This window comes from Leclercia adecarboxylata (assembly GCF_006874705.1).
In the GTDB taxonomy this organism is placed as follows: Bacteria; Pseudomonadota; Gammaproteobacteria; order Enterobacterales; family Enterobacteriaceae; genus Enterobacter; species Enterobacter adecarboxylatus_C.
This window is the reverse complement of the sequence record NZ_CP035382.1, coordinates 57,672-114,616: the sequence shown is the minus strand read 5'-3', so window position 1 is coordinate 114,616 and position 56,945 is coordinate 57,672. Positions and strand designations below refer to the sequence as shown.

Below are 56,945 nucleotides of genomic sequence, written 5' to 3'. Positions count from 1 at the left end.
TGCAAGGTTTGCCAGGCCTGTAAACGCTGCTTCTTCTCTCGCCAGAAGTTCAGGGCCCGGTCAACCTTCTCGGTCCACTGAAACACCTGCTGGCGATGCTGATCTATGGCTTTCTCCAGCGTCTGGATGAACTGTTGATAGTTAATCCAGCGCTGGCTGCCGATACCCTGGGCCATGTCCGTGTTGAGGTTGGTGCGATACTCATGCTGGTAGTCGATCAACATCTTCAGCTGTTCTTCCGCCTGTTGATGCCCGCGGCGCATCGCGCCAAGCTGCTGTGCGGCATTATCAACGTCTTTCTCGGCCAGATCTTTCAGCGTGGCTAATGCGCCGTGTTGTGCCATGACATTCGCCCTCTATTCTGTTACACCTGCGGGAAAATCATCTCCAGAGCCTGGATCGAGCTTTCCCAGTCGGCTTTTTCAAAAATACCCTGTTGCAGATACGCCTCAAGGTGCGGCCACAGGGCTATTGCCTTGTCGAGCATCGGGTCGCTGCCTTTGGCATAGGCGCCGACGCTGACCAGATCGCGGTTGCGCTGGAAGCTGGAGAGCAGCTGCTTAAAGTTACGCACGCGGGCATAGTGCTTCTCGCTAATCAGCGCCGTCATTGCGCGGCTGATCGAGGCTTCGATATCAATCGCCGGGTAGTGGCCCGCTTCGGCCAGACGGCGCGACAGGACGATGTGACCATCGAGGATCGCACGCGCCGAGTCGGCAATCGGATCCTGCTGATCGTCGCCTTCGGTCAGAACCGTATAAAACGCGGTAATCGAGCCGCCGCCGCTGATGCCGTTACCGGCGCGTTCAACCAGCGCCGGTAATTTGGCAAATACCGAAGGCGGGTAGCCTTTGGTCGCCGGCGGTTCACCGATCGCCAGGGCGATTTCACGCTGCGCCATCGCATAACGGGTCAGGGAGTCCATGATCAGCAGGACATGCTGACCCCGATCGCGGAAATCTTCCGCGATGCGCGTGGCGTAGGCGGCACCCTGCATACGCAGCAGGGGAGAGACATCCGCCGGGGCGGCAATCACCACCGACCGGGCGCGCCCTTCGGCACCGAGGATGTTCTCGATAAAATCTTTGACTTCACGGCCACGCTCGCCAATCAGCCCCACCACGATAACGTCGGCCTGGGTGTAGCGGGCCATCATCCCGAGCAGCACCGATTTGCCGACGCCGGAGCCGGCGAACAGGCCCATACGCTGGCCGCGACCGACGGTCAGCAGGGCGTTGATCGGGCGCACGCCGGTATCCAGCACGTGCTCGATCGGCGTACGTTGCAACGGGTTAAAGGGTTGCGTGATCAGCGCCCCGGTTTCGGCGGTATCGGGGGAGGGCAGGCCATCCAGCGGTTTACCGCCGCCGTCCAGCACCCGCCCGAGCAGCGCCGGGCCGAGCGGCAACTGCTTGCCGCTGTGCAGTCCGTCGGCGGATAGGTTTTTGGCGTAAACGCGCGCGCCGGGCAGAACGCCCTCCACCTCTTCCAGCGGCATCAGAAACAGACGCTGGCCGTTAAAGCCAACCACTTCGCTCTCGACTTCGCGGATCTCGTTCCCGTCCTGGCGTTCGATAATGCAGGTGGCCCCCAGCGGCAGTTGCAGGCCGGTCGCCTCCAGCACCAGGCCGGTGGCGCGGGTTAAGCGGCCATAACGGCGAACGGACGGCAGCTGCGCCATCTTCGCTTCAAAATTGTCGAGACTGTTGAGCCAGCGGGTGAGGCGTGCGGTCATCAGATGACTCCCGGTGCTGCCAGGCGGCACAGTTCCTGCCAGCGGGTTGCCACGCTGGCGTCCAGATCCCCTTCATCGGCAGAGACTTTGCAGCCGCCGTGATGCAGGGTCGGATCGCCGCGCAGGCGCCAGCCGTGCAGGCTCAGGGTCGCGCCGAGCATCTCTTCCACTCGCTGCAGATCGTCCGGGTGGACGCGCAGCTGCGGTTTGCCGCTGAACAGCGGCTCTTGCTGCAGCAGACCCTGGATCTGTTTAATCAGCGACGAGTTATCTACCGGCGGGGTATGGCCGATCACCTGACGTGCCGCCTCGAGCGCCATCTGCATCAGGCGCGAGGCGATAACGCTGTCCAGCGCGTCCAGCGTATTCTGGAACTCGCTGACCAGCTGCTGCATCCGGGCATGGATCGGCGCCTGCTGTGAGCGCGCCTGTTCTAACCCTTGCGCCATCCCCTGGGCCAGCCCTTCCTGATAGCCCTGGTCGTGACCTTTCTGCCGGCCTTCGTTTACGCCGGCGGTGTAGCCCTGATCGTGGGCCTGCATCTGGATCTGCGCCAGCTGCTGCGCGCGCAGCTCCTCTTCGCTCAGTTCAGGCTCTGCGTTCTCCTCATCCATCCCGTCGGAGTCGAGGTTGGCAGGGACAAATTCCGCACGAGGAGGGGAGAGGTCATCCGGGGTCCAGACCTTCCACGGCAGTTCATCAGACATAGGTATCCTCGCTGCTGCCTACCACCATCTCGCCGGTTTCGGCCAGACGACGCACAATAAGGAGGATCGCTTTCTGTTCGTTTTCCACCTGAGACAGACGCACCGGGCCACGGTTGGCAAGGTCGTCGCGCAGGATATCCGCCGCACGCTGGGACATGTTGCGCAGGAACTTCTCGCGCAGCGGCTGTTCGGCACCTTTGAGGGCGATAAGCAGCGATTCGGAGTCCACTTCCTGCAGCAGGCGCTGGATACTGCGGTCGTCCACGTCGACCAGGTTTTCGAACAGGAACATCTCGTCGATAATTTTCTGCGCCAGTTCGCCGTCGAACTCGCGCACCGCGGTAATGACGGCCTCTTCCTGCTGCGTTTTCATCAGGTTGATAATTTCTGCTGCCGTTCTCACGCCGCCCATTTTGCTGCGCTTGAGGTTCTGGCCGTCGAGCAGACCGTTCAGTACTTCGGTCAGTTCCGCCAGCGCCGCCGGCTGGACGCCGCCGAAGGTGGCGATACGCAGCATCACATCGTGACGCAGACGTTCGTCGAACAGCGCCAGAATATCGGCCGCCTGGCCACGCTTGAGGTGGACCAGGATGGTGGCGATGATCTGCGGATGCTCGTCGCGAATAAGGTCGGCGGCGGTCTGCGGCTCCATAAAGTTGAGCGTTTCGATACCGCTGGCGGTATCGCGGGTCTCGAGAATATCCTCCAGCAGGCTGGCGGCGCGCTCTTCCCCGAGCGCCTTGACCAGCACTGAACGCAGGTATTCGTTGGCGTTGACGTTGAGCGCCGCAAACTGTTCGGCTTCCTGCTCAAACTCCGCCAGCACTTCGGTCAGCTGCTTGTTGGAGATCTGACGCACGTTGGCCATCGCCGAGCTGAGAACCTGCACTTCACGCTGGGAGAGGTGTTTGAACACCTCTGCCGCCCGGTCCTCGCCAATGGTCATCAGCAGGATGACGCTTTTATCCGTTCCGGTAAGGTTACTCATTTTCGTTACTCATCCACTGGCGAATGACCAGCGCCACGACGCGCGGATCGTTATCTGACATTTCGCGAATACGCTGGCTCATCACTTCAGCGCCCATGCGCTGGTTAGCACGGCGTTGCTGCATTTGTTCGTCTTTGCTGAGGCGTACTTCCACCGCTTCCTGCGTCTCTTCGCGCAGCAGGGTTCTCTCTTGCAGCGCTTTGGCCTCTTCTGCGCGGCGTACAAGCTGCGGACGTACCGCTTTACGCCACAGCAGCCAGGCAACAATTACCACCAGCAACCAGCGACCGGCTTCAATCAGCAGCTCGATAAATGCCTGCTTCTGCCAGAACGGCAGTTCACCGCTGGTATCGTCAACGGCGCTGAACGGCGAGTTCACGACGTTAAGGGTATCGCCCCGTTTCTCTGAATAACCCATGGCTTCACGGGTCAGGTCTTCGATCTGCTTCATCTGCTCGGTGGTCAGCGGCAGGGGCTTACCGTCCGGCAGGGTTTTGTAGTTGACGACTACCGCCACGGAGAGACGCTGCACATCACCAGTGTTCATTTTGGTGTGACGGATGGTGCGATCGACTTCGTAGTTAGTGGTTTCGTTGCGGCTGCTGGTCCGCGGGCCAGCGTTGGCCGCCGCTGCGGTTTGCTGCTGCTGCGCGCCCTGCTGACCGTTCTGCTGGTTCTGCGCCGGGGCGTTAATCGGCGCGGTATTGGCCGGGGCTGGCTGGTTAGAGAGCGCACCCGGAACGCCGCCCGCGTTCGGGCCGCCGATTTGTAAGTTTTCATTCACCTGACGCGAGCGCATCACGGCCTGAGCGGCATCGCCGTTCGGACGATACTGCTCTTCCGTCTGCTCTTTATCCGCAAAATCGATCTGCGCGGTGACCTGGGCATGAACGTTGCTGGTCCCGACAATCGGGCCGAGGATGGCTTCGATACGGCTCTGAACGCGGTTTTCCACGTCGGTGGCATATTTCAGCTGCGCGTCATTCAGATCGCGATCGCTGGTGTTGGATTTGGTTAACAGGCGACCCATCTGATCCACCAGGGTCACGTTACCCGGCGGTAAACCCGCTACGGCGCTGGAGACCAGATGGACCACGGCGCTGATCTGCCCTTCATCCAGCGCACGGCCAGGCTGCAGATTGACGGTAACGGAGGCCGAAGGGGCTTTCTGTTCGCGGACAAACAGGGTCGGTTTTGGCATTGCCAGGTGCACGCGGGCACTTTTCAGCGGGCCGAGGGTTTCGATGGTGCGGGCCAGTTCGCCCTCCAGCGCGCGCTGGTAGTTAACCTGCTCGCTGAACTGGCTGATACCGAATTTTTCCTGATCCAGCAGTTCAAAGCCTACCGCGCCGCCTTTCGGCAGACCTTGCTGGGCAAGACGTAAGCGAAGCTCGTGAACTTTATCGGCAGGGACTTCCAGCGCGCCGCCATTATCCGAGAAACGGTAGGGGACGTTCATCTGGGTTAACTGGGTGACGATAGCGCCGCCATCCTGGTCCGAGAGGTTGCTGAACAGCGTGCGATAGTCAGGCTGTTTGGCCCATAAGACCATCGCGACAACAATAGCGATAGCGGCGGCACCTGCCACGATCAACGGCACTTTAGGGTTCGCGCGCAGGCGGCTCATCCATTCGAGAGATTTAGTTTGAGGGCTGGATGTTGCTGACGCACTCATAGCGCACCTCGTGGCTCATCGTGGATTTCATTATTCGTGTGGAGAAACAAAACAGACTCCCGGGTCGGCAAACACAACAAAAATTCCATAATCATGGCTGTGCCATTATTTGATGAAACGGGAATTTCTATGGGTCAAATAACCTGGTTTTTTAACGCTATTTAGCGCCTTTATCTCATTGACAGACTGGTACTCTTGAGCGCGTAAAAATCCATCAGGGGAAAGTCATGGCAATACAGGGGATTGAAGGCGTCATTAGCCAGTTGCAGGCAACGGCAATGACCGCCCGTAATCAGAACGTGGCTGACGTGCAGTCGACGGTCAGCTTCGCGGGTCAACTGCATGCGGCGCTGGACCGGATCAGCGACACGCAAACCGCGGCGCGCGTGCAGGGCGAAAAATTCACCATGGGCGTGCCGGGCATTGGTCTCAACGATGTGATGACCGATTTGCAAAAAGCGTCGGTATCGATGCAGATGGGCATTCAGGTGCGTAATAAGCTGATGCAGGCGTATCAGGACGTCATGTCGATGCAGGTTTAGATTTTCCTCTACCTTATCTGTGAGACGTTAATCGCATTTGGTGATGATTGTTTTGGCTGGCAAGCATTGTCGACACGATGAACACAGCTGCGCGGCTGTATGCCCCATCTCTTGTGCAATGGCGTCAGGATCCTTTTCAACGCCTTATGATCAGCACGTAACGAAAAAGCCGCCCATGGCGGCTTTTGTTAAGCGAGAGACAATTTTCTTCTCTTTATCATTTGCGTGAATTTTTTTCCCATCTGTATAGCTGGGTATTCAATGTAATGATATATGAAGTAAGCTACCACGATGCAAATGCTGACAGAGAATACGAAGCGCACGAATCCTTTTCCAGAACTGTAGATTGGAATGTAGGGTTCATAGTGATTTAATACTGTCAGAACCACCCCTTGTGTTAAATACAGAGAATAAGAGATGTTTCCCATAAATGTTAATAATGGGATGTTTTTTAACTCTTTGTTTGACTCATAAATCAAAGAGCCAAGGATTAATATCAGCGCCCATAATCCAAAGTTTATCGGTCCATGGAAAAATCTGAACCAAGAAAGATATGAGCAAACGAAAAATGAAATACTAGCAAAAGCGATTAACTCGTAGTGACGAATGTTTTTTAAATATTTAGATAATGAGTAAAAGAGTATCCCATAGCAAAACTCAATCATCATTGGTGACGAAACAAATCTCACGAAGCCGTAAAGAGGGTTTGTTTTGTTCAATTCAGCCGTCGCAGCACCATATAAATCTAATTGACCATTGATGATGAGCTGCAGGAGAACTACAGGTAACGTTAATGCGATAATAGATATCAGGCCCCTATACTTCTGTGAAAGAGTCATAGAGATAGCAAATATCAAATAAAAATAGACTTCATAGGTGAGTGTCCATGCGGGTATTAATGTGTTATAACCAAAGAACGGTGCATCAGATGAATAATCACTATGTATTAAAAATATTGATCTAAAGACATGCTCTGTTTTGAAGTCAGGGTATAAAAAATACAATGCTGTCAACAAAAAAAGAAAAGGAGGGAATATCCTGAATATTCGTCTCACTATAAAATCAGAGGGAGTCACTTTGATGCTTGTAGAGTACATCATGATAAATCCACTGATAATAAAGAAAAGATCAACACCCGATGCTCCACTCATAAACATGAAGTCACCTAGATTTTTTATGGGATAAACATCATTAAAGTTGTTTCTTATATGGAAGCCAACAACTAAAAAAGCGGCTATCCCTCGAAGATAGTGAATTGATTTAATTTGTTGCATGATCATGCCTGAGAAATTATTAGTAAATTTGTATACCTATCTTATCTGAAAAAAAAGCACAATGCTATATTGTATCTCTCTCGTGTATGGCTACCAATATATCGCCTGTTATCCCCAGAGTGTAAAGGATGCAAGAGGATTTTAAACAAGGGCACGGGTGAAGCATAAAACAAGTACTGGCGACCCGACGGCTTTAATGCCACACTCTTTTTTTCGACATAGACGGAACAATGATGAAAAAAATAGCAATTATCGCAGGGCTGCTGGCGTTAACCGGCTGTGTGCAGGTCGACAGATATCAGGACGTGATCAAGCATCCCGTTCCGGCTGAGCTGGCAGGGTACTGGCAGTCGAAAGGGCCGCAAAGCAGAATGGTCAGCCCGGAAGCGATCGCTACGCTGGTGGTGACGCAAGAGGGGGATACCCTCGACTGCCGCCAGTGGCAGCGCGTGGTGGCCGTGCCGGGGAAAATTATGCTGCGCTCGGATGATTTTTATAACGTCACCAGCAAACTGGATATCTACCCGCTGGAAAGGGAAGGCTCCGCCATTGAGTATGACGGAATGATCCTGCAGCGCGTCGAGCGGCCCACCGTTGAGTGCACAAATTATCTGAGTAAAAACCCGCTGGCAAGTAAGCTGCCATAAGCGATATGTAGGCCGGGCAAGCGTAGCGCCGCCCGGCTTTTCACCACTTACAATGCCGCCTCTATCACCCAGACGCTGACGCTGCCCCCGTTGCAGGTAAACACGCCGGTGCCGGTTTCGTCGGTGGTGACAATCTCCTCCCGGTTGCCGAGAAAATCTTTCCATCTTCTGTTGCCGTAGTTCTCACCCAGCGTCAGGGTCTTTTCACTCTCATCGCCGTTCGAGAGCACGACCACGCAGCCCGGATCCTCATCGGTGCCGCTGCGGCTGAAGGCAATACAGTTAGGGTGATCGAACCACAAGGTCTGAACGCCATGGGCAAAACGCTGGCGGGCGAGGATCAGCTGGTCGAGCTGTTCAATCACCGGCATCTCGATATGGTACATCTCGCCGTCGCCGCCGGTGTCGTCATAGCTGGCACCGTACAGATCGGGATAGAAGACGCTCGGCACTCCGTTCTCCCGGAGCAAAATCAACGCGTAGGCCAACGGTTTAAACCAGGCTTCGACCGGGGCCTCCAGCGCCTGTAGCGGCTGAGTGTCGTGGTTAGCCACCAGCGTCACCGCGTGGAAGGGATCGACTTCTACCAGCGTGCCGGTAAAGATCTGGCTCATGTCGTAATCACGTCCCTGCAGCGAGGCTTCGTGAAACTTCATGTGCAGCGGGGCGTCAAACAGCATGGTTTGTCCATCCACCTGATCGATATAGTGCTGCAATTTATCGACATCTTTAGACCAGTATTCCGCCACGATAAACAGCGGTTTCGGCGCGACTTCCTGCACGTGCTCGATCCACTCTTTATAGAACCATGCCGGAATATGTTTCACCGCATCCAGACGGAAGCCGTCGCACTGGGTCTGCTCCATCAACCAGCGCGCCCAGTATTTGATCTCCTCGGTCACCGCACGGTTACGAAAATCGATGTTTTCGCCCATCAGGTAATCAAAGTTCCCCATCTCGTTATCGACCTGATCGTTCCAGCCATCACCCGTGTAATCATTAACGATCTTGAAGATGCCGTCTTCATCGGGATTTTCGATATGATCGATGCCGCTGAAGCATTTGTAATCCCAGACGAATTCCGAGTACTGTCCGGCGCGCACCGGGAAGGTGTAGCGGGTCCAGGCTTCACACTCAACGATCTCGTCGTGGATCTGATTGCGATCGTCGGCGTTGACCCGCTGAACGCGGATGGCCTCTTTCTCGTCGGCGCCCATCTTGTGGTTGACTACCACGTCCATCAGCACCGCGATGTCGTTGCGTTTCAACGCCCCGATAGCGGCCAGCAGCTGGGCTTTGTCGCCGTATTTGGTGGGAACCGATCCTTTTTGATCGAACTCGCCGAGATCGAAGAGATCGTAGCAGTCGTAACCGACGGAATATCCACCGGACGCCCCTTTGTACGCCGGGGGCAGCCAGACCATGTTAATACCGATATCGTTGAGAAGATCGGCGCGCTCGGCCACTTCCGGCCAGAGTTGACCGCCGTCAGGGTAATACCAGTGGAAAAATTGTAAGAGAGTGGGGTTTTTCATCTTCCGTGCTCCAGAAGCCGTTTCGGCGGACCTCTGGAGTATGGAACATTTGAATCATAACGGGATGTCGCGTGTTAAATTTTCCGGATAAAGAATATTGCCTGACAGCTTGCCGTAGGTAGAGTTGACCGATTGTTGTTTACCGGTTTGGGTTATCAGATGGCGCAGTTCATCCATTCTTCCTTTTAACAGCGCCTTTAGCTCAGTCTCATTTTGCAGCACTTTTTCGAGGATAAAGCGTGCCTGTTCAATTTGCGCAGGCGGGCAGGTAGAGATTGGGTTCTGTGCGATGCCTTCGACTAACTGAACGTATTCAACTTCTTTTTCAATAAGCTCATCCCACTGACCGGAATGAGCGAGGTTCAGCATGGTAATACTCAAGGCATGCAAAGCATGCCAGTTGTTGAGAGCTGAGCTAGGACTGTTCATCAAAATTATCCTGAAATAGAGGCAGCATTGGGGCCGATTTGTTTCCAGGCATCCGCAATGTTATTCAATAAACCCTCAACCTCGACGATTGCCTCGACATCATTCCGTAAATTCGCCTGCAATAAACGGCGAACCATATAGTCATAAAGCGCGGCGAGATTACCCGGCAAGTCACTGTCGACTTCCATGTTCAGGCCAGCCTTTAAACCATTGTCAATGATGTTGATGGCTTTAGACAGGGCCTCGCCTTTCTCCGGCAACTGTCCTGCTTCAAGAAACAGGCGTGCCCGGACAAGGGCGCTATGCGCCCCATCGAACAACATGACAATTAACTGATGTGGACTGGCGTTCATTACCGCGCTTTCCACCCCTATCTGCTGATAGGACTGAACACCAGAGGTGTTGTACATATTTGCTCCTGAAATTACGATGAACTAGAGAACTGTTGAGTCAGGTAGTTACCTGTATTCGTCATTTTCGTCACGAGAACGTTCAGACTGGTAAACTGCGTTTTATACCGCTCCATGGTTGCTTCAATAGAGGCTTCCATCGCGTCATATCGCTTACCGAGCGTTTTGATGGTTGCGTTAATACCATCTTTAGCATTCTGGATTACACCGGTACTGCCTGCGCTTGTACTCAGCATGGAGTCCAGTGCCTTGCTCATTTTGGTTGCGAGGCCTGTCGTTTTTCCATCACCGATAAAGTACTGCTGAACAGCGTCAGGATTATCACTGAGGGCTTTTTTCAGTTTGTCGGAATCGATTTTTAAATTGCCCAGGGTGCCATCTGTCGCACGGTTAGGATCCTGAGTTATCCCCAGTTGAGCCATAATCTGCAGCGAGCCACTCTGTACTTCCGTCAACAAACCGCGCAGTTGAGACTGAATACCGCGGACATTACCATCCCCGACCAGAGCGCCATTACTGGACGACTGGCTGTCAGCTCCCGCCTCGACAGCAACATATTTGGTGACGCTGTTGATAGTCGATTGCAGCGAGTTATAAGCAGTAACCCAGTCGGAAATGGCTTTTTGGTTAGCATCAGTCGCACGGGTAATGTCCAGTGATTCGTCGGCTTTACTTTCCGCCTTGAGATTGAACGTCACACCCGGTATTGCATCGGAAATCGTATTTGACTGACGCTCAATTTCAATGTCGTTCACGACGATAGTGGCATTCTGTGCCACAGTCTGAACCTTCAGTGCACCCGTTTTAGTAGTGGAGTCATAGCCAATCGCCGCTTGTAATTTGTCATCGTCGGTGACTTTTATCGTCATTTCACCGTCTGTACCGGTTGACTTGGACGTCAGCATCAAACGGAAATCACCGTCTTTCGCTTTGATCACGCTTGCAGTCACATTGCCGTTGGCCTTGTTGATAGCGCTGGCAATACCGTTTAAGGACGTATCGGAATCCGACAACTCCACTTCCAGCGGTTTTTCTGTACCCGGTTGGGTGATGGTAATCTTGCGCGTCGTCCCGGTGGTGTCGCCTAAAGCATCGGTATTGCTGCCAATGGTTCCTGTCGTCAGAGACTGTGCCTTGGCAAGGTGATTAACATTTACTGTATAAGAGCCAATAGCTGCGTCCGATGTGGTCGTCGCAGTGAATGCTGTGTTGGTGCTACTAACAGATGTGGAGTTCCAGGTCGTCGTTTTACCCAGTGCCGCAGTGGCTGTTTGCAGACTGGTCATGGCGCTCTGCAGTTTGCCGTACGCGCTTAATTGCGCGTTATAGGTCGTTTGCTGGGATGTGATCGTCGTCAGCTTGGTTCTTTCCGCTGCTTCTAACTGATTGTACAAATCCCCGAGTCCTGCAGAACCTATCCCGAGATTACTGATAGTAGCCATGCATATTTTCCTTAAAAGACGAAGTAGTTCAGAACTCGTTATCGGCGTCTTGGGGTAAAAGTTTACGGCCTCGAAAAAAAAATAATCTAAGAATAAGCCGCCACTGAATAGGGTATATGGAGGGATTGCGTCAGGACGTGAAGATCACTCAAGGAAGTAAAACGTCGATTGAGAGAGTGAAAAGAGAAGGGTGAGTTTGCGTTAGGGGTGATTCATTCAAAAAGGCTTAATGTGATTTATTTAATAAAAATCACTACTTATCAATAAGTTAAATTTTTTTAAAAATTGATTCTAAAGTCTTTTGGCGACCCGTCGATAACCTTGTTGACGGTGAGAGACGCCGTGAGTGTTAGGCACCGAAACCTAAACCCAATTTTGAAGGAAAGAAAATTATGGCAGTTATCAATACTAACCTGTTGTCCCTGACTACTCAGAACAACCTGAACAAATCTCAGTCTTCCCTGGGTACAGCAATCGAGCGTCTGTCCTCCGGTCTGCGTATCAACAGCGCTAAAGACGATGCAGCGGGTCAGGCGATTTCTAACCGCTTCACCTCTAACATCAAGGGTCTGACCCAGGCTTCTCGTAACGCCAACGACGGTATCTCCCTGGCGCAGACTGCTGAAGGCTCCCTGAACGAAATCAACAACAACTTACAGCGTATTCGTGAGCTGTCAGTACAGGCGCAGAACGGTACTAACTCTGCTTCTGACATCGACTCCATCCAGTCTGAAGTTAACCAGCGTCTGCTGGAAATCAACCGTGTTGCTCAGCAGACTCAGTTCAACGGCAGCAAAATCCTGTCTGGTAACGCTGGTGGTACAGATATTAAAATTCAGGTCGGTGCGAACGACAGCGAAAGCATTGATATCAGCATCAATGCAAACTCAGCATGGAACAAGCTGGGTGCATCTGCTGTAGGTGCAGAAGCAAGTGGGACAGTAGGTGGCACTTCAGCTGCTACAGTTGCTAGTCAGACCGGTGGTGCTACTTCAGATACTCAAGTTTCTACGACAGGTACTTCTGGTCTGGATCGTTCAGTTGGTACTTATTCTGGCGGCTTCGACGTTCTGTCTAGCAGTGTTCTGAAAGATGTTGATGCAGCAATCAAAGCTGTTGATAACCAGCGTTCAGACCTTGGTGCTATTCAGAACCGTTTCGAATCCACCATTTCTAACCTGAGCAACACCATCACCAACCTGTCTGCTGCACAGTCCCGTATTCAAGATGCTGACTACGCGACCGAAGTTTCCAACATGTCTCGTGCGCAGATCCTGCAGCAGGCTGGTACTTCTGTACTGTCTCAGGCAAACCAGGTTCCACAGGGCGTTCTGTCTCTGCTGCGTTAATATCGCCTCTTGCTCAACAAAGGTCAGCCTGCCGGCTGGCCTTTTTTATTCTCATAAGAATTCAAACCTCCCTCATCGCTTCCCCTTTTTCATTAAAACTTGGACAGTTTACTGGTCAACCGTTCACAACCTGAATCAACTTAATCAGTTTTGTCACTGTGCTCGTTGGCCTATGTTATCGATCATTTTTATGCTTGATTTTCTAAGGATTTTAAAAAACGTGAATGTTAGAATTAATTAAAAACAAGCGGTTATACATATTATTTTTATTATTAATACATTATAATTCAGTCTTTTTTAGGGTATTGCGTTAATCAAATCCAAGAGGCTACAGATGGATAATCAAAATCAGATGGACATCAATATGTTAATGAAACAGCTATCGCAGCTGCGTTTTCAGATGTCACGCGTAGATGGAAGCTATATGGTACGACCCATTCGTCTACTGGATGGAGGAGAAATTCACGGCCACTCTCATGAAAATGAGTACTCGTGGAGACTAATCAATGGAGAGTTATTTTTCCACGCAGAAAATGGGCGAATTAGTACCGCATTTGGCAAACCCTTTATGGAAAATGGGAAACTAACATTTATTGGTGATTTTTTGCTGGTGCCACAGTGGAAGATAAAACATAAACTTACGCAAATAGATATTATTGATGATGCGCTTGAGTACAATCCTAATCAGACAAAACTCGCGCTCAAAGATAATATTAAAGTGTTCAACTGGGAAATTGGAGACCATACTTACGGTTCGCCATTGATTCTGGAACCACATATGGCGGGTCTTAAAATTGGTAAATTCTGCTCTATCGCGCCCGGCGTAATTATCATCTTGGGTAATCATGTCACCAATACGGCTACGACTTATCCCTTTTCTTCTTTAAAATCGTTTTGGCCAGGAGCTCGACGTAATCCTATCGAAGACCATAATACTAAGGGCGATATAGTTATTGGTAATGACGTGTGGATAGGAAGAAATGCCGTCATCATGTCGGGTATCACCATCGGTGATGGTGCTGTTATTGCTGCCAATAGCGTTGTGACAAAAGATGTTAAACCTTATTCTATTGTCGGTGGCAACCCGGCGAAATTATTACGCATGAGGCACAGCGACGATATCATTGAAGCCCTGCTTCAGATCAAATGGTGGGAGTGGAGTGATGAAGAAGTTGATAGCAGAATTAAATATCTAATGTCAGACATTAATGAATTTATCGCACGCTTTAAAGCTTAAAAGTGTATCTCCCGTTAGTGTCTCTTCCCCTGGGCTAACACCACAAACAAAATGGCCTCACGCATAAAGCCGTACGCTTGCTGTGTACCGCGAGGCCTTTTTAGTCTGGCCATTCTCACTCTTTGTACTCGCATGTCATAGCAGTCTCACCCACCTGACCGGAGTCAGCCCATTTCGGTTAAGTCGGTTGTTTTTTGCCCTGCTCAGGTAAACGTGAATTAAGGGGTAATTGATCAGGCTGCTCCGCGAATTGAGCCGGGGTGAGCTTTGCTACTCTGCCACAATATCAGAATAAGAGGTGGACATATGAATAACGTGGTCAACAACGAAACGCCGGCAGGGTTTACGCTCTCCGGGTCTCGGCGTCTTTACAGCTCTATAGACCATATTCGGGCTGCAGCATGGCTCTATGGGGTGGAGACAGCGCGTACCCGACACGCGTCGGTGTTGGTATTGGGATGTGGCAACGGAGAAGAGTTACTCGCCACGTCGGTCAAATATCCGTACGCAAACGTCGTAGGTATCGAACTGGAGACCGAAAACCGCCAGGAAGCAATGTTAGCAACCCTGGCCAGCGGCAGAGATAATCTGCAACTTTATTCTGCTTCAATAGATACCTTTCTCGAGGTTGATTTAGGCAAATTCGATTTCATTATTGTGCAGGGCAGCTTTACCTTCCTGGCAAATTCGCTAATGGATGCGATTTTGCTCTCCTGCCAGCAGCGTTTAAGTGAGAAAGGGATCATCGCCGTTGATTGGTTCTGTCAGCCTGGCGCTAAGTTCGCAGAAACGCTCCGCGATGCGTTGCAGATCCACAGCAGCCGGGCCGACAGCCACAGTGGTCAAATCGAGCACGCTCGCGCCATGCTGGCCTGGCTTGACCAAACGACAGACGAAACTAGTACAACGAAAAAACTGATTACTAATACTAATGAAAAATCGCAGGAACTGTCGGACGCATTACTGAGCCATCATTATCTTAGAAACGATCATACTGCTAGCTACCTAATTGAATTTAACGAGCGGATCGAGAACAACGGTCTGGCATATGTGGGTGACATCCGACCTGCCACCGAACATGCTAGTTATTATGATGATAACATAACGCAGTCGTGGCTGGAGCTGTCTTACGGTGCCGGAAAAGTATTAACCCAGCAATATCTGGATATTGCGGTTAAACGTAATCGCCGGTTTAGCTTATTAGTGAAGGCGAGCAGAAGTGCTGAAGTTCAGGAAACCGTTGACTACGATCGTCTGGCAGGTATGCGCTGGGCGGGTAGCTTCCGCCGCAAAAGCCAACATATTCGTCATAGCCCTAATCTGTTGGCCGGTCATGACGGGACGCCGATTGCTACGGAAGATATTACTACGCTTGGGATACTTGATATCTTGGGTGAGGCCTGGCCGCTCAGCGTCAGCTTTGAACAGCTCGTGTTCCATACTCGCCTGCCTGATGACGATCCGCTGGAGTATGACGAACTGGCCCACCGGAAAAAGGTGCTGGCTGCGCTGACCGCCCTGTTCAAAACCAATTTTGCTGGTTTGCACTACCTGCGTGAGACAGAGCCTGTCTCCGATCAACATGAATTAGGCATGGCGCCATACGTTATTGCGCAACTTAAGGCCAGGCCTGATGCCAGCGCGCTCATCAATCTCTGGTATGAAAGGGTAAATGTCAGTGATGAAGAGCGTACCTTCTTACTCGATACTAAAATCACACAGGACGAAGAACATCGTCTGTTGTTAGAAGGGCTGATCTTCAAAGGGTTACTGGCGGGCTCGGTCATCGGCTGGAAACGTTATTACCAGCTGATGGCTAGCCAGACAGATCTTACAGAGGTGGGGCGCATTGCCACTGCACTACTACTGTTCTCCAGTAATGAATCGGCTGGCGGATTCTATACCAGTGAATATGAGAAAATTGCCAATAAAATGACCTTATCAACCCAATCCGGTACAGATCCGGAAGTTGATGCGGATATGATTATTGAAATTAATAAACTCATCATTAAAGGTGAGAATGCCAGAGCTCGTGAGCTGGTGGCTGAAAAGCTGTCGCTTCTTCAGGAAAGTTTAAACGGCAACTATTATCTGGTTCGTTTCTACAAGCGCGTGGCGGATTATCCGGCGGCAATTCTTGCTCTGACCCGTATGCTCTCTTTTAATTCCACTAGTCTGTTTATCTATTCGGAACTGGCCATGGCATTGCATGAATATCGTATGTCATGGCACGCAGGGCGTTTAGTAAGGGCAATACTCCGTTGCGATAACACCAGCGGTCCTGACTGGTATCTGTTAGGTATTTTGCATAAAGAGAGCAAAACGCTGGAGAGAGCGGAATATTGTGCCCGTAAGGGCGTGGATTTAGTACCAACCAGCAAACAGATGGTCAGCCTGTTAGGCAGCTGCCTGTGTGAGCAAGCCAAAACTGACGAAGGTATTGCGTTCCTGAAAAAATCCATTAAAGATCCATTAGTCGATTTTGGTAATATGGGTTCACTGGCATTTATTCTAACGCACAGCGGTAATGCCTCTGTTCAGGAAATATTAGAATGCCATCTGGGCTTCGCAAATGGTGCCATGCACTGGGCGGAAAAGCAGAAATTCGAGGGTTACCGACCGGCAGATAAAAATATCAACCGCAAATTACGCATTGGTTTTGTCTCCGGCGATTTCAAAGAAAACCATCCGGTTAACTTCTTCTTCTTACCCGTCTGGGATTCGCTGGACAGAAGAAAATTCGAACTCTTTGCCTATAACAGTGCGCCTGCTTATGGTCGAAATCCCGGAACGGACTATTACGAGAAGACCTCTGATGGCTGGCGAGAAGTTCAGCATACCAGTACCACTGAACTGGCAGAAATGATTAAGCAGGACCAGATTGATATTCTTATCGATCTGGCTGGTCATACGGCATTTAGCCGCCTGATGACGTTTGCGTTGAAACCCGCACCGGTTCAGATCTCTTGGGTGGGTTACCATGCCACCACGGGACTGCCGACCATGGATTATTATGCGACCATTTTCCCGGTTCCAAAAGATCCAGCACTTGAAGCCCAGTTTACTGAAAAATTAATTTATTTATCACTTCCACGCAATTTCGGGACAAAAGAAGAGAGTCCGGAAATTAATATCTTACCGGCATTTGAAAATAATTATTTCACCTTCGGGAGTTTTAACCGTCCGAATAAAGTCAATGACAGCGTTCTTGACATCTGGGCGCAGATTTTACTGGCGGTCCCATCGTCCCGGATGATTGTGGCTAACATGCCAATGGTGACATGGCCTGAACTGGAACATAAATTCGAGATCCGCGGTATCGATAAGGACCGAATTACGCTGCGTGAAGCGACCGATATGCAGTCGTATTTGAAAGCGCATAATGAGGTCGATTTACTGCTGGATACTTTCCCGTTCACCGGCGGAACGGTGACCAGCCATGCGGCGTGGATGGGGGTGCCGACGGTCTCCCTTTCAGGTGAAACGCTCGTATCCCGTCAGGGCGCATCAATTATGTACTCTCTGGGTTTACCTGAATTTATTGCCCACAGTAAAGAAGAATACGTCGCCAATGCCGTGGGCTGGACACGGCGTCTGAATGAACTTTACTCGATTCGCATGAATCTGCGTAACAGCATGAAAATCAAACATAATCAGAAAGAAAATATAGCCGATTATGTGGAACAAATGCTGCATAAGTGCTGGCAGGATTATTGTGAAGGACGTGAACCGGAGAGTTTCTCGGTGGGCGAAATTTATGAGATTAATAAATAACGTAATTTTGTAACTTCACACTACGGCAGCAAGGATAATTTTTTATCCTTGCTGCAATAAAACCGCATTTAGCTTAACTCTCAAAATAACCCCCCATTCCCCCCCCTATTCACACGATTAAAAACCCTCCAGAAACGGATAATCATGCCGATAACTCAACTAACGCAGGGCTGTTTATCGTGAATTCACTCTATACCGCTGAAGGTGTAATGGATAAACACTCGCTGTGGCAGCGTTATGTTCCGCTGGTGCGACATGAAGCATTGCGGCTTCAGGTGCGGCTACCGGCGAGTGTGGAACTGGACGATCTGCTACAAGCGGGCGGTATCGGGTTATTGAATGCAGTTGACCGGTACGACGCTCTGCAAGGAACGGCATTTACGACTTACGCAGTACAGCGTATTCGTGGTGCGATGCTCGACGAACTGCGCAGCCGGGATTGGGTGCCGCGCAGCGTTCGACGCAATGCACGCGAAGTAGCGCAAGCAATGGGGCAGCTGGAACAAGAGCTCGGACGTAACGCAACGGAAACGGAAGTTTCGGAGCGTCTGGGGATCTCAACGGCTGACTATCGCCAGATGTTGCTCGATACCAACAATAGCCAACTCTTCTCCTATGACGAGTGGCGCGAAGAGCATGGCGATAGCATCGAACTGGTGACGGACGATCATCAGCAGGAAAACCCATTGCACCAGTTAATGGAAGGCAATGTACGCCAGCGCGTGATGGAAGCCATCGAAGCTTTACCGGAACGCGAGCAGCTGGTGCTGACTCTCTATTACCAGGAGGAGCTCAATCTCAAGGAGATTGGTGCCGTGCTGGAAGTAGGGGAGTCGCGGGTTAGCCAGCTGCACAGCCAGGCCATTAAACGCTTACGTACCAAGCTGGGTAAGTTATAGGTGATTTATATCACCCGTTAAGTGCCGCACAACGTATTGACAACCAGGAGTTATCATGACGGTGCAGCAATCAAAAAGACGGCCATTAAGCCGCTACCTGAAAGATTTTAAACACAGCCAGACGCATTGCGCCCATTGCCATAAGCTGCTCGATCGCATCACGCTGGTTCGTCGCGGCGAAATCGTCAATAAAATTGCGATTTCCCGCCTCGACACCCTGTTGGATGAGGCCGGATGGCAACAAGAGCAACAGGAGTGGGTGGCGTTATGTCGTTTTTGTGGCGATCTGCACTGTAAAGAGCAGAGCGACTTTTTCGATATCATCGGCTTCAAGCAATTCCTGTTTGAGCAAACAGAGATGAGCCATGGCACGGTGCGCGAATATGTCGTGCGTCTGCGTCGTCTGGGCCAGCATCTGACCACGCAACGTATCTCCCGTGATTTACTGACCAGCGGCTATCTGGATGAGAATCTCGAGCCGTGGCTGCCTGCGACCAGCACCAACAACTATCGGATTGCGCTGCGCAAGTATGCGCAATTTAAAACGCAAATGCCGGTGACGCCGAAGCAGAAAGTCCACCGCGAAACAACTTCTGATATATATTAAAAATGAATAACATGTAGCGCAGTCGTGTTTGACCTTGCGGCCGAACGCCCTACACTACAATCAAAATTCCAATGATATCGGGGTAAGTATGAAATTTGCACTTCTGGGTCGTCAGGCGCTGATGGGTGTAATGGCCGTTGCGCTGGTAGCCGGTATGAGCGTGAAAACGTTCGCGGCAGAAGGTCTGTTAAATAAAGTTAAAGAGCGCGGCACGCTGCTGGTTGGGCTGGAAGGCACTTATCCTCCGTTCAGCTTCCAGGGTGACGACGGTAAACTGACCGGGTTTGAAGTGGAGTTTGCTGAAGAGCTGGCGAAACACCTCGGCGTGAAAGCGTCGCTGAAGCCGACCAAATGGGACGGCATGCTGGCCTCGCTGGACTCCAAACGTATTGATGTGGTGATTAACCAGGTCACCATCTCTGACGAGCGTAAGAAAAAGTATGATTTCTCCACCCCTTATACCGTCTCCGGTATCCAGGCGCTGGTGAAGAAAGGCAACGAAGGCACCATTAAATCTGCTGCCGATCTGAAAGGCAAAAAAGTCGGTGTCGGTCTGGGGACCAACTACGAAGAGTGGCTGCGCCAGAACGTGCAGGGCGTCGATATTCGTACCTATGACGATGACCCGACCAAATACCAGGATCTGCGCGTAGGCCGTATCGACGCCATTCTGGTTGACCGCCTGGCGGCGCTGGATCTGGTGAAGAAAACCAAAGACACCCTCGCGGTTGCCGGTGATGCCTTCTCCCGTCAGGAAGCTGGCGTTGCGATCCGCAAAGACAACGACGACCTGGTGAAAGCCGTCGACGGTGCGATTGCTGAGATGCAGAAAGACGGCAGCCTGAAGGCGCTCTCCGAGAAATGGTTCGGGGCAGACGTCACAAAGTAAGCAGTTGAATGCAAAAAAAGGCGCTTTGATAAGCGCCTTTTTTATTTCCTCGCCAGCAACGTGCATAATAAAAAAAGACAGACTTAGACAGGGTTATGGAGGTTTTCATGTCATTACAGAATCTAACGCGTTTTCCGCGCCTCGAATTTATTGGCGCCCCGACGCCACTGGAGTATTTGCCGCGCTTATCGGACTACCTCGGGCGCGACATCCTTATCAAACGTGATGACGTGACGCCGATGGCAATGGGCGGCAACAAGCTGCGCAAGCTGGAGTTCCTCGCGGCGGATGCCCTGCGTGAAGGGGCCGACACGCTGATTACCGCGGGGGCAATCCAGTCCAACCACGTGCGCCAGACCGCGGCCGTTGCGGCAAAGCTGGGCCTGCACTGTATCGCTCTGCTGGAAAACCCGATTGGCACAAAGGCAGAAAACTACCTCAGCAACGGCAACCGTCTGCTGCTGGACCTGTTCAACGTGCAGATTGAAATGTGCGATGCGCTGACCGACCCGGTGGCGCAGCTGAGTGAACTGGCCACCCGCGTGGAAGCTCAGGGCTTTCGCCCTTATGTGATCCCGGTTGGCGGCTCGAACGCCCTGGGGGCATTGGGCTACGTCGAAAGCGCACTTGAGATCGCCCAGCAGTGCGAAGGGGCCGTGGGCCTCTCCTCGGTGGTGGTCGCCTCCGGTAGCGCAGGAACGCATGCCGGGCTGGCGGTAGGGCTGGAGCAGTTGATGCCGGACGTCGAGCTGATTGGCGTTACCGTGTCGCGCAGCGTAGCTGACCAGAAACCAAAAGTGGTCACGTTACAGCAGGCGGTGGCCCGGCAGCTGGAGGTGAGCGCCAGTGCCGATATCATCCTGTGGGATGACTACTTCGCACCGGGTTACGGCACCCCAAATGACGAAGGCACGGAGGCGGTCAAACTGCTGGCACGTCTGGAGGGGATCCTGCTGGATCCGGTTTATACCGGTAAAGCGATGGCGGGTCTGATCGACGGCATCAGCCAGAAGCGCTTTAAGGATGAAGGGCCGATTCTGTTTATTCATACTGGCGGGGCGCCGGCTCTCTTTGCCTACCATCCTCACGTCTAAATCACAGGCAGAAAAATCATAATGCAAGAAAGTATTCAACTGGTGATGGATTCGTTGCCTTACCTGCTGAAAGGTGCGGTGTTTACGCTGCAACTGAGTATTGGCGGGATGTTCTTTGGGCTGCTGCTGGGCTTTGTTTTGGCGCTGATGCGCCTGTCGCCTCTGCTGCCCGTGCGCTGGCTGGCGCGTTTTTATATTTCCATCTTCCGCGGCACGCCGCTGATTGCCCAGCTTTTCATGATTTACTACGGCCTGCCACAGTTTGGCATTGAGTTGGATCCCATCCCGGCGGCAATGATCGGTCTGTCGCTTAATACTGCTGCCTATGCGGCGGAAACCCTGCGCGCGGCAATCTCCTCTATTGAAAAAGGGCAGTGGGAAGCTGCAGCCAGTATCGGCATGACCCCATGGCAAACCCTGCGCCGGGCAATCCTGCCCCAGGCCGCACGGGTAGCGCTGCCGCCGCTGAGCAACAGCTTTATCAGCCTGGTGAAAGACACCTCGCTGGCGGCCACCATTCAGGTGCCGGAGCTGTTCCGCCAGGCGCAGCTGATCACCTCGCGCACGCTGGAGGTTTTCACCATGTACCTGGCCGCCTCGCTGATCTACTGGGTGATGGCGACGGTGCTGTCGGCGCTGCAAAACTATTTTGAAAACCAGCTTAACCGCCAGGAGCGTGATCCGAAATGAGTGCTATCGACGTTAAAAACCTGGTGAAGAAGTTTCACGGCCAGACGGTGTTGCACGGGATCGACCTGGAAGTGCAGGAGGGCGAAGTGGTGGCGATCATCGGGCCAAGCGGCTCCGGTAAAACCACGCTGCTGCGCAGTATCAACCTGCTGGAACACCCGGAAGGCGGCACCATCCGCGTGGGGGAGATCACCATCGATACCGGCAGGTCGCTGAGCCAGCAAAAGGGACTGATCCGCCGCCTGCGTCAGCACGTTGGCTTCGTCTTCCAGAGCTTCAATCTGTTTCCTCATCGCACGGTGCTGGAGAACATCATTGAAGGGCCGGTGATTGTCAAAGGCGAACCGAAAGAGGAGGCCACCGCCCGCGCCCGCGAGCTGCTGGCGAAGGTAGGGCTGTCCGGCAAGGAGAGCAGCTACCCGCGTCGTCTCTCCGGCGGGCAGCAGCAGCGGGTGGCGATTGCCCGCGCGCTGGCGATGCGTCCTGACGTGATCCTCTTTGATGAACCGACGTCGGCGCTGGATCCGGAGCTGGTGGGGGAAGTGCTGAACACCATTCGTCAGCTGGCGCAGGAAAAGCGTACCCTGGTGATCGTCACCCACGAGATGAGTTTTGCCCGCGACGTGGCGGACAGGGCCATATTTATGGATCAGGGGCGTATCGTTGAGCAGGGGCCGGCAAAATCATTGTTTGCCGATCCTCAGCAGCCGCGCACCCGGCAATTCCTCGAAAAATTCCTCATGCAGTAGCATATTTGTTCTCAATTGCTCCGGAATTAAACGCCGGAGCAATATATTCACCCACGCTATGAATGCCATCCTGATTTTATCCCGTCTTAACCGCCCTAAGTGTATAAAATGTGTAGATAATTATCGTTGGGTCGATATTTTATACATATAAATAAGATTTATGTGTTAGTTTAAGAATCCATAATAATGATTATCTTTTACAGGGGCTTAATTCGGTCAGTATGAAGGATTTAGATTTTTTCACATGGCGACGGGAATGCTTCCTCCGTTTTCAGGAGATGACTTCTGCCGACGAGGTATATCCCGAACTTCAGCGACAAACTCAGAACCTGGGGTACGATTTCTTTTCCCTCTGCGTTCGTCATCCGGTACCTTTCACGCGGCCTAAAGTCTCGGTACATTCGACCTATCCGCAACAGTGGATGGCCCAGTATCACGCAGAAAATTTCTTTACCATCGATCCGGTGCTCAAACCCGAGAATTTCGTTCACGGGCATTTACCCTGGAACGATGCCTTATTTGCAGAGGCGCAACCGTTATGGGACGGCGCGCGCGACCACGGGCTGCGTAAAGGGATCACCCAGTGCCTGATGCTGCCTAATCATGCGATGGGATTTCTGTCGGTCTCCAGTACCAGTCTGTCCGTGAACCTTATGGCGGGTGAAGTGGTTGAATTGCGTCTGCAAATTCTGGTGCAACTGGCGTTGACCACGCTGCTACGGCTGGAACATGAAATGGTGATGCCACCGGAGATGAAATTCAGCAAGCGCGAGAAAGAGATTCTGAAATGGACGGCGGAAGGGAAAACATCGGCAGAAATAGCCATCATTCTTTCTATTTCTGAAAATACGGTGAACTTCCATCAGAAAAATATGCAGAAGAAATTCAATGCGCCGAACAAGACGCAGATAGCGTGCTATGCGGCAGCGACGGGGATTATCTGACTACACTTCTGTTCTGCGTGGCAGGCGAGTAAACGGCTGAATGCACTGCGTTCAGCCGTTTTTGTTTTATTGACGGTAAGCTTGCTTGATCTGCTTAACGGTGCTGGAAAATACCTCGGCCTGAGCCTGGTCTTCCATCTGGGCAATCTGGCGTTCCATCTTAATGATCACACGGCCGGCGTCCGCCTGACCCATCGCCTGCAGCATCAGGGTCAGCAGGGATTTCAGACAGGAGACTTCCTGTGCCAGTTCTTGATTATTCTCCGCAGTGGCGAAATCAGGTGTGCTCATTTATTTTCCTCGTGATAAAAACAGCGCTTAAGCGCATAGATCAAAGTTAAGGCGGCGGAGTATATCACAAGCCGTCAGGAAAAACGCAGTGCTTGTTTTTTGTACTTTCTCCCGTTTTGTTTATTCAAATGAACAAAGATTAACGCTGAATTTTCTAAGACTTTAGTGTGGGTTAATTGTTTAACGAAGGTAGGAGGGAAGTTAATTATTGTTACAAATTTAAAAGGTGTATTTTAACAGCATTAATAGAGTGCTTAAAATTTGTAAGTTTTTGAAAACATCCGCCTAAAAAAAGTGGCCGAAGGCGCATCGCGCAAGGCTTCCGTTTCCAGTTGATGTACAACTTAATTTCCAAAAAAGAGAGCATTGTCGAAGCCATGCTTTTTTTAACGTTTTCAGTTTCGGATAAAAACCGTTAATATATGCCGAATTAACTGTCTGTAGCCGTTATCCCTATTCTGGAGAATTTCCTTTGATCAACGTCCTTCTTGTTGATGACCACGAACTGGTGCGCGCAGGGATACGACGCATTCTTGAAGATATAAAAGGTATTAAAGTCGCTGGTGAGGCCTGCTGCGGTGAAGATGCCGTAAAATGGTGCCGGTCGAATAGCGCTGACGTTGTCCTGATGGACATGAACATGCCCGGCATCGGCGGCCTGGAAGCGACGCGCAAAATCGCGCGATCCTTTGTTGATACCAAAGTGATCATGCTGACGGTTCATACTGAAAATCCCCTTCCTGCAAAAGTAATGCAGGCCGGCGCTGCTGGCTATTTAAGCAAAGGCGCAGCTCCCCAGGAGATGGTCAATGCGATCCGCTCCGTATTTTCCGGGCAGCGCTATATCGCTTCTGATATCGCACAGCAGATGGCACTCAGCCAGATTGAGCCAGAAAAGACCGAATCACCCTTTGCCAGTTTGTCTGAGCGCGAATTGCAGATTATGCTGATGATTACCAAAGGCCAAAAGGTGAATGAGATCTCCGAGCAGCTTAATCTCAGCCCGAAAACGGTGAACAGCTACCGCTACCGTATGTTCAGTAAACTGAACATACATGGCGACGTTGAACTCACTCACCTGGCCATCCGTCATGGTCTGTGCAATGCCGAGACCCTAATTAGTCAGTGAGTGATGTGTTTGAATCCAGTGCTTTCCTGAAAACTGTTACCAGCCAGCCAGGCGTCTACCGGATGTATGACGCCGGCGGGACGGTTATCTACGTCGGAAAAGCGAAAGATCTCAAAAAGCGACTTTCCAGCTATTTCCGCAGCAATCTTGCCTCCCGCAAAACAGAAGCGCTGGTCGCTCAGATCCAGCAGATCGATGTCACTGTGACCCACACGGAGACCGAAGCGCTGTTGTTGGAGCATAACTACATCAAGCTCTATCAGCCGCGTTACAACGTGCTGCTGCGCGATGACAAATCCTATCCGTTTATCTTTCTCAGCAGCGATACCCATCCGCGTCTGGCGACCCATCGCGGCGCTAAACATGCGAAAGGCGAGTACTTCGGCCCGTTCCCTAACGGTTATGCCGTGCGGGAAACGCTGGCGCTGCTGCAAAAGATCTTCCCGATTCGCCAGTGCGAAAACAGCGTCTATCGCAACCGCTCCCGTCCTTGTCTGCAGTATCAGATTGGTCGTTGCCTCGGGCCCTGTGTGGAAGGGCTGGTCAGCGAAGAGGAGTATGCGCAGCAGGTAGAATATGTGCGCCTGTTCCTCGCCGGTAAAGACGATCAGGTCCTGACCCAGCTGATTGCCCGCATGGAGAAGGCCAGCCAGGCGCTGAACTTTGAAGAGGCGGCGCGGATCCGCGATCAGATCCAGGCCGTACGTCGGGTCACGGAAAAACAGTTTGTCTCCAATACCGGCGATGACCTGGACGTGATTGGCGTCTCCTTTGATGCAGGCATGGCCTGTGTGCATGTGCTGTTTATCCGTCAGGGCAAGGTGCTGGGCAGCCGCAGCTACTTCCCGAAAGTGCCGGGCGGCACCGAGCTGGGCGAAGTGGTGGAGACCTTTGTCGGCCAGTTCTATTTGCAGGGCAGCCAAATGCGAACCCTGCCGTCGGAGATTTTGCTCGATTTTAATTTGAGCGATAAGACGCTGCTGTCCGATTCCCTGTCGGAGCTGGCAGGTCGTCGGGTGAACGTTCAGACCAAACCGCGTGGCGATCGGGCCCGTTACCTTAAGCTGGCGCGCACGAACGCGGCGACGGCACTGAGCACCAAACTGTCTCAGCAGTCCACCGTTCATCAGCGTCTTGCCGCGCTGGCGACGACGCTGCAGCTGCCAGAAGTGAAACGGATGGAGTGTTTCGACATCAGCCACACGATGGGTGAGCAGACCGTTGCCTCCTGCGTGGTGTTCGATGCCAACGGGCCGCTGCGCGCGGAGTATCGTCGCTACAACATTACCGGCATCACCCCCGGGGATGACTACGCCGCAATGAATCAGGTGTTACGCCGCCGCTACGGCAAAGCCATTGAAGAGAGTAAGATCCCGGACGTTATCGTCATTGACGGTGGTAAAGGGCAGCTCGGCCAGGCAAAATCGGTGTTTGCCGAGCTGGATGTCCCCTGGGATAAGCATCATCCGCTATTGCTGGGCGTGGCCAAAGGCACTGACCGTAAAGCCGGGCTGGAAACGCTGTTCCTGGAACCGGAAGGGGAGGGCTTTAGCCTGCCGCCGGATTCACCCGCGCTGCATGTGATCCAGCATATTCGCGACGAGTCGCACGATCATGCGATCGGCGGCCATCGTAAGAAACGGGCAAAGGTCAAAAACACCAGTACGCTGGAAACGATCGAAGGGGTCGGGCCAAAGCGTCGCCAGATGCTGCTGAAATACATGGGCGGTTTGCAAGGATTACTCAACGCCAGCGTGGAGGAAATTGCAAAAGTGCCGGGTATTTCGCAGGGGCTGGCAGAAAAGATCTACTACTCGTTGAAACATTGAGGGCTCTGTAGCAACATAGGGCTAATAATTACTGACAACAAACAGTTACCGTCACTATGCGATTAAACATCCCTACGTTGTTAACGCTTTTCCGCGTCGTCCTTATCCCTTTCTTTGTGCTGGCGTTTTACCTGCCTTTCGTCTGGGCGCCTTTTGCCTGTGCCCTGATCTTTTTTGTCGCGGCCGTGACCGACTGGTTTGACGGCTATCTGGCGCGTCGCTGGAACCAGAGCACCCGTTTTGGCGCCTTCCTCGACCCGGTAGCCGATAAGGTGATGGTCGCCATCGCCATGGTGCTGGTGGTGGAGCATTATCACAGCTGGTGGGTGACACTGCCTGCCGCCACCATGATTGCCCGTGAAATTATCATCTCGGCCCTGCGCGAGTGGATGGCCGAGCTGGGTAAACGCAGCAGCGTGGCGGTCTCCTGGATTGGCAAGGTGAAAACCACCGCGCAGATGGCGGCGCTGGTGTGGATGCTGTGGCGTCCTAACGAGTGGGTGGAGTGGGCTGGTATCGGCTTGTTTATGGTCGCGGCAGTGCTGACGCTCTGGTCAATGTTGCAATATTTGAACGCTGCACGCGGCGATTTGCTTGATCAGTGATCGTTTCGCCGTAATTTTCAGCAAACGATCTTGAGTTAAGAAAAATAACGTTGACTCAAAGCGTCAGGTAAGTAGAATGCAACGCATCGAACGACGGCACGGTTCGTTAGTCGATAAAAAAATCAAGTGATTAGCACAATGACTTGATGATTGCGGGAATAGCTCAGTTGGTAGAGCACGACCTTGCCAAGGTCGGGGTCGCGAGTTCGAGTCTCGTTTCCCGCTCCAAATTTAAGACAGTCGCAATAGCGGGTGTCAGTCGCAAGACAAAAGATTTAAGGCGCGTTAGCAAAGCGGTTATGTAGCGGATTGCAAATCCGTCTAGTCCGGTTCGACTCCGGAACGCGCCTCCACTTTCTTCCCGAGGCCGGATGGTGGAATCGGTAGACACAAGGGATTTAAAATCCCTCGGCGTTCGCGCTGTGTGGGTTCAAGTCCCACTCCGGCTACCATGGGAAAGCAAAGAATAATCAAAGCAATAAGCAGTGTCGTGAAACCACCGAAAGGTGGTTTTTTTGTGCCTGAAATTTGGCTTATCTGACATCATTTCGCGATGGGTGACCGCCTTCGGATTACCTCCTCTGACGATCAGGATCGGCTGAACAGGCGCGACAAATTAGCCCCCTTCAGGAAAATAAACGCCAGCAGCAGGCCGCCCCACAGGGCCATGGTGATATAGCTGCTCACCCCGAGAATGTTCAGACCACTCTCCAGCATCTGCAGCAGGATCAGCGCCATCACCATGCCAAAGACCTTGCCGAAGCCGCCGTCGGGGTTTACCCCGCCCAGCACCGCCGCCAGAATCGATACCAGCAGATAAGACTCACCGTAAGAGGCCTTGGCCGAGTTCAGCTTGGACATCATCAGCAGCGCGGCAATCACGCACAATACCGATGAAAGTATATAAACCCAGATAAGGGTCTTACGGGTGTTGATCCCGGCGTAGTGGGTTGCCTGTTCATTCGAGCCGATGAGGTAAATCGTGCGCCCAAAGGCGGATTTTTCGAGGATCACCCACAGCACCGCCACCACAGCCAGAAACACCAGTAACGGCAACGGAATGCCGAGGATATTGGTGCTGTTAATCGCCAGAATGGTGTCGGGGAAATTCGAGATCGACGAGCCTTTAGAGATCAGAATATTGATCCCCTTCAGCAGGGTCATTATCCCGAGCGTCGCCAAAATCGGCGAAACCCGCACCACGGCAACCAAAAATCCAATAACCGATCCAATCACGATAGCCATGGCCAGTCCGGCCGCCAGCACCAGCAGCATACTGCTGAGGGTCGGGGGATAATGCGTGGCGACCCAGGCCATCACCAGCCCACAGGCGTTCATGGTGGCGATGATGGACAGGTTGATCCCACCGGTAAGAATGGTGACCGCCATGGCTAACGCCAGTACCCCGAGGATCGGCATCTGCGAGGCGACAGACTGGAAGTTGGCTGACGACCAGAAGACAGAGGGGATAAGGAAGCTAAACGCGATCACGACGACGGCGATTAACACACTCAGGTAAATCTCAACGCGATCCTGGGTTTTTCTGGCGTTCATGCTGCTACTCCCTGACCTTTGCGCTGACTCCATGCCGTCATGCTGATGCTGGTGACGATCACCACACCGGTAACGACCGTATGCCAGTAAGAGGAGACCCCTGTCAGATTGAGGCCGTTTTGTATCACGGCCAGTAAAATCACCCCCAACAGGGTGCCGAGTAAGGTCCCGCGCCCGCCGACAATACTGGTTCCGCCTAACACCACCGCCGCCAGCACCGTCAGCTCATAGCCCAGCAGGGAGTCGGGGGCGACGGTTAAGACGGTCGCGGACTGGACCACGCCGGCCACGCCAGCCACGCCGGACATCAGCCCCATATAGCCGTAAACAAACAACTGCATTTTAAAGATGCCGAATCCCATCCGGGAGGCCGCTTCGCGGTTACCGCCCATGGCGTAAATCATCCGGCCAATGCTTGTTTTGTTCATGATAAAGCCGGTTAATGCTACCACCATCAGCAGGGTAAGGATTGGCAGGCTTAAACCGTAATCGTAGCCATCGGCAGCGGTGAATTTAAACAGCATCACCCCCTGTTCAAACCACTCCGGATAGCTGTACAGCCAGACTCCTTTGGTCAGGTACAGCAGCAGGCCGTAAAAAATATTCAGGGTTGAAATGGTAATGATGATGGAGGGTACCTTTAGCCGGTTAACCAGCGTGGCGTTGACCAGGCCGAGCAGTAAACCCAGCCCGCCTGACAGCGCAAACGCCAGGGCAAAGTTGCCGCTGGTGCCCTGTATCAGGGTGACCATAACGTACTGGGAGATGATGGTCATGGCCGGGAATGAGATATCGATCCCGCCGGAGATCAGGACGATGAACAGGCCGCAGGCCAGGATGGTTAACATGGCGTAGTTGTTGATCAGGTCGTAGATATTGCCGAGGGTCATAAAATCGGCGCTGGCAAACGACAGATAGCCGCCAATCAAAATAATGGTCAGCCCGAGGAACAGCTCATGGGTTTTCACCCCGATTTTCTTAACCATTGACGACCTCTGCCAGCGCGGCCTCTGTGGTCTTTTCCGGGAGGATCTCCGCGACGATCTCGCCCTTGCGCATCACTAAAATCCGATGGCTGTTAAAGAAGGCTTCGTCGATCTCATCGGTGATCATCAGCACCGCGATCCCCTTGCGCGACAGGGCAGAGATGATCTGGTAGATCCCGGCTTTATTGGCAATGTCGACGCCGACGGTGGGCGAGTCAAGGATCAGTACTTTAGGGTTGATGGCCAGCCATTTGGCAATCGCCACGCGCTGGGCATTGCCGCCGGAGAGGGTGTTAACGGGCAGATCCACGCTGCCAATTTTTATGCTCAGCTGCTCGACGAGTTCCGCGACAATGCGGTCCGATTTTGACCTGTCCAACAGCCTGAAGGGCGTTTTTAGCCGCTTCAGTATGGTCGAGATAATATTGTCATTGATCGACTGTTCCATCACCAGGCCGGTGCTCATCCGGTCCTCCGGGACATAGCCAATTCCGGCTTTCACCGCATCCCGGTTGCTGGCGAAATGGACCGCTTTGCCCTCCAGTTCTATCTCGCCGGAATCGGGCTTCGTGAGCCCGAACAGGCTGAGGCAGAGCTCCGTGCGCCCGGCACCCAGCAGCCCGGTTATGGCCAGGATCTCCCCCTGATGGATCTGGAAAGAGATGTCTTTATACTGCTGATTTTTCGTAAGGTTAGTGACCTTAAGCGCCACCTCGCCAATTTTCTCAATCGGCGGCAGGACCGCATACGAGAACTCTTTGCCGGTCATCAGGAACGCCAGCTTTTTATTATTGATCTCGCTGGCGGGGAAGGTGCCGATTAGGCTGCCGTTTTTCAGCACGCTGATACGGTCGGAGATTTCCAGCACCTCATCCAGCCGGTGGCTGACAAAAACCACGCAGATATTTCTTTTCTTCAGGTCGCCGATAACCCGCAGCAGCCCCTTTACCTCCTGGATAGTCAGCGAGGCGGTGGGTTCATCCATAATAATTAGCCTGGCTTCCTGGGCCAGCGCCCGGCAGATGGCCACGATCTGGCGTTGGGCGATGGGCAGGGAGTCCACGTTGGCATCCAGATCTAATTTCGCATCGATACTCTTCATCGTCAGCGCTGCGATACGGCGGATTTCGCGCTTGTTGACCAGCAGATGGTGGTGGTGCTGGTGAATACCGATATTTTCCGCAACGGTTAAATTGGGGAATAAGGAGAGATCCTGATAGATAACCTGAATTCCGGCTTTAACGGAGTCGATGGGTGAAAGATGGGCGTAAGGTTTACCCTCGATGGCGATCTCAAAACCGGGATCGGGTTTATAGACGCCGGAGATGATTTTAATCAGCGTCGATTTACCGCAGCCGTTCTGCCCGGCCAGACAGTGAACTTCTCCGGGTAACAGCGTCAGGTTGATGTTATCCAGCGCTTTCACACCGTAGAAAGTCTTGCTGATCTTACCAAGTGAAATAAAGGGCGCCATATCTACCTCTCAGGGGCACATGCCGCACGCCCTGACAGGGCGTGCGGGTTCAACCGATTAATACAGGCTATCGATATTCTCTTTGGTGACGCGCAGGACTTTGTGGAACTTGATAATGCGTTTTTCGCTATCGACGTCCGCTTTACCGAGGTTCGGGATCTCCAGACCCTGGGTAATCTCTTCGCCTTTCAGGACCTTGTCGGCGATGGCGGTGATGGCATAACCCGCAGAAGCCGGATCGTAGGTGATACCCATGGCAATATCGCCGCTTTTAATCAGCGAGGCGGCCTGGGATGGGATCATCATACCGTAGACAAAGACTTTGCCTTTCGCCCGTTTCTCTTTCACCGCGCGGCCTGCACCGATAGGGCCCTGAGAGCCAAATGAGACGATCCCTTTCATGTCGGGATGGGCTTTCATCAGATCGATGGTAGTACGTCGGGCGTCATCGATGTTTTCAGCCACCGGCATCCGGTTGGTGACTTCATGCATCTCCGGGTAATGCTCTTTCTGGTATTTCACGAACAGATCCGCCCACAGGTTATGCTGCGGCACGGTCAGGCTGCCGACATAGATGACATAACCCCCTTTACCGCCCATGGCTTTCGCCATCTCTTCAACGTTGTCGGCGGCAAATTTCTGATTATCGATAATTTCCATATCCCAGTTGGCGCTGGGTTGCCCCGGGGATTCATTGGTTAATACCACGATGCCCGCCTCACGCGCCTTTTTGAATACCGGCTCGAGAACATCGGCGTCATTAGGAACGATACCGATCGCGGAGACTTTTTTAGCAATTAAGTCCTCAATGATTTTGACCTGCTGCGGCGCATCGGTACTGGATGGCCCCACCTGAGAAGCTTTTATCCCGAGGTCGCTGCCCGCTTTCGTGACGCCTTCACCCATGCGATTAAACCAGGGCATGCCATCTATTTTTGAGATATTGACCACTTCAATTTCTTTTGCCATTGCAGCGGTGGAGAAAACCATCAGCCCGAGCAAACTCGCAGACAATAATTTTGTTAAGCATATTTTTCTCATCTCATACCTCTGTAGGGTGGTAAAAAAATTAAAGTGATAATGACGATGTGTTGGTTGAGATAGCCGTGTTCATTTTTAATATTAGGTGAGAATAATCATTGCCAATATTTGTTCGCGAATAAAATAAGCGTACGGTCGGTTCCTCTTCATTCAGGGAGAGGGATGGGGTGAGGGCGCGCAGGCCGCACACTATTTAGCCAATCCCGATCTCTCGCCCTGCAATTGTTGCGGTTATTTTCGATTTTTTGCCTTCATGCCTGTACAACCCCGCCAGAATGCCGCCTAATAACGGCGCTTAATCTTTCATTCACAGTTAACAGGTCTGTTATTGATGAATCATCTCTATCACTCCGCGCCAGCCCCTGTCTGCTGTGATGAACATTCATTTACAAGGGACAGATAGCCATGCAGCGTCGACAATTTCTTAAATCCAGCGTTCTTCTTTCTGCCGCAGGCTTAGTGGGCCCGGTCGTTGCCAGCCAGACGGTGGCGCAAAACAGCGCTCCGCTCGCCGCGCCGTTGATGCGCCGTCGTTTTGTCCTGTCACAAACCTATAAACTGGCACCGCCGCAGGGCTCCAGCGGGACAGTCAAACTCTGGATCCCGTTACCGGTGGATACCGCCTTTCAGCAGATGACCGGCCTGACGTTCAGCGGTAACTACCAGCAGGCGTATATCACCACCAACAACGCCTATGGAGCCAAAACGCTGTTCGCGACCTGGCCAAAATCCGACGGCGATCTGCTGCTCCAGCTCGATCTGGAGATCGAAACGGCAGACTGGGAGCCGCTGAAGCATGAGGCTCTGAAACACTGGCAGGCACCGGAACAGATCGTCTATCCGCTGGCGGTCAAGCCGTACCTGCTGCCGACAACCCATACCCCGGTTGATGGCCTGGTGCGCGAAACGGCGCAAAAAATCACCGCCGGCGAAACCGATCCGCTGAAGAAAGCGCGCCTAATCTACGAGTGGGTCAGCAGCCATATGGAGCGCGATAACGACGTGATTGGCTGTGGCACCGGCGATGTGGCCACCATTCTGCAAAGCGGCAAGCTCAGCGGCAAATGCACCGACATCAGCTCGGTGTTTGTCGCCCTGGCGCGGGCCAGCGGCATTCCGGCGCGGGAGCTGTTCGGCATCCGCCTGGGCCGGGCCAATAAACTGGAGCGTTACTCCGCCAGCGCCTTCGGCAAGGCCGACAGCGCGGGCGTCTCCGACGTCAGCGGCGGGCAGCACTGCCGGGCGGAATTTTATCTGGCGGGATACGGCTGGCTGCCGTGCGATCCGGCGGACGTCACCAAAATGCGTCTGGCGGAGAAAAAAGCCCATCAGGATCCCGATGTGCAGGCGGTGAATACGTACCTGTTTGGCAACTGGGAGATGAACTGGGTGGGCTTCAACTACGGGCGCGATTTCGAGCTGTACCCGGCGACGGAGCAGGGCGCGGTGAATAACTTTGGCTACCCTTATGCCGAGGTGGACGGCGACCCACTCAATTTTTACGATCCAAAGGTGTTTACGTACCACTATGTCTCAACAGAACAACGCTAAGGGTGCAGGGCTGACCCTGCTGACGGCGGCCGCGGCGGCCGTCACCGCCGGGCTGTGCTGCGTCGGGCCGCTGCTCTATCTGCTGTTTGGTATCTCGGCCGCCGGTTTTGCCGGCCTCAGCCAGCTTGAGTTCCTGCGGGTGCCGATGATCCTGCTCTCGTCAGCACTGATGCTGCGGGTGTTCTGGCGGCTCTATTTTTCAACGCGGCCGTGGTGTACCGGGCGGATGACGCTGGGGCAAATGCGTCTGCTGTTCTGGCTCTCGCTGCCGGTACTGTTGCTGGTGCTGTTCTACCCCACGGTGGTGGCCTGGTATTATGAGGTGATGGAATGAAACGACTGCTGATAACTGCGGGTCTGTTACTGCCCCTGTGCGCGCAGGCTGCAAATGAAAAAGTGGTGCTGGATGTGCAGGGCATGACCTGCTCGCTGTGCGTGATTTCGGTCAACCAGGCCCTGCGTGAAACGGAAGGGGTGGTAAAAGCGAAAGCGTCGTTGAAGACGCGGCAAACTGACGTCATCGTCCCGGAGGGATTCCCGACGGAGACGTTATTACAGGCGGTGGCAAAAACCGGCTATACGGCAACCGTGAACCGCATTGAAAAACCGTAAAAATAATAATAATTGATGATGGTTTAATTCATATTATCGCCTTTGCGTCTTTCTTAAATTGTGAGAAAGACGCGCTACCACACAATTATTAATAAATTATGATGATATTGCTTCAATTTGCTGAAGATGAGATGACAAAACGTTGATTTTCCCACCCCCGCGCTCTATCTTTGGATAAGTTTCTCTCTAAAATGCTCCATTTTTATCCCTATATCGCCTTTCCGGCGGTTTTTTTGATCCTTGGCGCCAGCATTTTGCTGCGGCTTATTGTGGATTACGGTCAATATGAATATAACCGCGAGTAAATATACCCTCTGGATCCGCGATATTACGCTTAATCCATGGACAGCTTTTTATTTTCTCCAGTCCGTGCTGATTAATTATTCGTTTGGGTATTCTTTCAGCCTGATCTATTCGGTGGCCTTTAGCTGCGTATTATTTGTTCTCTGGCGGATCGCGCCGCGCGTGCAGAAAGGGTTTATTGCCCTGTGCAGCCTGCTGGCGGCAATGTACTTCCCGTTTCAACAGGCCTATGGCGCGCCGAATTTTAATACGTTGCTGGCGCTACACTCCACCAACGTGACTGAATCCGTTGAGATCCTGACGATATTCCCCTGGCACAGCTATCTGGTTTCATTAATTATTCTGGCACTAGGCGGGGTCGCGCTGCGGCGTAAAATTACGCCGAATATGGCGTGGCGCCGCGTGGATATGCTCTGTCTGGCCTTCAGCGTCGCCTGTTTCTTTATGACGCCGATGAAAAACCTGGTCCACTGGGGAAGCTTTACCCTGCTGGATGTGGGCTATCCGGTGTTCCGCTTCGTGAAGGACGTGGTGATCAACAACCACGAAGTGGTGCAGGAAAAAGCGCACATGCTGGAGCTGGCTAAAATGAAGGACAACTGGACCGTGCTGGCGGTGAAGCCCCGCTACCACAACTACGTGGTGGTGATCGGTGAAAGTGCGCGTCGGGATGCCCTGGGAGCTTTTGGCGGGCAGTGGAATAACACCCCCTTTGCCAGCACGGTTAACGGCACGTTGTTCACGGATTTTGTCTCCTCCAGCGCCTCCACCCAAACCTCACTGGGCCTGTCCATGACCCGGGTGAACGGGGGGAATCCGGAGTATCAGAATAACTTCGTCACGCTGGCAAACCGCGCCGGATTCCAGACCTGGTGGTTCTCCAATCAGGGACAAATTGGGGAAAACGATACCGCTGTCGCCAGTATTGCGAAGCGTGCGAATAACGTGCAGTTTTTGCGCAAAGGGTATTATGAAGATGAAAATAATCCCCGGGATGAAGCCTTATTGCAGATGACGCAGCAGGTGCTCTCTACCCGCCACAGCCAAACGCAGCTGATCGTCCTGCATTTAATGGGCTCGCATCCCCAGGCCTGCGAGCGCACCCAGGGAAAATATACCGAATTTGTACAGTCGAAAGAGACCTCCTGCTACATCTATAGCATCACCCAGACCGACACCCTGTTAAAACAGCTTTATCAGCAGCTACAAAATACCGGCGACAGCTTCTCGATGGTCTATTTCTCCGATCACGGTCTGACCTATAAATCCCGTCTGACCGGGGGCCAGTATATGGGGCATGGTGATGCCTTCCAGCAAAACTATCAGGTGCCCTTTATGATCATGTCGAGTGACGACAAAGAGCATCGCCTGATTAAAGCCCGCCGCTCTGCCAACGATTTTCTCGATTTCTTCTCCGTCTGGACCGGGATCGAGGCCAAAGAGTTAAGCCCGAAATACCCCTTTGTCTCGGAGCAGGATGTGGGCTCCCCCTCGGTGAGCAACTTTAAGCAGCAGAAAGTGGCGTACGCGCAGCTTCCTGACGATCTCCACGAGTGACGCCAGTCAGGGAGACCTGACTGGCGGGATCGTCCTGGCTACACGCCGCCCAGATAGGCCTTTCTGACGTCCTGATTGCCGAGCAGCTCCTCGCCGCTGCCGCTCAGGCGGATCTGGCCATTGACCATTACATATCCACGATCGGAGAGCTTTAGCGCATGGTGCGCGTTCTGTTCCACGAGAAATATCGTCATCCCGTTGCGCGCCAGCTCGCGCAGGGTCTGGAAGATCTGCTTCACCACTATCGGCGCTAACCCTAAGCTCGGCTCATCAAGCAGTAGCAGTTTTGGCCGGCTCATTAAGGCGCGGGCGATAGCCAGCATCTGCTGCTCGCCGCCGGACATGGTCATCGCCCGCTGTTTACGCCGCTCTTTCAGACGCGGAAAGAGGTCAAACATGCTCTGGAGATCCTCTGTCGCATACTGGTTGCCGATGGGGATGGTGCCCATCAGCAGGTTCTCTTCGACGGTCATATCGGGGAAGATGCGCCGTCCCTCCGGGGCCTGGGCGATGCCGCCCGAGGCCACGTAGTGGGTCGATTTATGGCTGATGTCTTCGCCGCAAAACAGAATTTGCCCGTCGCGTACCCTGGGCTGTCCGAAAATGGACATCAGCAGGGTCGATTTGCCCGCCCCGTTCGCGCCGATTAGCGCCACGGTTTCGCCGGGGTTGACCTGCAACGAAACCTGCTTCAGCGCCTGGATCACCCCGTAATAGACATCCACCTGACGAAACTCCAGCATTGCCTCACTCATACGCTGACCTCGCTTTCATCGGTGCCCAGATAGGCGGCAATGACTTTTTCATCGTGCTGGATCTGCTCCGGTTTGCCCTGAGCAATCACATCCCCGTGGTCGAGGACGATGATGTGATCCGATATCTCCATCACCATCCCCATATCGTGTTCGATCAGCAGGACGGTAATGTCGTGGCGATCGCGCAGGAAACGGATGATGTTACTCAGCGTGTGGGTCTCCACCGGGTTGAGTCCGGCGGCCGGTTCATCGAGGCAGATCATTTCCGGCCCGGTACACATGGCGCGGGCAATCTCGAGCCGCCGCTGCTGGCCGTAGGACATTTCGCCTGCGAGGCGGTTGGCGCAGTCCACCAGATCCACTACCTCCAGCCAGTAAAAGGCCCGGTCCAGGGCGTCGCTCTCCGCCCGGCGGTAGGCGGAGGTGTTCAACACCCCGGCCAGCAGGTTGCGGTTCACCTGCATATGCTGCGCCACCAGCAGGTTCTCCACCACCGACATCTCGCGGAACAGGCGGATGTTCTGGAAGGTACGCGCCAGCCCGGCGCGGTTGACCAGATGGGTGCCGCCAAACATTTTATAAAACAGACGCTGGCCGAACTGTGCCGGGTTGATCCAGTCCCCCGGCTGGAATTTCTGCCCGAGGATCTGAATCACGTTGGTCGTTTTGCTGCGGGTATTGAACAAAATATTGCCGCCGGAGGCTTTATAAAACCCGGTCAGGCAGTTGAACACCGTGGTTTTCCCCGCACCGTTCGGCCCGATCAGGGCGGTGATAGAGCCGCGCTGCACCTCAAGATTCACGTCGTTAAGCGCCTTGATGCCGCCAAAGTGCATCATCAGATGCTCCACGCTTAAAATGGTCCCGTTCATGGCGCCACTCCTTTTCGCACCGCGAAGCCGCTACGGTTGATGCGAATCAGCCCCCGCGGTCGCCAGATCATCATCACCACCATCAGGACGCCGAACAGCAGCACGCGGTACTCGGCGAAGGTGCGCAGCAGTTCGGGGGTGACGGTGAGCACAAAGGCCGCCAGCACCACCCCGAGGGTGGAGCCCATCCCGCCTAGCACCACAATGGCGAGGATCAGGGCCGACTCAAAGAAGGTGAACGAGGTGGGGTTAACAAACCCCTGATAGGTGGCGAAAAACACGCCGGCAATGCCCGCGGTAGAGGCCCCGAGGGTAAAGGCCGACAGCTTGACCAGCACATGGTTGAGGCCCATGGAGCGACAGGCAATCTCGTCTTCACGCAGCGCCTCCCAGGCGCGGCCAATTGGCATCCGCGTCAGGCGGTGCTTGATGTACAGCACCAGCAGCACCACCAGCAGCAAAATGGCGTAGATGAAGATGAACTTCAGATTGGGGTTAAAGGTCAGGTTGAAGAACTCGTGGAAGGGCACGCCGCCATCTTTCGCCCGACGGCCAAACTCCAGCCCGAACAGGGTAGGGGGCGGGGCGGAGATACCGTTCGGCCCGCCGGTGAAGGTCAGCCAGTTGTTCAGCACCAGGCGGATGATCTCCCCGAAGCCGAGAGTCACAATTGCCAGATAGTCGCCGTGCATGCGCAGCACCGGGAAGCCGAGCAGAGCCCCGGCCGCAGCGGCCATCAGCGCCGCCAGCGGCAGCATAGTCCAGAAGCCGAGCCCCAGATACTGATAGCCCAGCGCCAGGCCGTAGGCGCCGATAGCGTAAAAGGCGACATAGCCGAGGTCCAGCAGGCCCGCTAGCCCCACCACAATGTTCAGCCCGAGGCCGAGCAGGACGTAGATCAGACCGAGGATTGCCACCGTCAGCACGTACTTGGTGGCGACGAACGGAAAACAGACCGCCAGGGCGATAATCAGCGGCAGGATCCAGCGCATCCGGCTTTTGTACTCTGGCGGGCGGACGTAGACCCCCGAGTTATCGTTGTCGAAGCGGGCCATCACCCGTCGGCCCGGCGCGGTGGTTAAAAAGGCGCTCAGTAAGAAACGGCCCGTCATCACCGTGGCAATGATCCACGCCAGCCGCCGCCCTTCGAAGTTAAAGCTGTAGCCATCCAGCACCACGCCGGCGATGGGACCAAAAACGATCAGCGCCACCATGCCGGCAAAAATGGCGTCGAGAAGACAGCGCTTAAGCGAAAAACCCTCGTGGGATGCGGGTTGCGAAACGATTTGTGCAGTCATCTTTTTTCCCTCATACCTTGGCCACGACAGGGCGGCCAAGCAGTCCCTGAGGACGGAAAATCAGGATCACCACCAGCAATCCAAAGGAGAACACATCCTTATAGTCGGAGTTCACCATGCCGGAGAATTGCGCCTCGGCAATGCCGAGGATCAGGCCCCCCAGCATCGCGCCGGGCAGGGAGCCTATCCCCCCGAGAACGGCGGCGGTAAAGGCTTTAATCCCGATGATAAAACCGGCGTAAAAATCAAAGGTGCCGTAGTTCATGGTGATCAACACTCCTGCCAGCCCGGCCATCGCCGCGCCAATCACGAACACCAGGGAGATGATCCGGTCGGTATTGATACCCAGAATCGACGCCATCTTGCGATCCTGCTGCACGGCGCGGCACATCCGCCCGAGCCGGGTATTACTGATTATCCAGGTGAGCAGCAGCATCCCGGTGAACGAGGCGATCAGAATGAAGACTTTGGTGTAGGTGATCTGCACAAAGCCCTCGCCAATATGAAAACGCAGCACCCCGTCGAGCATGGTGGGGACCCCCTGCTGGCGCGGCCCCTGGCTGATTTGGGCGTAGTTTTGCAGGATCAGCGACATGCCGATGGCGGAGATCAGCGGGGCCAGGCGCGTGGAGTTACGCAGCGGTTTATAGGCGATCCGCTCGATGGTCCAGCCATAGACCCCCGTCACCACGATGGTGAACACCAGCGTACCGAGGATCAGCAGCGGAAAGGATTCCAGCCCGAAGAAGGAGAGGAGCGCCAGGCCGATGGCGCAGAGATAGGCGGAGATCATATACACTTCGCCGTGGGCGAAGTTAATCATGCCGATAATGCCGTAGACCATGGTGTAGCCGATGGCGATCAAACCGTAGACCGACCCCAGCGTTAAGCCATTGATTAACTGCTGCAGAAAGAAAGTTTCCATCATCGCGCGCTCGTGTTTTAGGCCGCCCGTTCAGGGCGCGGCCCGATGTTTATACTGCGTCGGTATGTCGCCATACCGACGTTGAGCGTGATTCCGTCCCGTTACTGCACTTCCTTATATTTTCCCTTGTCGTCCCACTCGTACACCACGTAGTCGGAGACTTTCAGGTCGCCTTTGCTGTCCCATGATTTTTTGCCCATCACGGTATCCACCGAATTAGCCTTCAGCCATTCGCTGGCTTTGGCCGGATCGGCACCGCCCGCAGCTTTAAAGGCCGCAGCAATGGCCTGGATAGAGGCGTAGGAGTAGAGGGTATAGCCTTCCGGCTCGAATTTACTGGCGCGGAATTTGTCGATCACCGCTTTGCCTTCCGGGATCAGGCGCGGGTCTTTGCCGAAGGTCATATAGATGCCGTTGGTGTATTGCGCGCCCCCGGCGGCGGTAACCATCTCTTCGTTGACGATACAGTCGCCGGAGAAGAATTTGGCCTGCACGCCCTGCTCACGCATCTGGCGCACCAGCGGGCCCGCTTCCGGATGGCAGCCGCCGAAGAAGACCACGTCCGGCTTCTGGGCACCGATTTTGGTCACCAGCGCGTTAAAGTCTTTTTCGCCCCGCGACAGGCCTTCGTACATCACATCCTTAACGTCGCGTTTCGCCAGCGCCGCTTTGGTGGCATCCGCCAGCCCCTGGCCGTAGGTGTCTTTATCGTGAATGATCACCACCCGTTTGGCTTTCAGCTTATCGATAATGAAATCAGCGGCGACCTGACCCTGCTGGTCGTCACGACCGCACATGCGGAACATGTCGCTCATGCCGCGCTCGGTGATGAGCGGGTTGGTGGAGCCGGGGGTGATCGCCAGTACGCCGGCGTCGTTATAGACCTCGGAGGCCGGCATGGTGGAGGAGGAGCAGAAGTGGCCGACCACGGCTTTGACCTTATCCTGGTCAACCAGACGGTTAGCGACCGAGACGGCCTGTTTCGGTTCACAGGCGTCATCTCCCTGCACCAGTTTGATCTTCTCGCCATTAATGCCGCCCGCGGCGTTAATGTCTTCCGCGGCCTGGGTCGCGCCGTGCCAGTACTGGTCCCCGTAGGTGGCGTTCGGCCCGGTGAAGGGACCCGCCACGCCAATGACGATATCAGCCTGGGCGGAAAACGCCGTCACCAGACACCCTGCCAGCACGATAGAGAGAGGACTTCTGATCAATTTCAGCGACATTATTATGTACCTTTTCTGAGTGGTTTTTGGCACAACCCTGTGTAGTCGAACGCCGGAGGCGTACCCAATCCAAAACGTGTTCAAAACGTAATGCACTAAACGGACGACATACCGCAGAAACAGGCGAGATTGCCTGAGGGTTTTACCCTCAGCACAACAGTAAGCAAAATGGTTGCCAGAACGGCAGCAGATTGCCTGTGTTTCGACAATTTTCAGTATAGAGCGCCGTTTTAAGCCACCCGGCACCACGCAATGAAATTACAGCGGGGATCACATCTCATTAACAACAAAGCACATAAGTTGTGCAATGGTCACGATTCAGACGCATTTGCACCAGTAAAGCGCCCGGGATAAGCAGGGGAAGGGGACAGTTCAACACGCTTTCTGTGTTACCCTGCACGCAATTCAATTCTGCAGGAGATTTACCATGAGCGAAGGCCCGTTAAACGAAACCGAAATGGAGTGGCTGGAAGAGACCTTAATGACCTACGGTCATGACGGCGAGTCCATTTTGGACGTCTCAGAGCTCGACGGGATGATGACCGCGGTGCTGTCCGGCCCGGTGGTGGTTGAGCCGGACCGCTGGCTGGTGGCGGTATGGGGCGGCGAGAAAAACATTCCGCGCTGGAAGAACGATCGTGAGATGAACCGCTTTATCGATCTCTGCTTCAAGCACATGAACGATATCGCCGAGCGCCTGAGCGACTACCCGGAACAGTTTGAACCGATGTTCGGCATGAACGACGTCGAGGGCGAAACTTATACCGTGGTAGAGGAGTGGTGCTTCGGCTATATGCGCGGCGTGGCGTTGACCGACTGGTCATCCCTGCCGGAATCCCTGCGTGCCGATCTGGATTTGATTGCCCTGCACGGCTCCGAAGAGAACTTTGAGCGTCTGGATAGCTTCAGCGAAGAGGAGTTCCAGCAGAGCATCGAGAACATTCGTCCGGCGGCGCTGCGTCTGTATAACTACTGGATTGCCAACCCGCAGGAGCCGGTCACCCAGCAGCCGGTGATCAACGGCACCAAAGTCGGCCGCAACGATCCCTGCCCGTGCGGCAGCGGTAAAAAATTCAAGAACTGCTGTCTGCATTAACTTAGCGCGCATTTCTGCCGGGTGGCGCTTCGCTTACCCGGCCTACAAAACCCTCTTGTAGGCCCGCGCAAGCGAAGCGCCGCCGGGCATTAGTGCACGTTACCCCACCTCTGGCAGCAACCCCGCCGCAATGCCGAACTGCACAAGGATTATCGCAATCCCGCAGGCGAAGACCAGACACAGCGCCGGTTTACCGCCGGGTACCCGGTAGTCGCCGGTGGCATGCAGCTTACGGCTCTGCCAGACCAGCAGCGACGGCAGCAGCAGCGCCAGCACCGCCAGCGCCACCCCGGCATACCCCAGCGCCATCACAAACCCGCGTGGATAGAACAGGGCGAAGGCCAGCGGCGGCAGGAAGGTGATCGCCCCGGTCTGCATCCGCCCGCTCAGGGTGCGGCTGCGCTGGAACAGATCGGCAAGGTAATCGAACAGGCCCAGCGCCACGCCGAGGAACGAGGTTGCCAGGGCGAGGTCGGCAAACAGGTGCACCGCCAGCTCCACGTGCGGCAACGCAACCACTTCACGCAGGGCCTGCAACAGCCCGTTCAGGCCGGTATGGCTCGCCAGCATCCCCATAAAGTTCGAAGAGTTGATACTGCCGAGGGTGACCAGCTGCCAGAAGATATAGGCCACCAGCGGGATGGCGCTGCCGGTAATAAAAATCCAGCGCAGCTTGCGCACGTTGCCATTCATATAGCTGACGATGCTCGGCACGCTGCCGTGAAAACCGAACGAGGTAAAAATCACCGGGATGGCCGACAACGCCAGCCCTTTCTCCAGCGGCAGGGTCAGTAAGTTGACCTTATGAATATGCGGTGCCAGCAGGGCCAGCATCACGACCAGGAAGAGGATTTTTGCCGAGAACAGGAAGCGGTTGAAGAGATCCACCAGCGAGGTGCCCACGCAGACCACGCCGCCGCCAATCAGGGTAAAGAAGATCACCCCGGTGGCAGGGGTGATATCGGCGTTGAACCAGTCGTTAACGCTGGAGGCGATGAGCTCCCCCGCGCCGCTGATATAGGCCGCGGTCAGGGCATACATCAGGAACATCATGCTGAAGCCGGTGATCCACTGGCCGAAGCGGCCCAGATAGCGCCCAGCCAGCGACCCCAGCCCGGTATCGGCGGGAACGTGCTGATACACTTCGAGCAGCAGCAGGGCGGTGTAACACATCAGCGCCCAAAGTACGCCCAGCAATACCAGCGTGACGCCAAACCCGACGCCCGCGGCCGCCAGCGGCATCGCCAGCATTCCAGCCCCAATCGTCGTTCCGGCGACGATAAAAATACTTCCCAGCGTTCTGTTCTTCACGTTTTCCTCTACGGCCTTGCTGTATCACGACAAAATCTGCGGCGCAGAGTAAGGGAAAAGCACAGGTTCGTCAAACCGACGTTACAACGACTGTAAAACAATGTTTACGAAAATAACCCGGAGCGACGGCCTGGTCGTATGCCCATGAAAGTGGGGGTATTCGCCTACTTCATAAGGACAATGTTTTCGCCCGATAATCAGGCGTAACGTAAACGTTTCTTATAAATAATCAAAAAAAGTGAGACGGCGATGACCGGCAGTAACCCCTTCAGTGCAAAATGGAGTCGCTCAGGCAATTTATTGTGTCATGGGCACTGGATCATCACCTGGCAGGGGCAGGCGTTAACTCTGCCGGAGGCGCGGCAGGAAAAGGACATGAGTACCTGGGCGATTTATTCGATTATCGATCCTGAGGATGAAACTTTCGCCCAGGGCTTACAGGAAGATGAGTGGATCATTGAGAACGTCGAGTGGCTGACCGACCTCTTTTTCGACCACGCCATCCCGCTGGAAACCGATAGCTATCGTCAGTTTTATCAGGCGGTGAATAAACAGGACTGGCGCTGTACCAGCTGTGCCGGCTGTATGTAAACCTGCGCCAGCGCAAGGCGGGCAGGGGAGGAACGTGTCAGGCTGCGCCTTTCATTCTGGAGGGTTTATGGCATCCATACATGGGCACGATGTGCTGACGATGATGATTGATTCCGGTGAGCAGTACACCGAAGCGAGCCTGGTGGCGGCAATTACCGCACGCTTTGGTGAGGCGGCACGTTTTCATACCTGTTCGGCGGCGGAAATGACCGCGACGGAGCTGGTGGCGTTTCTGGTGGCACGCGGGAAATTTATTCCGCTGGATACCGGTTTTTCAACGCACGAAAGTAAAATTTGTCGTCATTAAAAATAACGCGGCGCCGGAAGGCGCCGCAGTAATATTAATTTTGAGCGTCGAGCGTCGACAGCTCTTTATCAATAAAGTACAACCCTTCACCCGATTTACCCGCCAGCGACAGTTTATCGAGCACGGATTTAAATAGCTTCTCTTCTTCATGCTGTTCTGACACATACCACTGCAGGAAATTAAAGGTGCCATAATCCTGGCTGGTCATGGCCGCATGAACCAGTTCGTTAATTTTCTGGGTGATCAGCTGCTCGTGCTCATAAGTGGCGCGGAACAGTTCGTCCAGCGATGCGTACTCTGCAAAGGGTGATGCCACCGGGTTGATGCGCGGCAGGCTGCCGGTATCGGTAAGATAATCAAAGAGACGCTGCATATGGCTCATCTCTTCCTGCGCGTGACGGCGCATAAATGCCGCCGCGCCTTCAAAACTGTGATAGCTACACCAGGCGCTCATCTGCTGATAGAGCAGGGATGAGTACAGCTCCAGATTCATTTGCTCATTAAGCTTGTCGATCATTTCAGTTTTAAGCATGGTGTAGCTCCGTTTTATTATTAACTGGTCAACGTGAGCGTCACTATAATTTGTTATTTATTTATTTGCAAAAAGTAAAATAAATATTTAAGCGATCATAATACGAATGGGAATAAAACGCATTGCGGGTAATTTAAATATATTAATGAGAATTATTCTGTTTCGTGTTTAAAATATTATTGCCAGCGGGAGCGCTGGCAATGGCATTATTACCAGGCGGACGTCGTGACGACGAGCGGCGGAGCATAACCATAACACTTATACTGGATGGTCATGGTCTCATTGAGGCACAGCGAGCCGCTGATGAGGCTACAGGTTTTGACCGGCTGACCGTAGGCCATGGCCGTGTTGTATCCCATCGCCTGGCATTCACGGGTCGCGGTGCCGCTGGTGACGTAGTCGTCATAGCGGGCGTTCTGCAACATGGCCTGATCGTAATTGAGCATGACGACACCTGACGTGACGTCGACGCTGCTGACTTCTGCTTGCCGGGTAACGCCACAGCCTGCCAGTAACAGGAGCAGGCCGCCAGTGCATAATCTCTTCATAGAACACTCTGAATGCGTTGAAATAATCTATACTAGCGGCTGATGTGCGCCGCAATGCCAGGATTAAACGCCTGTTCTGCCTCTTCTCTTTGCCACGAGCCCCGGCTCCTTCAATCTTATGCCATCCTTTTATCCATCGGTGGCAAAAACGCCTCTGAGTACAAAATTGTGAGCGCATCTTTGTTTTTTGAAACTATTTTTCACTTAATTTGAAAGTGTGTTTGCTTAGTAGTAAGGTTGAACGGGTAAGCTATTCACAGCGGGATGCCCCGCATCGCATTCAGGAGACGAAGAATGAAAATTGCACTGATGATGGAAAACAGCCAGGCGCCAAAAAACGCCATCATCCTCAAGGAATTGAACGCCGTTGCTGAAGAGAAAGGTTTCCCGGTCTACAACGTTGGGATGAGCGACGAAAACGATCACCACCTGACCTATATTCACCTGGGGATCATGGCGAGCATTCTGCTGAACTCGAAAGCGGTTGATTTCGTGGTAACCGGTTGCGGTACCGGCCAGGGCGCGCTGATGTCCCTGAACATCCATCCGGGCGTGGTGTGCGGCTACTGCATCGATCCGGCGGATGCTTTCCTGTTCGCCCAGATCAACAACGGTAACGCGCTCTCCCTGCCGTTTGCCAAAGGCTTCGGCTGGGGCGCAGAGCTGAACGTCCGCTTCATCTTTGAAAAAGCCTTCACCGGCCGTAATGGCGAAGGTTATCCGCCAGAGCGTAAAGAGCCGCAGGTTCGCAACGCCGGCATTCTGAACCAGGTTAAGGCCGCGGTGGTTAAAGAGAACTATCTCGACACCCTGCGCGCTATCGATCCAGAGCTGGTTAAAACGGCAGTGACCGGTCAGCGTTTCCAGCAGTGCTTCTTTGAGAACTGCCAGGATAAAGAGATCGAAGCTTTTGTCCGCGGCATTATCGGCTAAGTTGCCAACACCAGGAAAAAGCCAGCTTGCGCTGGCTTTTTTTATGCCTGCTTGCTGGATACCGCACTGCCGGCATCTTTCACCAGCCGCAGGGTATCAAACATCCCCAGCAGACAGACCAGCGCAATCGCCACAAATGCCAGCCGGAAACCGATCCCCGGTAGCGCTTCAATCCCCAGCATCTCGCTGCACAGTTCGCCAATACGGATCCCGATAGCGCCGAGGGTGATCCCCAGCCCCACCGCCAGCTGGGTGGCGGTCGAAAACAGAGTGTTGGCATAGCTCATCTGCGGGGAAGGGACGTCGGCAAAGGCGAGGGTGCTGATGGCGGTAAACTGAATGGAACGAAATACGCCGCCCAGATAGAGCACCAGCATGATGACCCACACCGGAGTTTGCGGCGTCAGGAACGCGCAGGCCAGCAGGGCCAGCACGTTCAGCGCCCCGTTGATCAGCAGCAGCTTTTTAAACCCCAGCCCGCGAATCAGCGGGGTGGTCGCCGGTTTGATGGTCAGGTTGCCGACAAACACCGCCAGCACCAGCAGACCGGAGTGGAACGCATCCATGCCGAATCCCACCTGAAACAGCAGCGGCAGCAAAAAGGGTACGGCGCTGATGGAGGCGCGGAACAGCGACCCGCCGTACATCGTCACGCGAAAGGTGGGCACCTGCAGGGCATCCAGGCGGATCATTGGCCATTCAGCGCGCCGGAAATGCCGCAGCGCATAGATCATCGTGACCACCCCGATAGCCAGCAGCGCCAGGGTGATCCCCGTATTGACCTGCTGCGCCCCCATCATCTCCATGGCGCAGACCAGGCTGACCATCGCCACCGAGGTGGCGATAAAGCCCGGGGTGTCGAACGGGCGACGGCTCTCTTCATAGATATCCGGGATAATGCGCAGCGCCAGCACGATGGCAATCAGCCCCAGCGGCACGTTAATAAAGAAAATCCAGCGCCAGTTGACATAGCTGGTAATAAAGCCGCCCAGCGGCGGGCCGATAATCGGCGCTACCAGCGCGGGCCAGGTGAGGGTGGCGATGGCGGCGATCAGAAGATGTTTTGGCGTGGTGCGCAGCACCGCCAGCCGCCCAACCGGCACCATCAGCGCGCCGCCCATCCCCTGCAGGACGCGCATGGCGACGAACTGATCGACGCTGGTGGCAAGGCCGCACAGCACCGAGGCGAGGGTAAAAATGGCCAGCGCAAGGGTGAAGACTTTACGCGCCCCAAAACGGTCGGCGATCCAGCCGCTCGCGGGAATTAATACCGCCAGGGTGATGAGATACGCACTGATGCCGATGTTGAGATCCACCGCCTGCACGCCAAAGCTTCTCGCCATATCGGGCAGCGCGGTAGCGATCACCGTGCCGTCGAGAAACTCCATAAAGAACGCGCCCGCGACTAACAGCGCAGCGGGAGAGATCCCGCTGGACGCTTTACCGGAGATGTTTTCGGTCATTTTTCCTCTGCCACTTCAAAAATTTTTTAAAAATTTACAGGAACAAATACGCTGCTAATCACCTGATTTGGCATTGTTTTTAACAGGAACGCTGTTTTATTTTAAATAAACTGCCGTGATGAATATCACAAAATCATTGATTTTTGTGATGCAGGTCATATTATAGGCGCATCAACAATAACACCTGCATAACATTTAGCCGGAGCATAATGATGAAATTGCGCAAAATCCTGAAAAGCATGTTCGAATCCTACTGCAAGACCTTCAAGGACGTACCGCCAGGCGCGATGTTCTGATAAAAAAACCTGCTTCGGCAGGTTTTTTTGTGCCTGCAGGCCGCATCAGGGCAGGCGTTTTGCTACTATGGCGGCCTTTCAAACAGGAGAAGCCTATGTCTCAAAACCTGAGTGCCGATCAGGAACTGATCTCTGACGTTGTTGCATGCCAGCTGGTTATCAAACAAATTCTTGATGTGATTGAAATCATCGCCCCGGCTGAGGTGCGCGAGAAGATGTCCAGCCAGCTCAAAAATATCGATTTCGCCAGCAATCCTGCCTCGGCCGACCCCGTCACGCTGCGCGCGGTTCAGAAAGCCATTGCGCTGATTGAACTGAAGTTCACGCCGCAGGGCGAGTCTCACTAAAATAAACCGACGTTTTGAATTTAGAAATGGTTTTGTGAGAATAAAGTGAACGGGCGACCCGCAGTCGCCCGGTATGATGATTACAGGAAGGTCTGCACCAGCAGATAACTCACCGCACAGGCACAGCTCACCCCGATGAGCCCTGGCAGAATAAAGCTGTGGTTGATAATAAACTTGCCGATACGCGTGGTGCCCGAGCGGTCAAAGCCAATGCAGGCGAGGTCGCTGGGGTAGGTCGGCAGAACGAAATAGCCGTATGACGCGGGGAAGAAAGCAATCAGCATCTTCGGGTCAATCCCCAGCATTAACCCCATCGGCGCAACTGCCGTCAACGCTGCCGCCTGGCTATTGACCAGCTTCGAAACCAGAAACAGCACAATGGCGTAGGTCCAGGGGTGGCTTTTCACCACGCCTTCAAGGGCCATCTTCAGCTCATCCAGATGCGCCTGGAAAAAGGTATCGCTCATCCATGCCACGCCAAAGACCGAGAAAATAGCCACCATCCCGGCCTTAAACACCGCCCCGTTTGAGATCGCCGCTGCATTCACTTTGCAGAGCATCAGCATTACCGCCCCGGCAATCAGCATCATCATCTGGATCACCAGGTTCATCGACAGCGCCGTCAGCTTGCCTTTCACCTCAAAGGCCGGACGCAGCTCGGGCAGGGCGCCCAGCAGCACCACGACGGCAATCCCGGCGAAGAAGATCCAGGTGGACCAGTACGCCTGCTTCGGGAAACGCTGATTCATCAAGGTATCGGTGCTGCCATAGATGAACTTACGCTGCTCAGGATCCTGCAACCGGGCCTGAAATTCCGCATCGTCGGCCAGATCCTTGCCACGGCGTAGACTCCAGAGCGCGGCAATCGCCACCCCTGCCAGCGAGGCCGGGACCGAAATCGCGAGGATCTCAAGAATGCCAAATGCCTGACCCACGCCGTGCTGCGCGGCAAGAATAGACACCAGCGACACGACGGCAACCGACACCGGAGAGGCGGTAATCGCCATCTGCGAAGCAATGGACGCCACCGCCATCGGACGCTCGGGACGGATCCCTTTTTTCAGCGCGATATCGGCAATAATCGGGAACATGGTATAGACCACATGGCCTGTGCCGCACAGAAAGGTCAGCATCCAGGTCGTGAAAGGGGCGAGCAGGGTAATGTGTTGCGGATGCCGCCGCAGCAGCCGTTCGGCAAACTGCATCATTACATTCAGCCCCCCGGCGGTCTGAAGCGTGGCCGCACAGCCAATGACCGCAAGGATCGTTAGCATGACATCCACCGGGGGCTTACCGGGCTGGAGCCCAAAGACAAAGCTGAGAATAAAAAGGCCAATGCCGCTTATCAGCCCCAGCCCCATTCCTCCAAACCGGGTGCCGATTAACAGGCACAGAATAATGACAATAAATTCAACGCTAATCATACGTATCCCTCGTCTGTGAAAATAAAATTTTCGCAAATCATTACACGGAGAAGGGTTATTCGGTGGGAGCCAGATCGGATTTGTTAAAGATTAATAAAAGCAAGGGGTTGGTTGCGTTTTTGTAACAAAATTACCCGGCACAGGCCGGGTAATGAACGTGAAGCGCAGAATCAGTGGTGCTGGCAGTTGACGACGTTAAGCAGGTGGCGATCGGTCTGTTCCATACCCATGCCGGTGCGACGTGCCTGGCGAACTTCATCAAGGACAGTTTTCAGTAACAACCCATCCTGCTGCTGTTCCTTTTCAATATCATGCAGGAAGTTGAGCGTGGAGATATCCTGCATTTTCCGCGCTTCATCCGTTAATTGAGTCAGGGTCAGACAGCGTTGCTCATACTCTTCCAGCGTGCGCTGGAAAACGGCTTCCAGACCATTACAGTCTTCGTCCGTCATATCCACGGGCTTCAGAACCGGCATGGCGCCTGAGGCTTTCAGAAAATCAAAAACGCGCATCATCTGCGTGACGTTGCTCTGCGCCTGGGTGCGCAGGAAGGTCGCGGAACCGGTAAGCTGATGTTCTGAACACCACTCGCTGAGGTGCAAAGAGAGATTTGACGCGTGAAACTCCAGGTTCATCTGCGTATTGAGCTTGGTAATCATATCCGAGACAGCCATATCCATTCCCTTTTCTTCGTTTATGTAACCTAAAAAATAATCATCATTAACGATAGTTCACTACAGAATAAAAGCATTCTGTTTTCCCTGTATGTGATCCCATATTCATTTCAGGCATCGGGTAAAAATCATCATAACAGCGGTTGGTTTATAAGAAAATCCTTATAAATATATTCTTACTAAACCTTACTTCCCATCGGCAATTTAAAACAGTGAAAGGTTTAGTGAGGAATGACGGGAATATGGTGATTCATAAGTTAATGATATTTAAGGTTATGTATAAATATAAGGCAGGTTGACCGATAACGCCGTTTAATGTTTTATTCGGTAGCACTGGAATATGCGCTTAGCAAGTAAATTAATAATTATTCCCGTAAGACGGGATAGAGATAATTCTTGCTATTAATCTTTTTTTACACCTGACGGAAATTGAGCAGGATCATTTTTGCAATAAATAGCGTGTTATGTGATCCAGCAGGAAGTTTGCCGCCCCGCACTCTATGAAAATGAAACGTTGTTTTATGTTTTTATCTAACGGAGTTCACTATGGCAAACGTTGCGGTGCTGCTGGCACCCGGATTTGAAGAGGCGGAAGCGATCATCACCATTGATATCCTGCGCCGTCTCAACATTGAGGTAGAAACCCTGGCCTGCGCCGAATCGCGCGCGGTGGTGAGCTACCATAATATCCCGATGGTCGCGGACAGCACCCTGAGTGAGAAAATCGACTGTTACTACGACGCCGTTGTTTTACCGGGCGGGCCGCAGGGCAGTGTTAACCTCGCTGCCAGCGCCGGGGTGCTGCGTTTTATTGCCGCCCATGACGAAGCGGGCAGGATTATCGCGCCCATCTGTTCCGCGGCCGCGCGCGTGCTGGGCGGGAACGGTTTATTAAAAGGCCGTCGCTATGTCTGTTCAGGCGATCTCTGGCAGGCCGTGCAGGACGGCGTGTATGTTGATGCCCCGGTGGTGGAAGACGGCAACCTCATCAGCGGCAAAGGTCTGGGCCATGCCTTCGACTTCGCGCTGACCCTCTCTGCCCGCCTGTTAGGCGACGAAGCGCCGGTGCGCGACCACGCCGATCACATCTACTATCCCTGGTAAGATCTCCGGGCGCGCGTGCGCCCGTCTAACAAGGATATCTTAGCTGATCTTATGGACTAATCTGCTTTACCCCTTTCTATTTGTCTGACAAATACCTCCGTATTTATGTCATTTTTCGCTGAATGTATGTACGCAATTACTGTAATTCTGCGGTGTGATGGCGCTCTCTTATGGATGATTAATTTCCCGCTAAAACTATCTCAAGCAAATGCGCTTTAAACACGGTTGGCGCTAATGCCTTGTTTTAAGTCCGATTAAACAGAATTGAGATGTTGTTTCCCCTACATATTAGAACGCTAAAGCTGGAGTTAACCATGAACAAATTTACTAAAGCGCTGGCGGCCATCGGTCTGGCTGCCGTTATGTCACAATCCGCTATGGCGGAGAACTTAAAGCTCGGTTTCCTGGTGAAGCAGCCGGAAGAGCCATGGTTCCAGACGGAGTGGAAATTCGCTGACAAAGCCGGGAAAGATTTGGGCTTTGAATTGATTAAAATTGCCGTGCCGGACGGTGAAAAAACGCTGAACGCCATCGACAGCCTGGCGGCCAGCGGCGCGAAAGGGTTTGTCATTTGTACTCCGGATCCGAAACTGGGCTCCGCCATCGTGGCGAAAGCGCGCGGCTATGACATGAAGGTCATTGCGGTGGACGATCAGTTCGTCAACGCCAAAGGCAATCCAATGGATACCGTGCCGCTGGTGATGATGGCGGCGACCAAAATCGGCGAGCGTCAGGGCCAGGAGCTGTATAAAGAGATGCAAAAACGCGGCTGGGATGTGAAAGACACCGCCGTGATGGCCATTACCGCCGACGAGCTTGATACCGCGCGCCGTCGCACCACCGGCTCAATGGATGCCCTGAAAGCCGCCGGCTTCCCGGAAAAACAGATCTACAAAGTACCCACCAAATCTAACGATATCCCGGGCGCCTTCGATGCGGCCAACTCCATGCTGGTCCAGCACTCTGAAGTGAAACACTGGCTGGTGGTCGGGATGAACGACAACACCGTGCTCGGCGGCGTGCGCGCCACCGAAGGCCAGGGCTTCAAAGCGGCAGACGTGATCGGCATCGGCATCAACGGCGTGGATGCGGTGAGCGAACTCTCCAAAGCACAGGCTACCGGCTTCTACGGCTCCCTGCTGCCAAGCCCGGACGTACACGGCTACAAATCCAGCGAAATGCTCTACAACTGGGTGACCAAAGGGGCAGAGCCGGCGAAATTTACTGAAGTAACCGACGTGGTGCTGATCACCCGTGACAACTTCAAAGCCGAGCTGGAGAAAAAAGGACTGGGCGGTAAGTAATTTACTGTGATTGCGCCCCCCGCAAGCCATGGGGGGCCAGACGTTCACTACTCGATCCTCGGAGACGTTATGCAACAGTCTGAACCGTATCTCTCTTTTCGCGGCATCGGCAAAACCTTCCCCGGTGTCAACGCGCTGACCGACATCAGCTTTGACTGCTACCCGGGTCAGGTTCATGCCCTGATGGGGGAGAACGGCGCCGGAAAATCCACGCTGCTGAAGATCCTCAGCGGCAACTACGCCCCCACAACGGGCACCCTGGCGATACAGGGCAAAGAGGTGGCGTTTGCGGACACCACCGCCGCGCTGAATGCCGGCGTCGCCATCATCTACCAGGAACTGCATCTGGTGCCGGAGATGACGGTCGCGGAAAACATCTACCTTGGGCAGCTTCCCCATAAAGGCGGGTTCGTTAACCGTTCGCTGCTCAACTATGAAGCCGGTCTGCAGCTGAAGCATCTCGGGCTGGATATTGACCCGCAGACCCCGCTCAAATATCTCTCCATCGGCCAGTGGCAGATGGTGGAGATCGCCAAAGCGCTGGCGCGCAACGCCAAAGTCATTGCCTTTGATGAACCGACCAGCTCCCTGTCGGCGCGTGAAATCGACAACCTGTTCCGGGTGATCCGCGAGCTGCGTAAAGAGGGTCGTATCATTCTGTACGTGTCGCACCGTATGGAAGAGATCTTCGCTCTCAGCGATGCCATCACCGTGTTTAAAGATGGCCGTTATGTTCGCACCTTCACCGATATGCAGCAGGTAAACCACGACCAGCTGGTGCAGGCGATGGTGGGGCGCGAGCTGGGGGATATCTATCACTGGGAGCCGCGCCAGTACGGCGGTGAGCTGCTGCGTCTGGAAGAGGTAAAAGCCCCGGGCGTACGCTTGCCGGTCAGCCTTACCGTGCGCAGCGGAGAAATCGTCGGCCTGTTCGGGCTGGTGGGGGCAGGGCGCAGCGAGCTGATGAAAGGGCTCTTTGGCGGGACCCGTATCACCGGCGGTCAGGTCTTTATCGACGGACAACCGGTCGATATCCAGAAACCGGCGCACGCCATTCGCGCAGGGATGATGCTCTGCCCGGAAGACCGTAAAGCCGAGGGGATTATCCCGGTGCACTCGGTGCGGGACAACATCAACATCTCGGCGCGCCGCAAGACCATCCGCGCCGGGTGCCTGATTAACGATACGTGGGAGGTCAGCAATGCCGATCACCACATTCGCGCGCTGAACATTAAAACCCCGGGCGCGGAACAGCTGATCATGAACCTCTCGGGCGGTAACCAGCAGAAGGCGATCCTTGGCCGCTGGCTGTCGGAAGAGATGAAGGTGATCCTGCTGGATGAACCGACCCGCGGTATCGACGTGGGGGCGAAGCACGAAATTTATAACGTGATATACGCCCTGGCAAAACGCGGCGTGGCGGTGCTCTTCGCCTCCAGCGATCTGCCGGAAGTGCTGGGTGTGGCCGACCGTATCCTGGTGATGCGTGAAGGGGCCATTGCCGGTGAATTGCTACATGAACAGGCGAACGAACAGCAGGCCTTAAGCCTCGCCATGCCTAAAGTCAGCCAGGCTGTCGCCTGAGTAAGGAGAATAAGATGTCCTCTGTCACTACATCCGGAGCGCCGAAATCGGCCTTCAGCTTTGGGCGGATCTGGGATCAATACGGCATGCTGGTGGTCTTCGCCGTACTGTTCCTCGGCTGCGCCATCTTTGTGCCTAACTTTGCCACCTTCATTAATATGAAGGGGCTGGGGCTGGCGATCTCCATGTCCGGTATGGTCGCCTGCGGGATGCTGTTCTGTCTGGCGTCTGGCGATTTCGATCTGTCGGTCGCCTCGGTTATCGCCTGCGCCGGGGTCACCACCGCGGTGGTCATCAACATGACCGAGAGCCTGTGGATTGGCGTCGCGGCCGGGCTGCTGCTCGGGGTACTCAGCGGGCTGGTGAACGGCTTTGTTATTGCGCGTCTGAAAATCAACGCCCTGATCACCACCCTTGCCACCATGCAGATCGTACGCGGGCTGGCCTATATCATCTCTGACGGTAAAGCGGTGGGGATTGAAGACGAGCGCTTCTTTACCCTCGGCTACGCCAACTGGCTCGGTCTGCCTGCGCCTATCTGGCTGACGGTGGGCTGCCTGATTATCTTTGGTTTCCTGCTGAACAGAACCACCTTTGGCCGTAATACCCTGGCGATTGGCGGTAATGAAGAGGCGGCACGTCTGGCTGGTGTCCCGGTGGTACGCACCAAGATCATCATCTTCGTACTCTCCGGTCTGGTGTCGGCGGCGGCGGGGATTATCTTGGCCTCGCGCATGACCAGCGGCCAGCCGATGACCTCCATCGGTTATGAGCTGATTGTTATCTCTGCCTGCGTTTTAGGTGGCGTATCGCTGAAAGGCGGCATCGGAAAAATCTCATATGTGGTGGCGGGGATCCTGATTCTTGGGACGGTAGAGAACGCCATGAACCTGTTGAACATCTCCCCGTTCTCGCAGTACGTGGTACGTGGCCTGATCCTGCTTGCAGCGGTGATCTTCGACCGTTACAAACAAAAAGCCAAGCGCACCCTTTAACCCGTTTTCCTGCCTTCCACGACCTAACTTTTAAGTGTAGTCGCGACCTTAACCCCCTTTCCAGCCGCAGCGGGAAGGGGGTTGTCAAATGGCGAGCGCCGTCACACTGTCTATACTTACATGGCTACTGAGATGTTAACAGTTTTTCATCTCGCCAACTGTAAGGAGGATCAGGGTGGCCGATACGTTAACTTCACCGCCGTTACTAACTGAAAACTATGCGTACTTTTTTGACCTCGACGGGACCCTGGCAACCATCAAGCCGCACCCCGATGAGGTGGCAGTTCCCGTAGAAGTGTTAGAGGCGCTGAATCAGCTCGCGCAGCTGAACCAGGGGGCACTGGCATTGATATCAGGGCGTTCAATCGCCGAGCTGGATCAGCTCGCCGGACCTTACCGTTTTCCGCTTGCCGGTGTACACGGGGCGGAGCGCCGCGACATCCATGGTCATCTGCAAACCGTTACCCTTCCTCCGGATCTGGTCCAGACGCTGCATGCGCAGCTGACGACGGCGCTTTTATATCTGCCTGGCACCGAGCTGGAGGCTAAAGGGATGGCGTTTGCGCTCCACTATCGCCAGGCGCCCCAGTATGAGAAGGAAGTGTTTAACCTGGCGGAACAGGTGGTCCATGACAACCCGCAGCTGTCACTTCAGCCGGGTAAATGCGTGGTCGAAATCAAACCGAGGGGCATCCACAAAGGCGAAGCCATTTCTGCCTTTATGCATGAAGCGCCTTTCCTCGGCAGAACGCCGGTGTTCTTTGGCGATGACCTGACCGACGAGCATGGCTTTGAGGTAGTCAACCAGCTTAAAG

General features: G+C 53.9%; 56 protein-coding genes and 3 tRNA genes (2 of these 59 cut by a window edge). 33 read left to right on the top strand and 26 right to left on the bottom strand.

Going from position 1 to position 56,945, the window contains the following annotated elements; genetic code table 11:
- The 5 genes in view from fliJ to fliF are tightly spaced (at most 20 nt apart) and all read right to left on the bottom strand, a layout consistent with a single transcriptional unit that may run on beyond the window.
- Positions 1–344, bottom strand: partial view of a flagellar export protein FliJ gene (fliJ, locus tag ES815_RS01615; protein WP_142486307.1) — the 5' portion only. It extends 100 nt beyond the left edge of the window; only the first 344 of its 444 coding nucleotides appear in the window; the start codon lies at positions 342–344; the stop codon falls past the left edge of the window.
- A 20-nt stretch (positions 345–364) separates the two neighbouring features.
- Complete coding sequence (gene fliI, locus ES815_RS01610; protein WP_142486306.1) at positions 365–1,735, bottom strand: flagellar protein export ATPase FliI; 1,371 nt, start codon at positions 1,733–1,735, stop codon at positions 365–367.
- Positions 1,735–2,442 carry a flagellar assembly protein FliH gene (gene fliH, locus ES815_RS01605; RefSeq protein ID WP_142486305.1) on the bottom strand — a complete coding sequence of 236 codons (708 nt, stop codon included), beginning with the start codon at positions 2,440–2,442 and terminating at the stop codon, positions 1,735–1,737. Before fliH ends, fliI begins: the two co-directional genes overlap by 1 nt.
- On the bottom strand, positions 2,435–3,430 hold the full coding sequence (gene fliG / locus ES815_RS01600; protein WP_142486304.1) for a flagellar motor switch protein FliG: 996 nt from the start codon (positions 3,428–3,430) through the stop codon (positions 2,435–2,437). Before fliG ends, fliH begins: the two co-directional genes overlap by 8 nt.
- Positions 3,423–5,105 carry a flagellar basal-body MS-ring/collar protein FliF gene (gene fliF, locus ES815_RS01595; RefSeq protein ID WP_142486303.1) on the bottom strand — a complete coding sequence of 561 codons (1,683 nt, stop codon included), beginning with the start codon at positions 5,103–5,105 and terminating at the stop codon, positions 3,423–3,425. Before fliF ends, fliG begins: the two co-directional genes overlap by 8 nt.
- A gap of 227 nt (positions 5,106–5,332) precedes the next feature.
- On the opposite strand from fliF, the gene fliE reads away from it, so the two are divergent.
- Complete coding sequence (gene fliE, locus ES815_RS01590; RefSeq protein WP_142486302.1) at positions 5,333–5,647, top strand: flagellar hook-basal body complex protein FliE; 315 nt, start codon at positions 5,333–5,335, stop codon at positions 5,645–5,647.
- Positions 5,648–5,835: 188 nt separating this feature from the next.
- Here the strand turns inward: fliE and ES815_RS01585 are convergent, their stop codons facing one another.
- Entirely contained in the window at positions 5,836–6,921 is a 1,086-nt protein-coding gene (locus ES815_RS01585; RefSeq protein ID WP_185902370.1) for an acyltransferase, read from the bottom strand.
- A gap of 233 nt (positions 6,922–7,154) precedes the next feature.
- Between ES815_RS01585 and yedD the strand changes: the two genes are divergently transcribed.
- Positions 7,155–7,568: a lipoprotein YedD gene (gene yedD / locus ES815_RS01580; protein WP_142486300.1), complete on the top strand. Its 414-nt coding sequence runs from the start codon at positions 7,155–7,157 to the stop codon at positions 7,566–7,568.
- 47 nt (positions 7,569–7,615) lie between these two features.
- Here yedD and amyA read toward each other — a convergent pair whose 3' ends face one another.
- The 4 genes from amyA to fliD are packed head-to-tail and all read right to left on the bottom strand — an operon-like array spanning position 7,616 to position 11,384.
- Positions 7,616–9,103 (bottom strand): alpha-amylase, encoded by a 1,488-nt coding sequence (amyA, locus tag ES815_RS01575; protein ID WP_142486299.1) that lies wholly within the window; start codon positions 9,101–9,103, stop codon positions 7,616–7,618.
- Between the two features lie 54 nt (positions 9,104–9,157).
- The gene (gene fliT, locus ES815_RS01570; RefSeq protein ID WP_142486298.1) at positions 9,158–9,532 is read right to left on the bottom strand and encodes a flagella biosynthesis regulatory protein FliT; all 375 of its coding nucleotides are present in this window, start codon (positions 9,530–9,532) and stop codon (positions 9,158–9,160) included.
- 5 nt (positions 9,533–9,537) lie between these two features.
- Positions 9,538–9,942, bottom strand: a complete 405-nt coding sequence (fliS, locus tag ES815_RS01565; RefSeq protein ID WP_142486297.1) for a flagellar export chaperone FliS — start codon at positions 9,940–9,942, stop codon at positions 9,538–9,540.
- A 14-nt stretch (positions 9,943–9,956) separates the two neighbouring features.
- Complete coding sequence (fliD, locus tag ES815_RS01560; protein ID WP_142486296.1) at positions 9,957–11,384, bottom strand: flagellar filament capping protein FliD; 1,428 nt, start codon at positions 11,382–11,384, stop codon at positions 9,957–9,959.
- 392 nt (positions 11,385–11,776) lie between these two features.
- On the opposite strand from fliD, the gene ES815_RS01555 reads away from it, so the two are divergent.
- From ES815_RS01555 to sdiA, 10 genes are all read left to right on the top strand, one after another.
- Positions 11,777–12,733: a flagellin gene (locus tag ES815_RS01555; protein ID WP_142486295.1), complete on the top strand. Its 957-nt coding sequence runs from the start codon at positions 11,777–11,779 to the stop codon at positions 12,731–12,733.
- 334 nt (positions 12,734–13,067) lie between these two features.
- Positions 13,068–13,970 carry a CatB-related O-acetyltransferase gene (locus ES815_RS23935; RefSeq protein WP_260609654.1) on the top strand — a complete coding sequence of 301 codons (903 nt, stop codon included), beginning with the start codon at positions 13,068–13,070 and terminating at the stop codon, positions 13,968–13,970.
- 306 nt (positions 13,971–14,276) lie between these two features.
- Positions 14,277–17,744 (top strand): methyltransferase regulatory domain-containing protein, encoded by a 3,468-nt coding sequence (locus ES815_RS01545; protein ID WP_142486294.1) that lies wholly within the window; start codon positions 14,277–14,279, stop codon positions 17,742–17,744.
- Positions 17,745–17,923: 179 nt separating this feature from the next.
- A complete protein-coding gene (gene fliA / locus ES815_RS01540; protein WP_032612078.1) occupies positions 17,924–18,643 on the top strand; it encodes an RNA polymerase sigma factor FliA in 720 nt (239 codons plus the stop codon).
- 55 nt (positions 18,644–18,698) lie between these two features.
- On the top strand, positions 18,699–19,250 hold the full coding sequence (gene fliZ / locus ES815_RS01535) for a flagella biosynthesis regulatory protein FliZ (RefSeq protein ID WP_142486293.1): 552 nt from the start codon (positions 18,699–18,701) through the stop codon (positions 19,248–19,250).
- Between the two features lie 88 nt (positions 19,251–19,338).
- Positions 19,339–20,139, top strand: coding sequence for a cystine ABC transporter substrate-binding protein (gene tcyJ / locus ES815_RS01530; RefSeq protein ID WP_142486292.1), 801 nt, complete (start codon positions 19,339–19,341; stop codon positions 20,137–20,139).
- 107 nt (positions 20,140–20,246) lie between these two features.
- A complete protein-coding gene (dcyD, locus tag ES815_RS01525; RefSeq protein WP_142486291.1) occupies positions 20,247–21,233 on the top strand; it encodes a D-cysteine desulfhydrase in 987 nt (328 codons plus the stop codon).
- Between the two features lie 21 nt (positions 21,234–21,254).
- Positions 21,255–21,923 (top strand): cystine ABC transporter permease, encoded by a 669-nt coding sequence (tcyL, locus tag ES815_RS01520; RefSeq protein ID WP_142486290.1) that lies wholly within the window; start codon positions 21,255–21,257, stop codon positions 21,921–21,923.
- Positions 21,920–22,672: an L-cystine ABC transporter ATP-binding protein TcyN gene (gene tcyN, locus ES815_RS01515; protein ID WP_142486289.1), complete on the top strand. Its 753-nt coding sequence runs from the start codon at positions 21,920–21,922 to the stop codon at positions 22,670–22,672. Before tcyL ends, tcyN begins: the two co-directional genes overlap by 4 nt.
- A gap of 221 nt (positions 22,673–22,893) precedes the next feature.
- Positions 22,894–23,616, top strand: coding sequence for a transcriptional regulator SdiA (sdiA, locus tag ES815_RS01510; RefSeq protein WP_142486288.1), 723 nt, complete (start codon positions 22,894–22,896; stop codon positions 23,614–23,616).
- A gap of 66 nt (positions 23,617–23,682) precedes the next feature.
- Here the strand turns inward: sdiA and ES815_RS01505 are convergent, their stop codons facing one another.
- Positions 23,683–23,907: a DUF2594 family protein gene (locus ES815_RS01505; protein WP_103180123.1), complete on the bottom strand. Its 225-nt coding sequence runs from the start codon at positions 23,905–23,907 to the stop codon at positions 23,683–23,685.
- 472 nt (positions 23,908–24,379) lie between these two features.
- Between ES815_RS01505 and uvrY the strand changes: the two genes are divergently transcribed.
- The 6 genes from uvrY (at position 24,380) to ES815_RS01475 (ending at position 27,922) form a co-directional block, all read left to right on the top strand.
- On the top strand, positions 24,380–25,036 hold the full coding sequence (uvrY, locus tag ES815_RS01500) for a UvrY/SirA/GacA family response regulator transcription factor (protein ID WP_142486287.1): 657 nt from the start codon (positions 24,380–24,382) through the stop codon (positions 25,034–25,036).
- The gene (gene uvrC / locus ES815_RS01495; RefSeq protein WP_142486286.1) at positions 25,033–26,865 is read left to right on the top strand and encodes an excinuclease ABC subunit UvrC; all 1,833 of its coding nucleotides are present in this window, start codon (positions 25,033–25,035) and stop codon (positions 26,863–26,865) included. The genes uvrY and uvrC overlap by 4 nt, the downstream gene beginning before the upstream one ends.
- 56 nt (positions 26,866–26,921) lie before the next feature.
- Positions 26,922–27,470: a CDP-diacylglycerol--glycerol-3-phosphate 3-phosphatidyltransferase gene (gene pgsA / locus ES815_RS01490; RefSeq protein ID WP_032612063.1), complete on the top strand. Its 549-nt coding sequence runs from the start codon at positions 26,922–26,924 to the stop codon at positions 27,468–27,470.
- Positions 27,471–27,622: 152 nt separating this feature from the next.
- A tRNA-Gly gene (locus tag ES815_RS01485) sits at positions 27,623–27,698 on the top strand.
- Positions 27,699–27,749: 51 nt separating this feature from the next.
- Positions 27,750–27,823, top strand: a tRNA-Cys gene (locus ES815_RS01480).
- Between the two features lie 12 nt (positions 27,824–27,835).
- A tRNA-Leu gene (locus ES815_RS01475) sits at positions 27,836–27,922 on the top strand.
- A gap of 136 nt (positions 27,923–28,058) precedes the next feature.
- Here the strand turns inward: ES815_RS01475 and ES815_RS01470 are convergent.
- The 4 genes from ES815_RS01470 to ES815_RS01455 are packed head-to-tail and all read right to left on the bottom strand — an operon-like array spanning position 28,059 to position 32,525.
- The gene (locus ES815_RS01470) at positions 28,059–29,024 is read right to left on the bottom strand and encodes an ABC transporter permease (protein ID WP_142486285.1); all 966 of its coding nucleotides are present in this window, start codon (positions 29,022–29,024) and stop codon (positions 28,059–28,061) included.
- Positions 29,021–30,010 (bottom strand): ABC transporter permease, encoded by a 990-nt coding sequence (locus tag ES815_RS01465; protein ID WP_142486284.1) that lies wholly within the window; start codon positions 30,008–30,010, stop codon positions 29,021–29,023. The genes ES815_RS01470 and ES815_RS01465 overlap by 4 nt, the downstream gene beginning before the upstream one ends.
- On the bottom strand, positions 30,003–31,484 hold the full coding sequence (locus tag ES815_RS01460; RefSeq protein WP_142486283.1) for a sugar ABC transporter ATP-binding protein: 1,482 nt from the start codon (positions 31,482–31,484) through the stop codon (positions 30,003–30,005). The genes ES815_RS01465 and ES815_RS01460 overlap by 8 nt, the downstream gene beginning before the upstream one ends.
- 57 nt (positions 31,485–31,541) lie before the next feature.
- The gene (locus ES815_RS01455; protein ID WP_142486282.1) at positions 31,542–32,525 is read right to left on the bottom strand and encodes an autoinducer 2 ABC transporter substrate-binding protein; all 984 of its coding nucleotides are present in this window, start codon (positions 32,523–32,525) and stop codon (positions 31,542–31,544) included.
- Positions 32,526–32,930: 405 nt separating this feature from the next.
- On the opposite strand from ES815_RS01455, the gene ES815_RS01450 reads away from it, so the two are divergent.
- From ES815_RS01450 to ES815_RS01435, 4 genes are all read left to right on the top strand, one after another.
- Positions 32,931–34,076, top strand: a complete 1,146-nt coding sequence (locus tag ES815_RS01450) for a transglutaminase-like domain-containing protein (RefSeq protein ID WP_142486281.1) — start codon at positions 32,931–32,933, stop codon at positions 34,074–34,076.
- Positions 34,054–34,410, top strand: a complete 357-nt coding sequence (locus ES815_RS01445; protein ID WP_142486280.1) for a mercuric transporter MerT family protein — start codon at positions 34,054–34,056, stop codon at positions 34,408–34,410. The genes ES815_RS01450 and ES815_RS01445 overlap by 23 nt, the downstream gene beginning before the upstream one ends.
- Entirely contained in the window at positions 34,407–34,688 is a 282-nt protein-coding gene (locus ES815_RS01440; protein WP_142486279.1) for a heavy-metal-associated domain-containing protein, read from the top strand. Before ES815_RS01445 ends, ES815_RS01440 begins: the two co-directional genes overlap by 4 nt.
- 285 nt (positions 34,689–34,973) lie before the next feature.
- Positions 34,974–36,548, top strand: a complete 1,575-nt coding sequence (locus ES815_RS01435; protein ID WP_142486278.1) for a sulfatase-like hydrolase/transferase — start codon at positions 34,974–34,976, stop codon at positions 36,546–36,548.
- A gap of 38 nt (positions 36,549–36,586) precedes the next feature.
- Here the strand turns inward: ES815_RS01435 and ES815_RS01430 are convergent, their stop codons facing one another.
- The 5 genes from ES815_RS01430 to ES815_RS01410 form a co-directional block, all read right to left on the bottom strand.
- Positions 36,587–37,303, bottom strand: coding sequence for an ABC transporter ATP-binding protein (locus ES815_RS01430; RefSeq protein WP_142486277.1), 717 nt, complete (start codon positions 37,301–37,303; stop codon positions 36,587–36,589).
- Complete coding sequence (locus ES815_RS01425; RefSeq protein ID WP_142486276.1) at positions 37,300–38,175, bottom strand: ABC transporter ATP-binding protein; 876 nt, start codon at positions 38,173–38,175, stop codon at positions 37,300–37,302. The genes ES815_RS01430 and ES815_RS01425 overlap by 4 nt, the downstream gene beginning before the upstream one ends.
- The gene (livM, locus tag ES815_RS01420) at positions 38,172–39,473 is read right to left on the bottom strand and encodes a high-affinity branched-chain amino acid ABC transporter permease LivM (RefSeq protein WP_142486275.1); all 1,302 of its coding nucleotides are present in this window, start codon (positions 39,471–39,473) and stop codon (positions 38,172–38,174) included. Before livM ends, ES815_RS01425 begins: the two co-directional genes overlap by 4 nt.
- A gap of 10 nt (positions 39,474–39,483) precedes the next feature.
- Complete coding sequence (locus ES815_RS01415) at positions 39,484–40,398, bottom strand: ABC transporter permease subunit (protein WP_059309089.1); 915 nt, start codon at positions 40,396–40,398, stop codon at positions 39,484–39,486.
- Positions 40,399–40,499: 101 nt separating this feature from the next.
- Positions 40,500–41,621 (bottom strand): branched-chain amino acid ABC transporter substrate-binding protein, encoded by a 1,122-nt coding sequence (locus ES815_RS01410; RefSeq protein WP_142486274.1) that lies wholly within the window; start codon positions 41,619–41,621, stop codon positions 40,500–40,502.
- A 427-nt stretch (positions 41,622–42,048) separates the two neighbouring features.
- On the opposite strand from ES815_RS01410, the gene ES815_RS01405 reads away from it, so the two are divergent.
- A complete protein-coding gene (locus tag ES815_RS01405; RefSeq protein ID WP_142486273.1) occupies positions 42,049–42,717 on the top strand; it encodes a YecA family protein in 669 nt (222 codons plus the stop codon).
- A gap of 99 nt (positions 42,718–42,816) precedes the next feature.
- Here ES815_RS01405 and tyrP read toward each other — a convergent pair whose 3' ends face one another.
- Positions 42,817–44,028: a tyrosine transporter TyrP gene (tyrP, locus tag ES815_RS01400; protein ID WP_142486272.1), complete on the bottom strand. Its 1,212-nt coding sequence runs from the start codon at positions 44,026–44,028 to the stop codon at positions 42,817–42,819.
- Between the two features lie 249 nt (positions 44,029–44,277).
- Between tyrP and ES815_RS01395 the strand changes: the two genes are divergently transcribed.
- Together ES815_RS01395 and ES815_RS01390 are read left to right on the top strand one after the other, a co-directional pair.
- Positions 44,278–44,619 carry a hypothetical protein gene (locus tag ES815_RS01395; protein WP_142486271.1) on the top strand — a complete coding sequence of 114 codons (342 nt, stop codon included), beginning with the start codon at positions 44,278–44,280 and terminating at the stop codon, positions 44,617–44,619.
- 67 nt (positions 44,620–44,686) lie between these two features.
- Positions 44,687–44,926, top strand: coding sequence for a YecH family metal-binding protein (locus tag ES815_RS01390; RefSeq protein ID WP_142486270.1), 240 nt, complete (start codon positions 44,687–44,689; stop codon positions 44,924–44,926).
- 34 nt (positions 44,927–44,960) lie between these two features.
- Here the strand turns inward: ES815_RS01390 and ftnA are convergent, their stop codons facing one another.
- Together ftnA and yecR are read right to left on the bottom strand one after the other, a co-directional pair.
- Entirely contained in the window at positions 44,961–45,458 is a 498-nt protein-coding gene (gene ftnA / locus ES815_RS01385) for a non-heme ferritin (protein WP_142486269.1), read from the bottom strand.
- A 209-nt stretch (positions 45,459–45,667) separates the two neighbouring features.
- Positions 45,668–46,006 carry a YecR family lipoprotein gene (yecR, locus tag ES815_RS01380; protein ID WP_142486268.1) on the bottom strand — a complete coding sequence of 113 codons (339 nt, stop codon included), beginning with the start codon at positions 46,004–46,006 and terminating at the stop codon, positions 45,668–45,670.
- A 294-nt stretch (positions 46,007–46,300) separates the two neighbouring features.
- On the opposite strand from yecR, the gene ES815_RS01375 reads away from it, so the two are divergent.
- Positions 46,301–46,939 (top strand): RpiB/LacA/LacB family sugar-phosphate isomerase, encoded by a 639-nt coding sequence (locus ES815_RS01375; RefSeq protein ID WP_032612023.1) that lies wholly within the window; start codon positions 46,301–46,303, stop codon positions 46,937–46,939.
- 41 nt (positions 46,940–46,980) lie between these two features.
- Here ES815_RS01375 and ES815_RS01370 read toward each other — a convergent pair whose 3' ends face one another.
- Entirely contained in the window at positions 46,981–48,402 is a 1,422-nt protein-coding gene (locus tag ES815_RS01370; RefSeq protein ID WP_142486267.1) for an MFS transporter, read from the bottom strand.
- A 212-nt stretch (positions 48,403–48,614) separates the two neighbouring features.
- Here ES815_RS01370 and azuC point away from each other — a divergent pair, with 212 nt between their 5' ends.
- On the top strand, positions 48,615–48,698 hold the full coding sequence (azuC, locus tag ES815_RS01365) for a stress response protein AzuC (RefSeq protein ID WP_098946254.1): 84 nt from the start codon (positions 48,615–48,617) through the stop codon (positions 48,696–48,698).
- A gap of 95 nt (positions 48,699–48,793) precedes the next feature.
- Entirely contained in the window at positions 48,794–49,045 is a 252-nt protein-coding gene (locus tag ES815_RS01360) for a DUF2766 family protein (protein ID WP_039030868.1), read from the top strand.
- Positions 49,046–49,125: 80 nt separating this feature from the next.
- Here ES815_RS01360 and ES815_RS01355 read toward each other — a convergent pair whose 3' ends face one another.
- A complete protein-coding gene (locus ES815_RS01355) occupies positions 49,126–50,469 on the bottom strand; it encodes an anaerobic C4-dicarboxylate transporter (protein ID WP_142486266.1) in 1,344 nt (447 codons plus the stop codon).
- 170 nt (positions 50,470–50,639) lie between these two features.
- A complete protein-coding gene (locus ES815_RS01350) occupies positions 50,640–51,143 on the bottom strand; it encodes a non-heme ferritin-like protein (RefSeq protein WP_142486265.1) in 504 nt (167 codons plus the stop codon).
- Positions 51,144–51,689: 546 nt separating this feature from the next.
- Here ES815_RS01350 and ES815_RS01345 point away from each other — a divergent pair.
- The 5 genes from ES815_RS01345 to otsB all read left to right on the top strand — a co-directional run.
- Positions 51,690–52,247 carry a DJ-1/PfpI family protein gene (locus ES815_RS01345; RefSeq protein ID WP_142486264.1) on the top strand — a complete coding sequence of 186 codons (558 nt, stop codon included), beginning with the start codon at positions 51,690–51,692 and terminating at the stop codon, positions 52,245–52,247.
- Positions 52,248–52,561: 314 nt separating this feature from the next.
- Entirely contained in the window at positions 52,562–53,551 is a 990-nt protein-coding gene (gene araF / locus ES815_RS01340; RefSeq protein ID WP_142486263.1) for an arabinose ABC transporter substrate-binding protein AraF, read from the top strand.
- 69 nt (positions 53,552–53,620) lie between these two features.
- The gene (gene araG, locus ES815_RS01335) at positions 53,621–55,135 is read left to right on the top strand and encodes an L-arabinose ABC transporter ATP-binding protein AraG (RefSeq protein ID WP_142486262.1); all 1,515 of its coding nucleotides are present in this window, start codon (positions 53,621–53,623) and stop codon (positions 55,133–55,135) included.
- Between the two features lie 14 nt (positions 55,136–55,149).
- A complete protein-coding gene (araH, locus tag ES815_RS01330) occupies positions 55,150–56,130 on the top strand; it encodes an arabinose ABC transporter permease AraH (RefSeq protein WP_142486261.1) in 981 nt (326 codons plus the stop codon).
- Between the two features lie 175 nt (positions 56,131–56,305).
- On the top strand, positions 56,306–56,945 hold the 5' portion of the coding sequence (gene otsB / locus ES815_RS01325; RefSeq protein WP_142486260.1) for a trehalose-phosphatase. It continues 167 nt past the right edge of the window; 640 of the gene's 807 nt are visible here — the first part of the coding sequence; its start codon is at positions 56,306–56,308; its stop codon lies beyond the right edge, outside the window.

Bases quoted from the DNA above. Each gene is read 5' to 3' on its own strand.
- fliI (WP_142486306.1), bottom strand. From the start codon at position 1,735: ATGACCGCACGCCTCACCCGCTGGCTCAACAGTCTCGACAATTTTGAA.
- fliH (WP_142486305.1), bottom strand. From the start codon at position 2,442: ATGTCTGATGAACTGCCGTGGAAGGTCTGGACCCCGGATGACCTCTCC.
- fliG (WP_142486304.1), bottom strand. From the start codon at position 3,430: ATGAGTAACCTTACCGGAACGGATAAAAGCGTCATCCTGCTGATGACC.
- fliF (WP_142486303.1), bottom strand. From the start codon at position 5,105: ATGAGTGCGTCAGCAACATCCAGCCCTCAAACTAAATCTCTCGAATGG.
- fliE (WP_142486302.1), top strand. From the start codon at position 5,333: ATGGCAATACAGGGGATTGAAGGCGTCATTAGCCAGTTGCAGGCAACG.
- ES815_RS01585 (WP_185902370.1), bottom strand. From the start codon at position 6,921: ATGCAACAAATTAAATCAATTCACTATCTTCGAGGGATAGCCGCTTTT.
- yedD (WP_142486300.1), top strand. From the start codon at position 7,155: ATGAAAAAAATAGCAATTATCGCAGGGCTGCTGGCGTTAACCGGCTGT.
- amyA (WP_142486299.1), bottom strand. From the start codon at position 9,103: ATGAAAAACCCCACTCTCTTACAATTTTTCCACTGGTATTACCCTGAC.
- fliT (WP_142486298.1), bottom strand. From the start codon at position 9,532: ATGAACAGTCCTAGCTCAGCTCTCAACAACTGGCATGCTTTGCATGCC.
- fliS (WP_142486297.1), bottom strand. From the start codon at position 9,942: ATGTACAACACCTCTGGTGTTCAGTCCTATCAGCAGATAGGGGTGGAA.
- fliD (WP_142486296.1), bottom strand. From the start codon at position 11,384: ATGGCTACTATCAGTAATCTCGGGATAGGTTCTGCAGGACTCGGGGAT.
- ES815_RS01555 (WP_142486295.1), top strand. From the start codon at position 11,777: ATGGCAGTTATCAATACTAACCTGTTGTCCCTGACTACTCAGAACAAC.
- ES815_RS23935 (WP_260609654.1), top strand. From the start codon at position 13,068: ATGGATAATCAAAATCAGATGGACATCAATATGTTAATGAAACAGCTA.
- ES815_RS01545 (WP_142486294.1), top strand. From the start codon at position 14,277: ATGAATAACGTGGTCAACAACGAAACGCCGGCAGGGTTTACGCTCTCC.
- fliZ (WP_142486293.1), top strand. From the start codon at position 18,699: ATGACGGTGCAGCAATCAAAAAGACGGCCATTAAGCCGCTACCTGAAA.
- tcyJ (WP_142486292.1), top strand. From the start codon at position 19,339: ATGAAATTTGCACTTCTGGGTCGTCAGGCGCTGATGGGTGTAATGGCC.
- dcyD (WP_142486291.1), top strand. From the start codon at position 20,247: ATGTCATTACAGAATCTAACGCGTTTTCCGCGCCTCGAATTTATTGGC.
- tcyL (WP_142486290.1), top strand. From the start codon at position 21,255: ATGCAAGAAAGTATTCAACTGGTGATGGATTCGTTGCCTTACCTGCTG.
- tcyN (WP_142486289.1), top strand. From the start codon at position 21,920: ATGAGTGCTATCGACGTTAAAAACCTGGTGAAGAAGTTTCACGGCCAG.
- sdiA (WP_142486288.1), top strand. From the start codon at position 22,894: ATGAAGGATTTAGATTTTTTCACATGGCGACGGGAATGCTTCCTCCGT.
- ES815_RS01505 (WP_103180123.1), bottom strand. From the start codon at position 23,907: ATGAGCACACCTGATTTCGCCACTGCGGAGAATAATCAAGAACTGGCA.
- pgsA (WP_032612063.1), top strand. From the start codon at position 26,922: ATGCGATTAAACATCCCTACGTTGTTAACGCTTTTCCGCGTCGTCCTT.
- ES815_RS01470 (WP_142486285.1), bottom strand. From the start codon at position 29,024: ATGAACGCCAGAAAAACCCAGGATCGCGTTGAGATTTACCTGAGTGTG.
- ES815_RS01465 (WP_142486284.1), bottom strand. From the start codon at position 30,010: ATGGTTAAGAAAATCGGGGTGAAAACCCATGAGCTGTTCCTCGGGCTG.
- ES815_RS01460 (WP_142486283.1), bottom strand. From the start codon at position 31,484: ATGGCGCCCTTTATTTCACTTGGTAAGATCAGCAAGACTTTCTACGGT.
- ES815_RS01455 (WP_142486282.1), bottom strand. From the start codon at position 32,525: ATGAGAAAAATATGCTTAACAAAATTATTGTCTGCGAGTTTGCTCGGG.
- ES815_RS01450 (WP_142486281.1), top strand. From the start codon at position 32,931: ATGCAGCGTCGACAATTTCTTAAATCCAGCGTTCTTCTTTCTGCCGCA.
- ES815_RS01445 (WP_142486280.1), top strand. From the start codon at position 34,054: ATGTCTCAACAGAACAACGCTAAGGGTGCAGGGCTGACCCTGCTGACG.
- ES815_RS01440 (WP_142486279.1), top strand. From the start codon at position 34,407: ATGAAACGACTGCTGATAACTGCGGGTCTGTTACTGCCCCTGTGCGCG.
- ES815_RS01435 (WP_142486278.1), top strand. From the start codon at position 34,974: ATGAATATAACCGCGAGTAAATATACCCTCTGGATCCGCGATATTACG.
- ES815_RS01430 (WP_142486277.1), bottom strand. From the start codon at position 37,303: ATGAGTGAGGCAATGCTGGAGTTTCGTCAGGTGGATGTCTATTACGGG.
- ES815_RS01425 (WP_142486276.1), bottom strand. From the start codon at position 38,175: ATGAACGGGACCATTTTAAGCGTGGAGCATCTGATGATGCACTTTGGC.
- livM (WP_142486275.1), bottom strand. From the start codon at position 39,473: ATGACTGCACAAATCGTTTCGCAACCCGCATCCCACGAGGGTTTTTCG.
- ES815_RS01415 (WP_059309089.1), bottom strand. From the start codon at position 40,398: ATGGAAACTTTCTTTCTGCAGCAGTTAATCAATGGCTTAACGCTGGGG.
- ES815_RS01410 (WP_142486274.1), bottom strand. From the start codon at position 41,621: ATGTCGCTGAAATTGATCAGAAGTCCTCTCTCTATCGTGCTGGCAGGG.
- ES815_RS01405 (WP_142486273.1), top strand. From the start codon at position 42,049: ATGAGCGAAGGCCCGTTAAACGAAACCGAAATGGAGTGGCTGGAAGAG.
- ES815_RS01395 (WP_142486271.1), top strand. From the start codon at position 44,278: ATGACCGGCAGTAACCCCTTCAGTGCAAAATGGAGTCGCTCAGGCAAT.
- ES815_RS01390 (WP_142486270.1), top strand. From the start codon at position 44,687: ATGGCATCCATACATGGGCACGATGTGCTGACGATGATGATTGATTCC.
- ftnA (WP_142486269.1), bottom strand. From the start codon at position 45,458: ATGCTTAAAACTGAAATGATCGACAAGCTTAATGAGCAAATGAATCTG.
- yecR (WP_142486268.1), bottom strand. From the start codon at position 46,006: ATGAAGAGATTATGCACTGGCGGCCTGCTCCTGTTACTGGCAGGCTGT.
- ES815_RS01375 (WP_032612023.1), top strand. From the start codon at position 46,301: ATGAAAATTGCACTGATGATGGAAAACAGCCAGGCGCCAAAAAACGCC.
- ES815_RS01370 (WP_142486267.1), bottom strand. From the start codon at position 48,402: ATGACCGAAAACATCTCCGGTAAAGCGTCCAGCGGGATCTCTCCCGCT.
- azuC (WP_098946254.1), top strand. From the start codon at position 48,615: ATGAAATTGCGCAAAATCCTGAAAAGCATGTTCGAATCCTACTGCAAG.
- ES815_RS01360 (WP_039030868.1), top strand. From the start codon at position 48,794: ATGTCTCAAAACCTGAGTGCCGATCAGGAACTGATCTCTGACGTTGTT.
- ES815_RS01355 (WP_142486266.1), bottom strand. From the start codon at position 50,469: ATGATTAGCGTTGAATTTATTGTCATTATTCTGTGCCTGTTAATCGGC.
- ES815_RS01350 (WP_142486265.1), bottom strand. From the start codon at position 51,143: ATGGCTGTCTCGGATATGATTACCAAGCTCAATACGCAGATGAACCTG.
- ES815_RS01345 (WP_142486264.1), top strand. From the start codon at position 51,690: ATGGCAAACGTTGCGGTGCTGCTGGCACCCGGATTTGAAGAGGCGGAA.
- araF (WP_142486263.1), top strand. From the start codon at position 52,562: ATGAACAAATTTACTAAAGCGCTGGCGGCCATCGGTCTGGCTGCCGTT.
- araG (WP_142486262.1), top strand. From the start codon at position 53,621: ATGCAACAGTCTGAACCGTATCTCTCTTTTCGCGGCATCGGCAAAACC.
- araH (WP_142486261.1), top strand. From the start codon at position 55,150: ATGTCCTCTGTCACTACATCCGGAGCGCCGAAATCGGCCTTCAGCTTT.